Raw genomic sequence first — 43,432 nt, forward strand, 5'->3', positions numbered from 1 at the left:
GTTTAAACGGCTCTCTTGAGATAGGGAGCGCAATTTATTTACATATGAAAAAATATATAGGACTGTTTGTTTTGTTATGCTGTTTTTCTTCGTGGCTTACTGCCGGAGAAAGTTACTGTTTTCGTGTCTATTTGAAAGATAAAGGCGATTCCGGCTTTACCGTAGAAGAACCGGAGGCTTTCCTGTCGAAAGAATCCATTCAGCGGCGTAAAAAGGCGGGAACGCCGGTCACCGCTTCCGATCTTCCCATTGCGCATGCTTATCTGGATACATTGGTCGCTACCGGCGCTGAACCGGTGGTGCAGAGTAAATGGCTTTCTACCGTAGTCGTGACCAGTAAAGACAGCACAGTTGCCGACCGTCTGAAAAACCTGACGATGGTCGACTCTGTAAAATGGGTATGGAAAGGACACGATGTGACTCCGGCCCAGGAAGATGATCAGGAGATCCGTCTTTCTCCCTCAGATACACCTTTGAAAGAAAAATACGGATATGCTGAAAGGCAGATCAAAATGTTGAATGGTATCAAACTGCATGATGCCGGATTCCGTGGGGAAGGGATGCGCGTGGCAGTGATAGATGCCGGCTTCCAGAATGTAGACCGTATCTGCGTTTTCGATTCCCTGCAATTGATCGGGACGCATAATGTGATTTACCCGGGCCGCAGTGTGTATGAAGCAGATGACCATGGGACGAAGGTTCTGTCTTGTATGGCTGCCAATATGCCCGGGATCATGGTCGGGACAGCTCCCAAAGCGTCTTATTTGCTTATAAAAAGCGAGGACAGCGATTCCGAATATCCGATAGAAGAAGACTATTGGGCGGCGGCTGTTGAATATGCCGATAGTGTAGGAGTCGATGTGATCTCTTCCTCATTAGGTTATTTCGCTTTTGATGCAGATGAATTATCTTACGATCAGTCCGCCTTGGACGGAAAAAGTTCTTTGATCAGCCAGGCGGCACATATCGCAGCGCAAAAGGGGATCCTGATGTTTTGCAGTGCCGGAAATGAAGGAAACGGCAGTTGGGGGAAAATTACTTTCCCTTCCGATGCATCGGATATTCTGACGGTTGGGTCTATTACGGAAGATAAAAAGAAAAGTATTTTCAGTTCGGTAGGATTTACTGCCGATTACCGGGTGAAACCGGATGTGGTGGCATTAGGGTCGGGCAGTTGTGTGATCGATCCACAAGGAAATGTACGTTATGCCAGCGGAACATCTTTTGCAACTCCCATATTGGCGGGATTGGGCGTCTGTCTGTGGCAGGCGTTGCCGGAGTTGAGCAATAAGGAAGTCATTGCTTTATTACAGCAGGTTTCCAGCCAGTTCAAACAGCCCGATGCCGAACTGGGGTATGGTATCCCGAATATATATAAAGCCTATAAGAAAGGAATGCAGTATGCCAGGACTGAACATTAATCCGGAATATATGGGCGAAGAACGCAGGGAACTGTCTTTGCTGGAATTGAATAACCTGGTGCGCGGTGCGGTCAGTGAGGCTTTCCCCGGCACTTGCTGGGTTCGTGCGGAGATGAGTGATGTGCGGACGAATGCTTCTTCCGGGCATTGCTATCTGGAGTTTATTGAAAAAAATTCTATAACCGGGCAATTGGTTGCCAGGGCACGCGGTTCGATATGGGCTAAAACGTTCCGGATGCTGAAGCCTTACTTTGAGATGGAGACGGGGCAGATGTTTGCTTCCGGACTGAAGGTGCTGGTGAAAGTATCGGTCGAATTTCATGAACTGTACGGATACAGCCTGACGGTGCTGGATATCGATCCTGCTTATACATTGGGAGATATGCTGAGAAAGCGGATGGAGATTATCCGTCAGTTGAAGGAAGAGGGTGTATTTACATTGAATAAAGAATTACCGTTCCCTGTCCTGCCTAAACGTATTGCTGTTATTACTTCCCCGACGGCTGCCGGGTATGAGGATTTCCTGAATCAGCTGGCAAATAATAAAGCGGGCTATCCGTTTTATCCGAAGTTATTTCCCGCCCTGATGCAAGGGGAGAGAACGGAAGAGTCTGTCATCGCAGCGCTGGACCGTATTTACCATCATATCGATTGTTTCGACGTGGTGGTCATTATCCGCGGCGGTGGTTCAACTTCCGATCTGAATAGTTTCGACTCCTATCTGCTGGCGGCAAATTGTGCCCAGTTCCCGTTGCCGGTGATAACCGGTATCGGTCATGAGCGCGATGATACCATTCTGGATATGGTGGCACATACGCGGATGAAAACACCGACTGCCGTAGCCGAATTTCTGATCGGCCGTATGGATGCAGCGGCGGAAGAACTGGAAGACCTTCAGCAGGAGGTGAGCGAACTGGCAAGTACGATCTTATTGAAACAAAAAAACTTCCTGCAATTGCTGGGGGCACGTTTACCGGTGATTGTCACGAACAGGATCGAGCGTAACCGTTCTTTCCTGCAAATGGCAGGCAATAAACTTCCGGCTTCTGCTTCGGCCATGTTGCTCCGCCGGCGTTCAACGCTTGAAAGCCTGCAAATGCAGTTACAGAACCGTGCTGCTTCGCGCCTGGCGGAAGGCACGCGGTTTATCCAGTTGATGGAGCAGTTCATTAAAATGGCATCTCCCGATTATGTATTGAAGCGTGGTTATAGCTTGTCCCTGAAAGACGGCAAAATCATCAAGCATGCAACCGATCTGAATCCCGGCGATGAACTGGTGACCCGGTTTGCGGATGGGGATGTGAAGAGTATCGTTAAAAAATAAATTATTCCGAAATATGACAAAGAAAGAAGAAACATACAATGAAGCGGTAGAGAAACTCCGTAAAATTGTGGCCGATATAGAGAACGGTGACCTGGATGTGGATGTCCTTTCAGAAAAGGTGAAAGAGGCTACCCGGCTGATTAAGTTATGCAAGGAGAAGTTGTATAAGGTAGACGAAGAAGTCAAAAAAGTACTGGAGGAACTGGAGTAATGCACAAATATGTATTGATCGTGGCCGGAGGGAAAGGTCTCCGGATGGGAGGCGATTTGCCTAAGCAGTTCATTCCGCTGGAAGGTAAACCGATCCTGATGCATACGTTGGAAGCCTTCCATCGCTGGGATAATGCGGCAGAATTGCTGTTGGTCCTTCCCGAAGATCACCAGCCTTACTGGAATATGCTTTGCCGGGAGATCGGGTGTAAGGCACCTCACCGGATAGCGAATGGCGGTGAGACCCGGTTTCATTCCGTTCGGAACGGATTACAATTCCTTTCGGAAGAAATTGGAAATGCATCCGGACGAAATGAAAAAGTCTTGATCGCGGTACATGACGGTGTACGTCCGTTTGTCTCTCCCGAAGTAATCTGTGCCTGTTTTGATGAGGCAGAAAAAAGCGGAGCTGCTATTCCGGTTATGCCGATGATCGACTCGTTGCGTGAAACCGATGAAAACGGTTCGCATCCGGTAGACCGTAGCCGTTATGTAGCTGTACAGACACCGCAGGTTTTTCGCAGCGATATTTTGCTGGAAGCATACGAACAACCGTTCACATCTCTTTTCACGGATGACGCTTCGGTTGTTGAGGCTGCCGGAGTACCGGTCCGGTTGGTAACCGGCAACCGTGAGAATATCAAAATAACGACGCCGTTCGATCTGCTGGTAGCACAGGGATTGCTTCTTAATCAGTCTCAAAACAATATTTTCCGGAAGACACCTCCATAACCGCATAACCATCCTGTATCCCGTTGTACTTAACGCCTTTTGCCTGTTTGATGCCGGAGCGGCATTCTTTTACCGTCTTTCCGGAAATAACCGGCAGATAGACTGTGGCACGGCTTCCAACAGGTATTTCAACGTCCATTTTGAACGTATTATTTTGTTTTTCCCAACTCACAGCCGCCTGTCCGAAAGGGGTACGGGTAGAGTAGGAAGCATAGTTGATCGCTTTAGGAGGATAAGGTTTTATGATGATGTGTTTATAGCCGGGTTCCTGTTGGTCGCTATTCAGTCCTGCCATCTTCCTGTAAAACCAGGTAAAGCCGCCACCGAACATCGGGTGGTTGCGAGAGTTGTTGCCGTTCCATTCTTCCCAGGTCGTTGTGGCTCCCTGTGAAATCCACCATCCGTAACCAGGCATATCCTTTTTATTCATTGCTTCGTAGGCCAGTTCGTTCATTCCGTTGTCTGCCAATGTCTCAAAAAAGAACTGAGTACCGAAAATACCTGTGTATAAGTGTCCGTTATGGGCGCGCACTTCTTCCCGTACCGTTTCCTGTACATCTTTCTTTACTTCATCCGGAACTCCCATTACCAGAGCGAAGATATTGCTGCCCGAAGGACCATATGTTTTAGTCACCGGATTATAGAAACGTTTGTGGAAAGCCTGCCGTGTTTTCTCTGCCAGAGCGGAGAAAAGGCTTGCATCCTTTTTCTCTCCCAGTGCTGATGCCGCTTTTGCCGTAAGATCGGCACAACGCCAGAGATAGAATGTATGAACCAGGTCTTTCGGAGGAAATCCGTCTGCCGGGCACCATTCTCCCAGGTTGTGCCATTCGCTGACGTTTCCGTTGCTTTTTATCTGCGAAAGCATGATGCCGTCGGAATCTACCCAGGTTTGCATGTACCGGAGCTGTTCTTTCATTCCGGTGTAATTGGCAGCCAGCAAATCTTTATCTGCATAATGCAGATAAAACTCCCACGGCATAATGTTCATAGCTGCTCCCCATGCCACGCCGCCTCCGCAGCCGGGCTGCCAGGGTGCACCGTTCGGAACATAACCGGTCGCTTTATTCTGGGCAAGCAATATGTCTTTGATCCATTTGGTATATAAAGCTGCGGCATCATAGTTGTGCATGACAGTGACACAAGCCACCTGTCCGTCGCCGGTATAGGCAGAACGTTCCCGATGGGGACAGTCGCTGATAATACTGCCGTGTGAGTTGTCTGTCAGGCTTCGTCTCCATATCTTATTGATCTGGTTGAAAAGAGGGTTCGAGCATTCGAAATGTCCGGTCGTTTCAATTTCCGTATATACGGCTTCTGCTGTCAGGTTATCCTCCCGGAGTTCACCCGGCCAGTTGATAATCTCTGCTTCCCGAAAGACAAACCAAGTAAAGCGGGCGGCATACGATTCCGGTCCATCTCCTTTCATCGTATAAGAGTTGGAGCCGTTCGGCGATTCACAGATATAACGTATCTCTACCTTTCTGCCTGCCTCTCCCTGCATATTGTGCAGATGTACCCAGCCGGATATTTCTTCTCCGAAATCGACTTTATAATTTCCGTTTTCCAGTTGTGTGATCTTTTTCGGTTTCAAGACTTCCATTACCTTGTCGGAATGAGACATCTGTGCCTGTAGTTCACCTTCCGGCGCTTTCCGTACGACGGCAGACTCCCATCCGTCAGCCGGTTTGTCCGGCGAACACCAATCCGGCTGTTCCAGCCGGGCGTCATAATGTTCTCCCTGGTAAATTCCATCTAAGACAATGGCGCTACGCGATACTTTCCAGGAAGTGTCCGATGTGATGACCTCCTCGCTGCCGTCGGTGTAGCCGATATGTAACTGCGCGATCAGGCGTGGCGATCCGTAGGGCATCGTCCAGCTTAGTGCCGCATTATAGAAGCCGTTACCTAACAGGCAGCCGAGTGCATTTTTACCTTGTTTCAACGCTTCTTTCAGGTCGTAGCAGAGATAGAGTACATTATAGCCTCTGAAATTATCGTCGAGGGTCACACGGGTTACATCCAGGTCGTCCCGTTTCCCATAATTGGTCTGGTTGGGGACCAGAACGTCGTTGCCGACTTTTTCTCCGTTCAGATATAATTCAAAATAACCCAATCCGCAGATATAGATTTTTGCTGAAGCTATTTCTTTGGAAACGGTAAAATCTTTTCGGAAGAGTGGGGCAGGGGGAAGTGTTTTGTCTGCTGATTTTGCCGTGGCTTCTTCGCCTTGCCAGGGGGCACCGATCCATTGTGCTTTCCATTCATCGGCATTCAGCAATCCCATATTCCAGCGGGCAGGTTCACTCCAGTCCGATATTTTTCCGTTGGCATCCCAAACACGGACTTGCCACCAGCATTCCTGTCTCGATTGTAGCGGCTTTCCTTCGTAACGAACCAGAAAGGACTGGCTGCTTTTTTTCTTACCACTGTCCCAAAGGTCGGCCTGTTCCTTTTTCAGTTTATCGGCCGATGAAGCAACCCGTATCTGATAGGCGGTCTGCTGTTGTCCTCGTTCGCCGGGAGCGGCTGTATTGATCCACGACAACCGGGGATGCCGGGCATCTATAACGGAGGGATCGACCAGATATTCACAGGTGAGCCTGACAGGAGTAAGAGTTGCATTTGCTGTCAAAACAAAAAGAAATGACAAAAGAATTGAAATACCGGACTTAAGTTTCATATTGACAAAGTTTAGTTTCACATGGATTAGGACAAATGTATATGATTTTTGTCGATGCTCAAATAGTAAACCCGTACTTGTGTCAGATTTGATAAGAAAATTATCAAAATCCAAAACTATACCGACTGTCGATAGGGCGGCAAGGTTTGTGCTTGTTAATAAAAAGTATCATACAAAATGTATCATACAAAATGTATCATACAAAATGTATGATAAAAAAGTGTATATTTGTAATTCATAAAACTTATGCAATATGGCTTTTAGTAGTGTAAATCCTTTTCCAATAACAGGTTATATCGGTAAATCATTTTTCTGTGATCGGGAATATGAATTAATGACTTTAAAAAAACAGGTCGAAAATAATATAAATACGACGCTTATCTCTCTGCGAAGATTGGGAAAATCGTCGTTAATACATCGTTTGTTTGAGGATTTGAGAGTTGATAACACTTGTCATTGTATATATGTAGACATATATCCTACACAGAATTTGAAAGAATTTACGGAAAATCTGTCACAAGCCATTTTGCAACAAATTCCGGAACACAAAAGTTTCGGAAAGCGTTTTCTTGATTTGTTGAAGGGATTTCATCCGGTCATTTCGTATGACCCTTTGACTGGGGCACCAGAAGTTAGTTTTGGGTTTACTGAGATGAAAACTACAGAAAAGACACTTACCGGTATATTTCAGTTCTTGGAAAACGAAGCTCAGCAGGCAGTAGTCGCAATTGACGAGTTTCAGCAAGTTGCTAATTATCCGGAGGTAAATACAGAAGCATTACTTCGTTCACGGATACAGAACCTGCAGAAGACACGATTTATTTTTAGTGGAAGTAACAAACATATGATGGCAGAAATATTTAATAGTGCCAAGCGCCCGTTTTTTTCAAGTACACAAATGATGTATTTGAATCCTATTTCGCAGGATGCATATTATACTTTTATAAAAAATAAGTTTGAAGAGGGTGGGAAAAAAATAGATGACGAAGCGATCGGTTTCATTCTCGAATGGACGAGGCTACATACTTATTACACACAGGTTATTTGTAATAACACGTATGCTTTACCGTTAAAAAATATCCGTTTGGAAGATGTCAAGCAGGTTTGCAGTAATCTTTTATTATCTCAGCAAGCCACTTATGTTCAATACCGTCAGTTGTTAAGTCCTGTGCAATGGCAACTTTTGATTGCGATCGCCAAAGAAGGAAAAGTGTATCAGCCTCAGTCTAAGACATTCATACAGAAATATAAGATAGGAACACCTGCTAATTCCAAACGAGCACTCGATGCTTTGCTGGAAAAGGAAATGATTTACCGGGAGGAAGATGTTCGTGATTTATGGTACCAGGTATATGATGTATTTCTGTCCCGCTGGCTTGAATTGACTTTTTGATAGTATGTCTAAATGTTTACCCTTAATGGAGCTGGCGTCAAGACTTGTCAACAAGGGGGTAAATGGGGATAGAAGAATTATCAAAATGTAAAATAAGGTCTCTTATCAGTGAGTTGTATGAGGGCTTTATAGGGAAGATGAATTTTTACTCGTTTTATTCGTTATAAGTGAATATCATTATTTTTATATTTACTTGATGTGGGTATCTTTATGATTTTATTTATAACGCATATGTAGGGATTGGTAGAATGAATGGTGTTATCTGTGTGAATTTGCTGTTTGGATTTTGTATGTATTATTGCTCTTTCTAGAAAGAAAAACTGTTTTTTAACATGTCTTTGTGCATGAAAAAGAATGCTCTAAAAGCGCTTTTTTCGACTGCAATCAATAAAAAACTCGTTTTAAACGGAGTTCAACTTCATTTAAAATGAAAAAAATTTTGCTTTAAACGGAGTTGAAATCTGTTTTAAGTGAATAGTTGGAATTTATATTGGCTGATTAAGTGTTAAATAATGTATTTGTTCCCATTCTATTTTGTCTGTTTTGTGAAAAATGGCGGATATGAAATTTGTGCAAAATGCATTATTCTGATATTTTTTAGGTGAAAAGGATATCTTTTTGATAATTGGGAAATTCTGATTAGTGTTTTAATTTTGAATATACTTGCTGTTAATTTGTGCATTAAATATTTAATTCGGATATTGCAGTTCGAATAACACACAAGTATTGATATGAAAAACGTCATATTACTATTTATCCTTTTCTGTTTGTTCTTTTCCTGTAAAAGTAACAATGAAATTAATTTAAAGATAAAGGAGGCGGAAGAATTGATTCGGACTGAACAGCCGGATAGTGCTTTTGCCTTGTTGGACGGTATTACCAATCCGGATATACTAAATGATAAAACCTTTGCCCGTTTCTGCTTGATTCATGCCGGTTTATCCGAGCAGTTGGGTGAAGACATGCCGTTTGTTCCGCAAATGGAGCGGGCGAATGATTATTACGAAAAACACGGCTCTTTGGAAGAAAAGATGAATTGTCTGATGTATCTGGGTATGTCCTATGAAGAAGAGACCGATTTCGATTGGGCCATGAAGTCTTATTTGAAAGCGGTAGAGATGGCGAAAAAGGCAAACAACTATTTGTTAGTTGGGAAATTGTATAAAAAAATTGCCGGGTTACATGACTATGAAGATAATTATGATGAGGCACAGCGTTACCATTTGTTGAGTGGCGAATATTATCTAAAGGGGGGAGATAGCTTGGATTATATTTATTCGATTCGGGATATAGGTTGGCTTTATACGTTGAAAGAAGAATATGGAGAGGCTTCGGAATCATATCAAAAGGCTTATCAGCTAGCATTGAATATGAATGATTCGTTGTTATTGAGTTCCATGACCAATCGTTTGGGGATTAATTATAAAGAATTAGGTGATTATTCATTGGCAGAAAAATACTTGTATCAATCAATAGCTTATGATGAGGCGGGAAGTGCTCCGACTTATTTAGCTTTAGCTGATTTATATACTCGGAAAAAGGAATATGGAAAGGTACGGGAATATATAGAAATGGCTTCTATGTATCGTACTCCGGGGCATAAATTGACAGGTGCCCTTTTGTTTCGATTATATATATTGGAAAAAGAACAGGGCAATTATTCTTTGTCCTTGGACTATTATGAACAGTATGTTAATTATGCTGATTCTATAGCGGATTTACAAGCTCGGGCAGATGTTTTAAAAGTTGAAAGACGATATGAGTATGCTGAATTGTTGAATAATAATAATGAGTTGGAAAATAGAAATCAATGGATTATTATTGCTTGTGTTTTGTTGTTGTTGGTTAGTTTGTTTTTGCTTGTATTGTATAAATATAGAATTACTTTAAAAAATGAATATATACTTAATCAGCAAAAAAGGATTAGTGAAGCAAATAAGGCTTTACAAGAAAAAGAATTTGCAGTAAAAGGGCTAAAAGGTGATATATTGAATATCAGAGAAAATATATTGAGGAGTTCCGCTGTTTATAAGAAAATTATTAAAAACTCTCAATCAATTGAAGAAGCAAAAAAGTATCCGTTAACAGATCAGGATTGGTTAACATTAAAAGAAATACTGAAGACTACTTATTTTCTTTTTATTGATAATTTGCAGAGTCAAATCCCAAATCTGACTGAAGATGAAATACGTTTCTGTTGTCTATTGAAGATTGGACTGAATAGTCAACAGTTGTCTATCCTATTAAATATTCAGTCTGCATCTGTCAGTCATAAGCGCTATCGTATTATGAAAAAGGGGCAGTTGGAGAATACTGATATAACGTTGGAAAAATTTGTTTTCGGTTTGTAAATGACCTCTCCGGAAGGATGAAAATAGCGCTCATACATATGTTTTTATATGTATGAGCTTTTTATTTTGTTTATTATCAGTGGCTTACTGCTTGTTTGGAGGACTCTCCCCATACATGCCTTTCAGCAGATTTGGTCCCCCTCGTTACTACTAAGACCTGTACCTTTACCCCTGAAATTTAATCTTGAATGAATATGAATAGATTGTTATTAGTAGTCATGGTATTATTGTGTGCAACGATTTCCGGTTTTGCAAAAAGGAAAATTGATTTGAATGGTCAAACCAGGTTTCCTAAACCTCCGATAGAGGTGTTTATTGATGAAGAAAGTAAGGAGTTGACATTGGATTTGAGGAAAGGCAAAGAAAATGTCAGAGTTGTTATAACTGATTTTTCCGGTAATAATATATGTAATGATAACATGAAAGTGGATGGTACATGCCTACTGTCATTGCCAATGATTCAGAAAGGTGATTATATCTTGTACATATTTTTAGAAGATGTAGAATTGCAAGGTTTTTTTGAAATAAAATATTAACTAATTATTAATGTGATGAATGTATTTAAATTATGTGTGGCTATAGTATCTTTATTTACTGTAGTATCCTGTTCAAATGAAGATTTAGAAAATGTACTTGGACCAGATCAAAATCCTAATACAAAATCGGTAGGGAGTATAGTTGATAACTCGGTTGTAGCTCAATTGTTAGTATCTGTAGAGATAGATCGGGCGATAATGAATGAAGTGAAAATGGGGATTGATCGTTCTGTAAACTATGGATTGGATGAAGAGTTTCGATTTACTGATATGTTAAGTCCTTCTAATAGCAAGTTATGTCGTATGGGACAAACGCCAAGCTTAATACAGAAAATGAGCGATAAAATATCAAGTTCTTTATTAAGATCCTCAATCTCTCCTTCTGATTTTTTTGAATATTTATCCAAAAATGATATTCAAATCTATTGGCCTTATTCAGAGGATTGGGATGGTGAGACATTGCCCGTAATTACATTTAATCCTGAAAATGGTAATGAAGATTGGAATTATGGTTATAAGCAAGTGAAGGAAGCTGATGGTACGATCAGTATTGATACAGTAATTGTAGATGAAGTATATGTTACGGAAAATCCAGTATGGGTTATAAACAGGAATGAAACAAGATATGAAGATTTACCTGATTTTGAAAATGGTATATATGAAAAAAATGGAGTTGTATTTGATCAGTCTGTTGATACTAATATCATCCATCCGGAGCCACGATATATCATTTGGGAACCTAAGACTGATCCTGATTTGATATATACTTTTTATATTCAAAATATGAGGGTTTTTAAACAGCTAGATGGCGTATTGGCTGGAGGCTCTGAAATAGTTGTACAATGTGCATATCCTGAAATAGAGGGAGGAATGAAAGCTCCTGTAACAAGACTAAAGAAAACTTGGTCGCGAAAAGAAATATCTAAAAGTAAAATAAAGACATTCACAACCCCTTTGATAACCAGTTGGAGGCAAGAACAACTCCAATGCGGTTTGAAAATTATAGAAGAAGACAATGGCGATGCTAAGAACTGGGAGTTTTCTTTAGGAGTTAAGTTTAATGGGAAGGATTATGGTGTAAATGCAAAAATACCATTTCAAAATCATGATGATGAAATTGTCGAAATTATTTTGGATCGGGAATATATAAACTCTAGAAAAAATATAGCTCAAGTAAATACACCTGAATGGGGAATTTGGAAAATGTACTCTGAGAATGGAGTTGCCTATACTTTGCCAATTCTTACCGATAAATAAAGTATAAACAGAATGCTATATCAATGATGCTTTTGGGTATCTTTGGCTATAGCATTTTAACATAAAAAGGTTATGAAGATATTTCTCTGTATAATTTCTATTTGTATATTGAGTTTTACATCACTGCATTCACAACTGTCTCTATCACCAAATGTGGGTTTTAATATTTCTTCTTTATCCGGTATTGAGTCTTCTCAATCTTTTATTTCTTGTAATGCAGGTGTGTCTGCCTTGTATAATTTTTCATCCTTTTGGGGATTGGAAAGCGGAATTTATATTACTCAAAAAGGGGCTAATAATATAAAAGGAACTATAAACATATCAGAATATCCGATAAATGCTGATTTGGTATCTATGGATTTGAAAACAACATATATGAAAATACCTTTGATGTTGTCGATAGGTCATTCTTTGTATAAAGACTTATCTATCCGGTTAAAAAGCGGACCTTATTTTTCTTATGGACTTTCAGGGAAAGGTTCTATAGGGCGACTGGATAATACTTATAAGGCAGGTCTAAGGCCTTTTGAATCTATCTCCTTTGAGACATCATCTTATGGAAGAAAGGTTTTTCCCGGTATGAATCGCTGGGATATTGGTTGTAGTTTTAATATAGAATTAGTTATGTATGATTTACAAATAGGAGTATTGTATGATTTGGGGATTTCCAAATTATCAGATTTTTTTCCTATAAGAAGTGCTGATGATTTAAAAAACAGAACATGGAGTGTATATGTTGCCTATAAACTTCCTTTTCGTTGAATATGTGTACTCTTATATTATTTCTTTTCCTTTTGGTGATAATGAGTTGTCATACACAATTGAGAGATAGCTTATCGATAGGGACAAATTTCCGATTGTAATATATCTGTATTTATCCCGTTTACACTTTGTAAATAAATGAATATATGATGAAAAAGACACTGGTATTAATTGTTATTGCATTGTTCTCTGTTTTTAATTGTGTACAGGCCGCTGATATAGAGGCACGTACCGGTATAATGGGTGGAGATGTATGGGGGCTTCATGCGGGAGCCTATATAAACTTTCCGCAATCAACATTATTTTCAATTCAGACCGGGGTGTTGTTGCATACGGCAAATAGGTCGGCAATCGGTAATTCGGATACATGGGATATTGATTTTAATATCCCGGTTTATGCATCATTCCACATTCCATTGAAGGAAAAGGCAAATCTTCGTCTGAATGGAGGCGCTTATTTTGGTACGGGGCCGGAAGTTCAGGTAGGTGCTACGGCAGAAGTCGGTGTTGAAATGAAAAGAGTCTTTGTCGGCGTTAACTGCTTCCAGAATTGTATAAATGAACAGGAGTTCCTGTTTGGAGTATCTGTCGGATACAAATTCAAATTATAAAAAAGCAGAGTATCTTACTGAAAATGTGAGATACTCTGTTTTCTTATTTGCATAATGCCCATAAAAATGATAAATTCGCTGTCCAAATAGACAGCTATGCTTGATTTAGACAAACGATCCCTTATGTATCTGCCGGGTGTAGGCCCGAAGAAAGCGGAGATATTACGGAAAGAGGCCGGAATATCTTCGTATGAGGATTTGTTGTTTTATTTCCCGTATAAATATATCGACCGTAGCCGGTTTTATAAGGTTTCCGAAATAACGGGAAATATGCCTTATATCCAACTGAAAGGACGTATCCTGTATTATGACACGGTGGGGGAAGGGCGGACCCGGCGATTGGTGGCTAAATTTACCGATGGCACCGGGACGATCGACCTCGTCTGGTTCAAAGGTCTTAATTATGTGACCGATAAATACAAAACGGGGACAGATTATATTGTTTTCGGCAAACCGACCGAGTTCGGACATATTTATAATATTCCCCATCCCGATATCGATCCGATGGATCAGGCAGACCAGGTGGCAGCCGGTCTGACACCTTTCTATAATACATCGGAAAAAATGAAAAAGTCGTTCCTTAATTCGAGGGCGATACAGAATCTGCAATATACATTACTGAGTTCTTTGAACTGGATATTGCCTGAAACACTTCCGGCAGATGTCCTGTCGCGTATCCGGATGATGCCGTTGAAGGAAGCGATCCGTAATGTCCATTTTCCGGAGTCGACGGAGAAGCTGAGACAGGCACAGTTGCGCTTGAAGTTCGACGAACTGTTTTTTATACAGTTGAATATCCTCCGTACAGCCAGTCTGCGGAAGTTGAAGCTGAAAGGAATCGTATTCCCCACTGTCGGGAATTACTTTAATACATTCTATAAAGATTATCTTCCGTTTGAACTGACCGGTGCACAAAAACGGGTGGTGAAGGAGATCCGTGCCGATATGGGGAGCGGGCGGCAGATGAACCGTCTGTTGCAGGGAGATGTGGGAAGCGGAAAGACGTTGGTCGCTTTACTCTCCATGCTGCTGGCTGTCGATAACCATTGTCAGGCTTGCATGATGGCGCCGACGGAAATACTGGCAACCCAGCATTATGCTACTGTGATGGAATTCCTGAAAGATATGGACATTCGTGTTGCCTTATTGACCGGATCGACGAAAAAGAAGGAGCGTAATAAAATACTTCCGGCCATTGCCAGCGGTGAAATACAGATCGTGATAGGAACGCATGCCCTGATTGAAGAAACTGTGGTATTCTCTTCACTCGGGTTGGCTATTATTGACGAACAACATCGTTTCGGTGTGGAACAACGTTCACGCCTCTGGAAAAAGAATGCAGTTGTCCCTCACGTATTGGTGATGACGGCTACTCCTATTCCCCGGACACTTGCCATGACTTTGTATGGTGATCTGGACGTTTCCGTTATTGATGAGTTACCCCCCGGTCGCAAGCCTATCCAGACAGTGCACCGTTACGATAATAAAAAAGCCCAGTTATATGATTTTCTGCGTAAGGAAATCCAGTTGGGGCGCCAGGTGTATGTTGTTTACCCGCTGATTGAAGGAAGTGAGAAGCTGGACTATAAAAATCTGGAAGACGGTTTCGAAACATTTAAAGAGGTGTTTCCCGAATATAAAGTTTGCATGGTGCATGGGAAAATGAAAGCAGCGGACAAGGAAACCGAAATGCAGAAATTTATTACCGGCGAAGCGCAGATATTGATGGCAACAACTGTTATCGAGGTAGGGGTGAATGTTCCGAATGCCTCTGTGATGGTGATTGAAAGTGCCGAACGTTTCGGTCTGTCACAATTACACCAGTTGCGCGGCAGGGTAGGACGTGGTGCGGAACAATCCTATTGTATCCTGGTCTCTTCTTATAAGCTGAGTAACGATACCCGTAAGCGTCTGGAGATAATGGTGAATAGTAATAACGGTTTTGAGATTGCAGAAGCCGACCTGCACCTTCGCGGACATGGAGATCTGGAAGGAACCCAGCAAAGCGGGGAAGGGCTTGACCTGAAGATTGCGAACCTGGCTGCTGACGGGCAGATATTGCAATATGCGCGGGATATCGCACAGGAAGTCTTGGACAAAGACCCCGAATTACTGTCCGAACCCAACCGGATTTTGAACGAAAGGTTAAAAACACTCTTTACCCGGAAGATAAACTGGAGTATGATTAGCTAATATGTTGTGAAACATGTTTTTGTGTAAGTGTTTGTATTTCAGAAAGAATAGTGCGTCGTTTTGAATTTCTTCACTTTCATTGCGGAAATTTTTCCGGATTGAATTTTGTCAACTTGCTCAAAATAACGAACTTTGGTCGATTTGTAAAAAATAGGGTCTGTTTCACAGCTTATTTTACTTCTGGATTCCATTTCGAAAAATGATAAAAATGAAAATAAGAGCACTACTTTTTATTTGTTGTACTTCCTTTATGGTTTCGGCTGTATCAGCTCAGAAACAAACAGGGACAGATACTCCAAAAGAAACTATACATATAGTAAAAATGGATAAACGCGTATCCGAACTGATGGCTGACCGTGTTACCATCCGTAAAGATATGGGTTTGAAAGAACTGGCAGAGATTAATGCAAGAGTTGATGAATCTCTTGCTGCCAATGAAGCCCTTCTGTTTCCTGCAGATGAATTGTACGGATCGAACTGGGACACCCGTTGGGTAGATCCTTTCCGTGGAGGTGCTAAAGTTGAAATGCCGGATTCCTGCGCTATAGATTGTTCAACATTTATTCTTCCTATCGATACAATGACGCGCGTTACCTCCAAATATGGTCCCCGTCGTCGTCGTATGCATAAAGGAATAGACCTGAAGGTTCAGGTAGGCGATACGATCCGTGCAGCATTTGACGGAAAAGTTCGTATCCGTAATTTCGAACGTCGCGGATATGGAAATTACCTGGTGGTTCGCCATCCGAACGGACTTGAAACAGTTTACGGTCACTTATCCAAATCACTTGTTGATGTAAACGACATTGTTCGTGCAGGCGATCCGATCGCATTAGGAGGAAACACCGGACGTTCTACCGGTTCTCATCTTCATTTCGAAACCCGCTTCCTGGGACAGGCTATCAATCCGGCCGACATTATTGATTTCGAAAACTCAGTTCCTCATCAGGATGTTTATGTATTCCATAATATAAAGATTAACGGGCGTAAGAGTAATATTTATACTTCTTCAAGCGACCAGATGGTTTATCACCGTGTGAAATCGGGTGATACACTGGGTAAGATTGCCCGCATGTATGGCACGACAGTTAATGAGCTTTGCCGTTTGAATGGCATCAAGAGTACTTCTATGCTTCGTTTAGGTCAGTCAATCCGTTGTAGTGCCGGAAAAGAAGCGACTGTAGCAGCTAAATCTGCAACCAAAAAGACAAATACGCAAACTGTAGCAAAAGCGGTTAAGACTACAACTGTAGAAGCTGCCACTCCGGTTGCCTCTCTGACTGGAAATGTCAGTGCTGATCAGGAAGCAACACCTGTTTACCACCGCATTAAGAGTGGTGATACCTTGGGTGCTCTGGCTGCTAAATACGGAACAACAGTTGGCAAGTTGTGCGAAATGAATGGTATATCCAAAACTACTGTTTTGAAACTGGGTCGTTCCATCCGCTGTAAATAAGTTATTTTTAAGATAAAGGCAAGGCGCAGATGGAAACTTCATCTGTGCCTTTGTTGTTTTTTTACTATCTTTGCGGCATAATATATTTAGTATATGGCTGATACGAAAGAGCAATTCGAGAAAGTGATCTCCCAATGCCGGGAGTTGTTCGAAAAGAAGTTGAAAGATTATGGTCCCTCCTGGCGGATTATGCGTCCCCTGTCTGTGACCGACCAGATATTTATTAAGGCAAACCGTATCCGCAGCCTCGAGATAAAAGGGGTGAGCATGGTGGACGAAGGGATACGTCCGGAGTTTGTTGCGATCGTTAATTACGGAGTGATCGGACTGATCCAGTTGGCAAAAGGTTTTTCGGATACGACCGATATGACGAATGAGGAAGCGTTGGCATTGTACGATAAGTACATAACGGAAACCAAAGAGTTGATGTATGCCAAGAACCATGATTACGATGAAGCCTGGCGCAGCATGCGTATCAGTTCCTATACCGATCTGATCCTGATGAAGATCTACCGTACCAAGCAGATAGAAAGCCATGGTGGCAAGACGATCGTATCGGAAGGTGTGGATGCCAATTATATGGATATGATTAATTACGCCCTGTTCGGTTTGATCAAACTCGAATATGGCGAAGAATAATATATGAACTATAAAGAGACTGCAATAAAGATACTGACAGAATGCAGCCGTCTGCTGATCGGGGTTGTGTTTATCTTCTCCGGTTTTGTAAAGGCGGTCGATCCGATGGGAGGCGCAATTAAGATAGGCGACTATCTGACTTCTTTCGGGTTGGATATGTTGCAGCCTTTTACTGTCCTGGCATCTTTTGCCCTTTCGGCTGCCGAGTTTGCCATGGGTGTTTGTATGTTGTTAGGGGTATACCGCCGCTACAACTCTTTCTTTGTTTTACTTTTTATGGCGTTCATGACGCCGCTGACGTTGTATCTTGCGATATTCAATCCGGTTTCCGACTGCGGTTGTTTCGGGGATGCAGTCGTTATTACGAATTGGGAGACGTTTTTTAAGAACCTGGTTCTTTCGGCTGCTGCTATTATGGTGTTCATGAACTGCGGTAAGATGTTCCAGTGTTTTACTTACAAGGTTTACTGGTTCGTGGCGTTGTTCTCTTACTTTTTCTGCATTGGGTTTGCTTACTGGAATTACAATCATCTGCCGGTCATGGATTTTCGTCCGTATAAGATCGGGGCTAATATCCCTTCTTTAATGGCAATACCCGATGGCGCTCCCGAAGATGAGTATAAATATACTTTTGTCTATGAGAAAGATGGCGTACAGAAAGAATTTTCTTTGGAAAACTATCCGCAAAATGACAGTACCTGGACATTTGTTGAGTCGAAGACCGAACTGATAAAGAAAGGGTATGAACCTCCTGTGGCTTCTTTTAATATCTATAACGCCGAAGGAGACGATGTCACCGATGAAATATTACATAATCCGCAGCCGGTTCTGCTGCTGATCGCTCCGAAACTGGAAAAGGCGGATGATGAACAAATCGACGAGATAAACGGAGTGTATGATTATGCGCTGGAATATGAAATGCCATTCTATTGTGTGACCGGTTCCTCTCCTGAAATGATCGATGAATGGAGCGACAATACCGGTGCCGAATATCCGTTCCGTATGGCCGACGAGGTATTATTGAAGACGATCATCCGTTCTAACCCGGGGCTGGTACTGCTGAAAGACGGTACTGTGATGGGCAAATGGCATTATAACGATATCCCGGACGAGGAACATGTAAAGGCTGAGATCGAAGATCATTTGAACCTGAGTGAAACAAAAGAAAAAGAAGATGGCTGGCTTATTACCATTTTATTGACTTTTACCGTACCTTTGCTGCTCGTTTGGGTATATGACTTTTTCCGATTCCGCCGGAGACGGAAAGAGAAGGCTGAATAAAAGATTTTATTGTATTTATATATTTAATTAATTAAATCATGAGAAAGAATATTGTTGCAGGAAACTGGAAGATGAACACAACTCTTCAGGAAGGTCTGGAATTGGCAAAAGGATTAAATGAAGCCCTGAAAGGCAAAGCTATCAACTGTGATGTAATCATCGGTACTCCGTTCACTCACCTGGCAAGCATCGCTGCTGCTATCGATACTGATAAAATCGGTGTAGCTGCTGAAAACTGTGCTGACAAAGAAAAAGGTGCTTACACCGGTGAAGTTTCTGCTGCTATGGTTGCTTCTACAGGTGCTAAATATGTAATTTTGGGTCACTCTGAAAGACGTGCTTACTATCACGAAACTCCGGAGATTCTGAAAACTAAAGTTCAGTTGGCTCTGGCTAACGGTCTGACTCCGATCTTCTGTATCGGTGAGGTTCTGGAAGAAAGAGAAGCCGGCAAACACTTCGAAGTGGTAGACGCTCAGATCAAAGAATCTTTGTTCGACCTTTCTGCTGAAGATTTCGGTAAGATCGTTCTGGCTTACGAACCGGTTTGGGCTATCGGTACAGGCAAGACTGCTTCTGCTGAACAGGCTGAAGAAATCCATGCTCATATCCGTGCTACACTGGCTGCAAAATATGGTAACACAGTGGCTGACGACTGCACCATCCTGTATGGTGGTAGCGCTAATGCCGGTAACGCAAAAGAATTGTTCTCTAAACCGAACGTAGACGGTGGTCTGATCGGTGGTGCTTCTCTGGCTGTTGATAAATTCATGCCGATCGTTGAAGCATTTTAATGACATTATCCTGTAGGGAAAGGGCAAACGCTCTTTCCCTCCCGATTTGAACATAAAAATAAATCACAATGAAGAATTCCCCTTGTATCACTTTCTTATTCATGTTACTGGTTTGTGTGACCGGGGCGTCAGCACAAACGAGTGTCGACGGATCGGCACAGACGATCTTTGACGACCTGCAAACATCGAAGCCCGGTAAAGGCGAGGTGATTGTCAATCAGCCGGAGGCCCTTCGTAAAATGGTGGGAGTACGCCTGTATGGTGATAATGTAGAGAAGACGGATAGTACTGCCTTCCTGAAGATACAGGGATTCCGGACACAGGTGTTTTCCGGAAATAGCCAACGTAAGTCGAAAGATGAAGCGTTCGAAAAAGAAAAGAAGATCAAGGAACTTTTCCCTGATGTCCCGACTTATGTCAGCTATACCGCACCGTTTTGGAAACTGCGTGTAGGTGATTTCCGTTCACACGAAGAAGCATATCATATGCAACGCCTGTTGATGACAGCTTTCCCTTCGTTCGGAAAAGAAATGTATATTGTCCGGGAAGAAGTAAAAATCCCATTGAATTAACTAAGAAAATAAGAAACTTGTCCCCGTGCCTGACACGGATAATTATAGAAATGACAAAAGAAATAGACGACAAGACCTTGGCGGCACGCGAAGAACTGGCCGGCCATTACAAACAAATATTAGGCCTGCTGGGCGAAGATGCCGAACGTGAAGGTCTGATCAAAACGCCGGAACGTGTAGCAAAAGCTATGCAGTTTTTAACCAAAGGATACAACGAAGATCCTGCAAAGGTACTTGCTTCCGCTATGTTTCAGGAAGAGGACTACAAGCAGATGGTTATTGTAAAAGATATTGATTTCTTTTCGCTGTGTGAACATCATATGCTTCCGTTCTTCGGAAAGGCCCATGTCGCTTATATTCCCAAGAAATATATTACAGGGCTGAGCAAGATTCCCCGGGTAGTGGATATCTTTGCCCGCCGCCTGCAAATCCAGGAACGCCTGACTATGCAGATCAAGGACTGCATCCAGCAAACATTGGACCCTCTGGGTGTCATGGTGGTGATCGAAGCACAGCACATGTGCATGCAGATGCGTGGCGTGGAGAAACAGAATTCCCTGACGACAACTTCCGACTTTACAGGTTTCTTCCAGCAGGCTAAGACGCGTGAGGAATTTATGAACCTGATCAAGAATAACCGGTAGGATTTGCGGTGACCGTACGGGATTATACGGTCACCTGATTGTTTAAGGACGTAGCACGTCTGTGAACACAGCCTTTTGATTGGTGAATTTTAATCCGTTCCCATCCTGGTATGTTCCGAATTCCGAGATGATGGCACCATTGTCGCCTGCACGAAGGAAATGAGGAGACAAGAGTTCCTTCAGCGGAAGTATATCGCCGACTTTCATATAAGTGAAGTTGGAGACAGTGATAGCCTCTTTCTGACTTTCAGGCAATGCCGGAGGATTGGGGGTAGGATCACCGATCCCGAAATTATAAGCCGATCCGTTGCGTACCATCCATGATTCGAATTTAGCCGGATACTCAGGGGTTGCCACATGACGGTGTTCCGGGATCATTTGTCCGGGTAACAGATATATTTCGTGTCCGAAATGGCGGTTAACCGGGTCGTTAACCCAAAATACGCCGGCCATACCGGCATGTTCGAAATCTCCTAAGCCGAAATCGGATATCCACATGTTCTCCTTCATAAAGTCTGTAAAGGGAACTCCATAAAATTCAAACATTTCGAGATAGGCTTTCAGGGCGACTTCACCGTTGAACTTTCCGTCTACATAAAAATCTGCATTTGTGTACTTTTTGGTGAATACCTTTTCTTTTGTCTGTACCATGTTGTCTTTACTTTTGTTTGTTTCGCATCCGGTGAATCCGCCTAACAACAGGGCGGATAACAGAATGGATGCGGTAAGTTGTTTTGCATTCATTGTTGGTTCATTTATTTGTTTGTACTATTCAGGGAAGCAATACTGTCGGCAAGTGCCTTGAAGTTGTCGAGGACTTTCCGGTAGGTTGCCTGATGACGGGGATCGGGCCTGAACCGTTGTTGTTCTTGATGCAGGGTGTCGATCTTTTCATAACTATTCCAAAGACCTGTACCTTTCAGGGCGAGTGCCGCAGCTCCCAACGAAGCCGCCTCCTGCCCGATGTTGGTCTTTTGGATTTCCAGTTCGTAGATGTCGGCAAAGAGTTGCATCCAGAAATCACTTTTTGTGCCACCGCCGACAAATAACATCTCAGAGAATGAGGCGTGATATTTCCGGAACAGATCCAGTGCGATACGAAGATTCAAAGCGATACCTTCCATGGTGGCACGAATCAGGTCGGCACGTGTATTCCCTAATCTCAGTCCGGTAAAGGCTCCTGTCATATCCGGACTGGGCTCGATGCTTGAACCGCCAGCCAGACTTGGGTTGAAGAGCAGGCCATTCGCACCCGGAGCCGAAGTCTCTGCCAGTTTGTTCATGGCTATATAGGCGTCTTCTCCACCTTGTTCTTCGGCTGATAACAGATCGGGACAGATCGTATTTCGTACCCATTGCAGGCTACTCCCTGCCGAGAATATGCAGGTGGCGGAGGCATACATTCCTTTGATGACGTGTGCAAAGACATAAGGCTTTTTGTCAAAGTCGAGTACCGGATTTTCGGATACCAGGGCGATCCAGGCAGAAGATCCCAGCGAGGTATAAATACGGGAAGGCTTGATCCCTTTGCTTCCTAGGGCCATACAAGAGTTGTCCACACCGCCGCAGATAACCCTGACATGTTCCGGTAATCCGGTTTCGAGAGAGGCTTCGGGAGTAATTGTCCCGACGATAGCGTCCGAGTCCAGTATTTCCGGGAATATATCCGGGCGGATGCCGGATGCCTGTACATATTCCTCTTTGTAGTTCCAGGTTTTCAAGTCGAAAACTCCGCTTCCGGAGGCATACGAATAGTCGGTGCAAAGGCGACCGGTAAACCGGTAGTTACAGTAGTCTTTTGTTCCGATTATTTTGTCTGTAACCTCATATTGTTCCGGGAAATGTTTCTTGTACCACATGATCTTGAAGACCGAATAACATTCCGGCGGGAAACCGTTGCCGGTTGTCTCATACCATTCTTTATAATCGATCCGGTTGAAGAACGTTTCGGCTTCGCTACTGGCCCGGCGATCGGACCAGATAGGGGTGGCAACCTGCAACAGGCTACCGTCTTTGCCGATTGGAACGACGCCCAGGCTGTGTCCGGAGATGGCAAGGGCGGTTATTTTATTTTTATCGATCTTAGTTTTATCCAGCAGGTGCCGGGTGGAACGGATAATAGCCTGCCACCAGTCTTCGGGTGCCTGTTCCTGCCAGCCAGGTTGCGGGTAGGCAGTCGGATAGGGGATAAAGACGGAATGTAGAGCCTCTCCGTTGCGATTGAAGAGAGAGGCTTTTATTCCCCCTGTTCCCAAATCATAGGATATTACTTTTTCATTCATGTGTTTCCCTGTTTATACATTCTTCCATGATGCTGAGGGCTGATTTATAGCCAATACCGAAACGGCTGACGCCCATTTGATACATTTCCAGCAATGTGTCGAGCGTGCGGACACCTCCTGCCACTTTTAATTTGATGGTGTCGCCGACGGTCTCTTTGATCAGATCGATATGATGGGGCGTAGTTGCTCCCGCCCAGCCGGTTCCGGTTTTAATGTAATCCGCTCCGGCTTTCAGGATGATGGAGGAAGCTGTTTTTATCTCTTGATCGGTGAGGAGGACGACTTCCATGATTACTTTTAAAGGAAGAGGGGAAACGGCGGCTTTGATCTGCCGGATTTCGTCTTCTATATCGTTCAACATGCCGGACTTTAGTTTGCCGATATTCAGAACCATGTCGATTTCGTTGCAGCCAGCCTCTTTCAGTTCTTTAGCCTGGAACAGCTTGCTTGCCGTAGTCTCTCCGCCGGAAGGGAAACCGACAACACCTCCGATTCCGATCTGCGGATGGTCTTTCAGTTTCTCAAAAACGAGCGGAAGCATGCCGGGCATGGGGAAGACGCAGATGAAGTTGTGTTTTATGGCTCCGTCGATGATGTCTTCCACGTCCTGGCGGGTGGAATCTGCACGTACGGCACTAATATCGATCAGACGTGCGATTTCCCGGGAGGAAATGATAGGATTGTGAGTGCTCATGATTATAAACTTGTGTAACCGCCGTCAACAATTAAATCTGTCCCTGTTGTGTAGCGTGCGGCATCGCTTAACAGGTATAAATAGGCTCCGATAAGGTCTTTCGGCACACCGAGGCGGCCGGCCGGGATTTTTGATATCCATCCTTCGTGCATGTCCTTCATCTCTGCAACCAGCTCGGTTGCCATATATCCCGGACTGACGCAGTTGACGCGTATATTATACTTGGCCCATTCGACTGCCAGTGCTTTAGTCAGCAGAAGCACGCCACCCTTTGAGGCACAATAGTTGGCAATTGTCTGTGGGGTGTTGATGATATGGGCGGACATGGAGGCCGTGTTTACGATACTGCCGGCTTTTCCTTCTTTTATCATCTGGCGGGCTGCGGCCTGGGCTGTCAGAAAGACGCCGTTCAGATTGATATCGACAACTTTCTTGAAGTCTTTGGATGATATTTCCTCTGCTGCATAAGTGTTTGCTATTCCGGCATTGTTGATGGCAAAGTCGATGCTGCCGTACTTTTTGATAAATGTGTCCATCATTTGTCCTATATCTTCTGCATCCGTCACATCGCAGCGGATGGCGATGGTGTGGGCTGAGTAACGGGCGGCCAGTTCTTTTGCTGTCTTTTCCGCCTCTGCAATATCTATGTCGACAATGGCGATAGAGGCGCCCATTTCTGTGAATGCATCGGCAAGGCATTTTCCGATACCGCGTGCGGCTCCGGTGATAAAGCCTTTTTTCCCTTTCAGGCTGAATAAATCGAGTGTACTCATGGTTGTGTGTTTATATTATTTGTCGTAAATCTTATTACCTTGTCCGATGACTGAACAGTTTTGCTGTTCGACCTTCAGACGTTCCGCATATTTTCGTAGCTGTGCTTTATGCCGTTCGCAGGGAACGAGGTCTTTTTCAATATCTCCGCGTGGAGTAGCTTTCAGCCGCTTTTGTCCGGTGCGGATGATTTCGACGGCACGGGCATATTTCTGCTTGTCGTTTCTGATTTTATCCAGGCATGGACTGACTTCCGGGCGGTCGAAAGATATTTGTGCGGTCAGTTTTCGGCCGTGGTGGTTGAGGTCCCAGATGTTTACTTCCGTCAGTTTTATTAATTCTTGTATTTCGTAATTATATAGGGGGCTTCGTCCGGCAAGTGTAGAGTCGAAAGCGGACTCATAAACCGGATAGTAAACGCCGTTCAGGTCCATCCAGGTGTAAAGTATCTCTTTATCTTTGGGGGATAATTTCACATCGTGATGATTGCCTTCAATGACCTTTGTCAGTTTGCTGGCATGCGATCCCCAGGAATAAGGCTCCTGTATCTGTGCGGGGCCTCCACCGATGAGTGTAATTTCTTTCTTTACATATAAATTGACGTAGGCGGCATTGAAGAATGGATTTTTGTCTTTTGCCAACACCAGCTTGTCACGGTTCTTCTGGTCGAAATCATGACAACGTACACAGCTTTTATCCAGAATCGGTTGAACCTGTTCCATAAAGGAGAAGTTCCTGGGTGCCTTACCCATCCAGCCATTCATCTGTACAGGAGCCTTTTTTAAGGCCAATGGTTTGGGGCCCATTGCACTCGGAACACTCAGGCGATCTTCGTGGCAACCGATACAACCATTTACCTCTCCCGGCATAACCATTGTTCCGCTGCGCATGGATTGGATCATTTTCTTATCCTTGTCGAGCAACTGGAAATAGACGAATGTACCCGAAGGAACTTCGAAATTAGCAGAGCCGTCTTCTTCTACCGGTACTTCTCCCAGGATACGTTTATTCTCGAAGCTGTGCCAGTTAACGGCCGGTGCCTGCTCGCCTTGTCCGCCCCAGCCGTTCTTTGTCCATGTCCTTTTCTCCGGAGATTCGATGACACGCAGGTATTTGGCTGTTCCCGGTTCGACGCCTTTCATATGTGTGCCATGATAAACATTTTGCACGTAGAAGGAACCTTTCTTATCTGTATAATTTCTGTTGGATGGTATGGCATGAGGTTTAGGGCGCGGTTCGATAATCATCGGATCGAAAAGGCTTCTGTTTCCTTCGATAACCAGTTCCTGTGTACCGTCGCGACCGATCAGGTAGATGCCGGACTTGGAGTCGAGATGCATCCATCCGCCCGGCTTTGCCCAGATTGTACGGGAAGCCAGAAAGAAGTTCTCATTGAGAGGATAAGGGTCTTCAAAGAAGTATTCGATCCATTTGAATGAGTCGAGGTCGCCGTTGTCAACCAGTTTCCTGCTGTCTTCGGGCCATATCTGTACGACGGGTTCAACGCCGTCTACTCCTTTTTTTCTGTCTATAATGGCAAGGGCTCCCCAAGGACGGTCATGGCAGGAGCCGAAGATACAGATTACCTGGTCGGTTCCGGGGATTTGCCGGGCGTCGATTACTCCGCCCGGCGACTGAGTATTGTTGCCATAGTATATAGAATGTTTTGTTCCGTCGGGGTTTACCGTCCATAATCCCTGTGCATCACCGAAGTTGCGGTCTACGTATTCCCAGCGATCGTAGAGGATTCTACCGTCGTTCAATAAAGAGGAATGTCCTTCGAATAACGTGCTAACGCCGATTTGAGTGATATTGGCACCATCTGCTTCCATCCGGTACAGGTTGCACATGATATGTCGGTTGCACATGCAATATTTGGGCTGGCGGGTGGAACTGAACACGATTCCTCCGTCCGGCAGATATAAAGGATCTATATCGGATACTCCTTCGGCGAAAGTCAATTGCTTTAATTCGCTTCCATCCGTGTTTATTTCATAGATATGATAGAAATCATCCTTATTCTTCCGCATGGAAAAGATGATCTTTTTCCCGTCGAAAGACAATTCAGGATCGCGGACCAATCCGTCTTTCAGTTCGATAAGTGTGGTCGTATTCCCTGTGTTCACATCAAAAATACGCATGGCACCTCCCGGGAAGAAACTGCTTTCATTGATTTCCTCTTTCTGGAAAAGAGTGGCGGTATTATGATGGTCCGGGGCATACTGTTCCCTTTCTATATACAATATTTGTTTTCCCGCCAATTGTTCTTTGGCCTTTGCGGTGAGTGTAATTTTCTTCGGGTCCATTTGTTCGGCGGAAAGTTGCATACTCCCTATGCAGACTGTCGCCAGAAGGATGATGAATTTGCTGTAGTTTCTCATGATATGTGGTTATTTATATTGTTATTGCTTACAAGTATATCCCAAACTGGTAGAGATACTATTCGCTGTTAGGATTAATTCTTTTGCGACTACAGGAAAGATACTTTTGGTTAGACGGCCGGATGGACCGGACGTCCAGATTGTTGCGACAATATTATTAAATTGATTAAATATAGGTGCAGCGATACATTGCACACCGGCCATTTCTTCTTCCAGGTCTACTGCATATCCGATTTTCCGAATGCGTTCGAGCTCTTTTTTCAGTTGAGCTTCGTTTTCGATAGTATGTTTGTTGAAGACGGTATATTGTATCGTTTCCAGTGCTTTTTCGAGTTCTTCTTCCGGCAAATAGGCGAGGGTCAATTTGCCGGGGGCAGAGGCGTGCAAGCAAAAGCTTGTTCCGGGACGTAGCAGGAAGGTGAAATTGTGAGATCCCAGCACTTGCTCCAGCAGGACTATTCTGTTTTCCATAAAAACGCCGAGCATAATACTTTCTTTGATCTTATCGCGCAGCGCTCTCATGGGTGAAAGAGATTGTTCCACTATATTGGATTCGCCCAAAGCTGCCAGACCCAGTTTTAAAAACTTTTTGGAAAGGAAAAACTGTTGGGTATCGATGTTTTTTGATAGATATCCCATATTGAGCAAAGAGTTCAGCAGGCGGAAAACAGTCGTTTTAGGTGTATTCAGCAGGTTGACTGTTTCCTGCATGGTTAACCCGTTCGGGTACTTGATAAGTAGCTCCAGCAGTTCAAAGCTTTTTTCAAGCATGGGGATGTTATATTTATCTCCGTTTTTTACTTCTTTTGTTTCTTCCTGATTCATCATATTGTCACTTCCTTCTTTTGTTTCTTATTTGAAATCATATTTCTTATTTGAAACAAATTTCGCGTTTTTATAATAAATAGACTTCATGTATTTTGTTAATTAATTAATAACAACAAGGGGTAAGGTTATATAATTTGTTAATTTACAACCATGGAACAAATGTGTGGAATATGAAAAACGGGAACACGTCAACCGTGTTCCCTGTTTTTATATTTTGATTGATTCAAATATTTTGCTTATGCATTTTCTTATCCTATTTATCTTCAGGTAACCAATATTTGTATCCTTTCGATTTTACTTGTGCCCAACTTTGGGGAGAGATGCTATTCCCTTTGATCGGATCCAACGTCAGGTCTTCTGATTCGAAGGTTAATACATCGGTGTAATCCTGCCCGATTACATTCTTGTAATGAATGGTAAGGGTCTTTGTTTTAGGATCATATTTGTTGTCTTCCGTGACACCTTGTACGGTGCTATAGGCAAATGTTTGGGCTGGGAAGTCACTGTTTCCTGCCAGGATGGGTTCGATGGTGTAAGTTCCGGCAACCTGGTCGTTCAATGTGAACAGGTTATACATCCAACCGGCACCATGATAGGCGAAGACTTCGAAACTCCAAACACCGGTTCCCCAGATTATATACTTTCCTTTTAGTTCAGGGGTATCGCCCAACGGTGTGATATATTTATATTTACGATGTCTGCCGTCTGCCGGTATGTTTTCGGCTCCGTTTCCTAACAGACGGGCTGAGAGGTAACGGCCTGTCGGTATTTCTGGTATCGGAAAACCGGACCAGTCGACCACTCTTTCCAGGTCTACATTGAGTTCGGATACCATGAAGTTGTAGTATTGGCGGCTCAGTGTAGCATTTCCTGTCTCTTTTATTTTCAGGGCAAAAGCGAAATCGGCATACGTTTCCATCTTGTCGCGTTCGATGGGAACCTGAAATGTCAGCGACGTGGAGGCTGTTCCTGCTTTAATGACGACAGGGAATCCTTTTCTTGTCTGGTCGTAAGGGATGTTTGTCGTGTACAGTGACGGATCCGGAATATAACGTTCGGCATTTTTTGAAATGTTATAGTCTTTCACGGCTTCTTCGTCAAAATCGATCAGGATTTCCAAATCTTCATGGGCGGAAAGCGATCCTCCTATTCCTATTTTGAAAATAATATTGGCCGTGCCGACTTTGTAGTCTACTAAAGTGTCTGTGTCGTAACTGTCGTTGATGATCTTTAGTGTATCAACGAAAGTATAAGCTTGGACACCAGTTATCTCGCGCTCCGTGGCGGAGGTCGATTCTGAATTGATGATATAAACTTCCTGTTTATAAAATTCTTTATTTTCGTAATCTAGCTTTCCACATGCTGCCGTTATCAGCGTAAGCGTGAAAATGGTTATATAAGACAAATATGTTTTCATATACGTTATTATTTTTATAGGATATTAAAATTACCATCCCGGATTTTGAACAAGGTCTCCCCAGTGGTTTGCCACATCCTGGTAAGGAATCGGCAGGAAGTAGTTTTTCTTCTTGAACAGGTAACCGTCTATGATGGTCCGGTCATAAAAACTACCGTCGGTGGCTTGATAATTGCAACCATATACGGGGCCGTTCATTCCTTTGTTGTTACCGAATTGATCTCGTTCGTTTATCTCTGCATCTTTCCATCTGCGCGAGTCGAAATATCTCTTGCCTTCAAAAGCGAATTCGACATATCTTTCTCTTTTGATTCTTTCTCGATTTACATCTTGGTTTCCCGATCTGTAACCCGGTAGTCCGGCTCTGTAACGAACGTAATTCAGATATTTCAAAACATCCGGATTCTGTGGGTCATATTCATTTAATGCTTCGGCATACGATAAATAGATTTCCGCCATTCTGAATACAGGATATTGTTTATCGAAACTTCCGGCTGCGTTTTGATCTTCGTCATTGATCCATTTTACGATCTGGTAGCCAGTACGGATAGAAGGACGGTCGGATTGTATATATCCGTCAACCATATTGGCACGGTAATCGGCATAGTGTATGCTTCCGGTATTTTCGACATAGCCTTTCCCGATGAACCCGATCGTTGCATAAAAGCGAGCTTCCCTGTTCAGGCATCTGTTGGGCACTTTTTGAATCGTGTTGTTCAGTTTGAATCCGGTTATTATGGGAGAAACTTTGTCTTTCTTCCCTTCTCCATGAATAAAGTAGTTGTCGCCGATGGAGGTCATTCCCAGATCAATGTACAACTCTTTTTCTTCCTCAATTGTCTTGCCGTTATTCATAAAATAAGCATCGACAAGCTTTTGTACGGCACATAATTTACCGGTATTGCTGCTGCCCTGTCCTTTGTTATAGTTGCGGGGGAAACCTAAATAGCTTAACGAGGAGCTTTGTCCGGATGTGTTTACCTGCCAGATAACCTCTTTGTTCCAGTAATTTTTTCCTCCGCTGAATAATGCTTTATAAGACTGATAGGCGTCGATACCTGCGGGACCGTTTGGCCATTCGATATTGTTGCCTTCGAATTCGCCAAGCGGAACGGTTGGATAGCCGTCGTTGCCGGGCATCGTGAACAAGTCGAATTTATTTAAATCGATAATGTCCTTAGCTGCTTTGGCGGCTTTTTTCCATTTCTCCATATCAGGCGATTGTACGTTGAAATACGGAACACCTTCTTTATTAACAAAGTCACTATAATCCGGATTTCCGTTTACCAACGGACTGGCAGTCCATAGTAGCAGGCGGGCTTTCACGGCCATGGCTGCCTCTTTGGAAGGACGGCCGTAGTCGGAGGTCAGGATGTTTTCGCTGTTGGGAAGTTCGGCAATACACTGTTCTAATTCTTTTAGGATGAAATCCGTACATTCGTCTAATGTCGATCTGGTGGTAGGGTATTCTTCCAGCTGCGAATAGTCGATCGTTTTGTCGATGATGACAAACGGGCCATATAACTCAATCATTTGGGAATAATAGAATGCCCTTAAAAAGCGTGCATCAGCGGCATAACCTTCAACTTCCCCCTCTTCTAACAGTTTGTCGTTTGCCAAATGATAGTTTTCCAGAAATTGGCAGCATAACCGAATGGCTTTATAATAGTTTTTCCAATATTCGTATATCGGTTTGTCTGCGTCATATTTGCCTTGGGCAAAGGTTAGACATTTATAACTGTCCAGGCCGCCATGAGCTTCATCGTAATTGCAGTTGAAAGGCCAACCGTCGACCATGTCTGCATAGTTGGGCATGGCTCCGTAGCAAGCGGCCCATGCTTTTCGTATGCTGTTTCGTTCAGTCCAGATATCGTTCAGGTTTTCTACCTCATTCAAATACTCATTTGCATCCAGATAGTTGCAAGAGTTAAAACCCGCCGACAAGCAAAGGCTTAATGCTAATTCTATGATATATGTTGTTTTCATGATTTGTATTATAAATTAAAACCGATTTCAAAACCTAATGTGATCGTTCTTTTTAGCGGATATGCATAAGGAGAGGTTAGTTCCGGATTCCAATCCTTGAATTTGGAGAACGTACATACATTATCGCATCTTCCGTAGAAATAGATACTCTTGAAGAATTGATTTTTGTCTTTAGGTATCCAGTTATAACCCAATTCTATGTCGGCAATTTGCAAATAAGAAGACTCACGAAGCCAGAAGGTAGATTGTTGGGCATTGTTTCTGTTTTCAGATCCGAAAGCCAGACGCGGATAAGTCGCATTCGGATTTTCTGTGGCAGTAGTTCCTGAATAAGAGGCCGGTGTCCAGTGGTCGTTCATGGCGGCATAATACAATGCTCCGTTTTCGTTGATTACTTCATTGCCGTTGGAGTCATAGGGGTTGAAAGGTATTCTACCTCCGCTGATCGTCCTGTAGACATTCGACTTTCCGATAAGTCGCGATGCCAGCGTGAAGTTTTTCCAACTGATGTCGAAAGCCAGTGAGTAAGTCCATTTGGGATACTGGTTTCCTAACCATACTCGGTCGGTGGGGGTAATTACGCCGTCTCCGTCTATATCTTTATATTTTATATCACCGGGCTTTACATCATTCCATGTTTGAACAGGACTATTGTCGATATCTTCCTGGTCTTTGAACAGGCCTAAAGCAATATAATTGAGAGATCTTCCGTAGTCCAGGCCGATACCACTCTGGTAAGGAACTTTCGGGTCTAATTGTCCGTTTTCTTTGATCTCGTTATTATTGTAACTGATGATGCCCTTTATGTAGTTGATTCTGAAATCATTCCATGAATTGGAATAAGTGAAATCGAAGTCAACACCTTCGGAAACGGTCCGTCCCAGATTGGCCTTTGGTATAGCCGGTAAGCCTAATGTGGATGGCAGGCGGTTCAGGTCGATCAATTGCATCTCGTTGTCGTAGTGGTATAACTCAGTGATTAATTTGAATTGTTCAAATAATCCGATTTCTACTCCAAGATTGATTTTCTTGTTGCGCTCCCAGGTTAAACCTAATTGCTCCAGTCGTGTTTCGCCAATACCTCCAATGCCGATGCCACTGCCTGCGGCATTACCGAATCCGAATGAATAACCGGTCAGAGGACCTGTCGCTGCCAAATAACCGAAACGTTTGGCACTACCCGGAGCCCCTACTTCTCCATAAGTGGCTCGGATTTTAAATAGATCCACTACAGGACGTAAGCTCGACCAGAAATTTTCATCCGAAATCAGCCAACCTGCGCCAATGGAAGGGAAAGTAGACCATCTCTTATCCGGTGTAAAGAGTTGAGAGCCTGATGCCCCTATATTCACATCCATAAAGTAGCGATGCTTCCAGTCGAATGTCAAACGGCCTGCCAACGATTGTTCGCGTGAGGCCAATGCGTTGATCAGCAATTCTGCTCCTTCTCCTTTTGGTGCATCTGTCAGATATTCTCTTTGCTTATAAAGGAACAATCCTGTTGTGTGAAGATCGGTGAAGAAAGTTCTGCTGTAATTTGCGCTACCTTGTACTTCTATAACTCTGTTTCCTGTTGGTGCTACATATTTAAAACTCATTTTGTCGTCGACATCCGGGGTTTTATTAATGGTGACCAGGTTGCCTTCTTCGTCTCGTCCGGTACCCATATAACTATGGGCGAAGTCAGGAGCATGTTTTTGATATTTCTTCTCGTACTTGTGCGTGTAATAGTTGTTTTTTGTAAAAGAAGCAATAAAGTTGACAAATAGCCCTTCTGTTATAAAGTCAAGTTTTTGAACGATATTCAGGTTGGTTGACATGTGATTGGCATAATCTTTTACAAAACCAGTCTTTGTCAGCAACGAATACGGGTTTGTCACACCGGACGGCTCTTCTGGAGCTGTACCGTTCGAGTATTCGGCCGGGAAAAGCGTCGGGTTTAGATTATTCATAATATTCAGAAGATTGTCAACGCCTTGCCCCGGTTCTGTCGTTGTATTGTAACGACCGTCAAATCCTAAAGCTAATGTTGTTGAAGAACTCACATCGGCTTTGATATTTGAACGGAAATTGAACTGGTTGTAATCGGCATTGGAATCATTTCCGCTGTTGAACATACCATTTTCTTTATAAAAACCTCCGGACATGTAGTAGGTTACCACGTTTCCTCCACCGCTGATGTTGAAGTTCGCTTTTTGAGAGAAATTATTCGGTTTAACCATAGTCTTGTACCAATCCACATTCGGATAAAAGTCCATATCCGCATCACCGAATTTCTCTATATCCTGATCTGAGTAATACGGTTTTTTCCCTCTGACAACGTATGCTTCGTTTTTCATCTTGGCATAATCAACTGCATCTACCCACTTGGGTTTGTAAGTCGAGTTGTTAATAGAAGCTGAATAGCTGACTCTTACGGATGGTTTTGCTGAAACTTTTCCTGTTTTTGTTTTAATAACAATGATACCGTTGGCTCCTTCCAGACCATATACAGCTGTTGCTGAGGCATCTTTTAAAACGGAGAAGCTTTCAATATCATTCGGGTCTACGTCGTCAATCGTTCTTTTTAATCCGTCAATTAAGATAAGAGGTTCACTATTCCCTGTCACAGAGTTGATCCCTCTGATAATAAAGGAGGCACCATCTTTTCCTGGTTGTCCGGACTTTTGTACAAAGGTAACGCCTGCTACTCTACCAGCCAATTGGGTTGATAATGATCGTGTTGGCGCTTTTAATTCACTTGGTTCAAGAGTCGTAATAGCACCTACGATACTTACTTTTTTTTGAGAGCCGACACCGGTGACAACAACTTCATCCAGAAGTTCAGAGTCTTCTTCCATTTCGACAAGAAGGGAAGTCAGTTCCTGATTCTTTAATTTACTGATATTTATTTCTTTCGTTTTGTAACCGAGATAAGAGAATACGAGGGTCGAATTTCTTGGTACATTGCTCAAGCTAAAACTTCCATCTTCTCCAGATATTGTTCCGATCAGCGCGTTGGCTTTAACGTGAATTGTTATGTACGCTAACTCTCCTAAAGCATCTTTTACTTTACCTGAAACCAGAACGTTGTCTTTGGCTTGTTGGTGTTTGGTCGGTTGTTGAATCAGAGAAGGCTCTCCTATATTATCCGCCCATATATGCCCTACAAAGAATGAGAATAATAATAAAGACCCCAAAGGTCTAAAAATGTGTGTACAGATTGAATTTGGATGATAAAATGTAATATCATCTTTTATGCGATTTTTTTTCATACTTTTGTATGCGTTTTTGTTAGTATTAATTTAATGAGAAAAGAGGTACTAATTTAAGGCTGATAAGTGAGGCAACACTTATTGGCCTTTTTTTGTACAAAGGCAGGTGATTGTGTTTATTTCATAGGCATGTAAATTTAAAATGTTACTAATTATTTAACTGTATTGTCTTGAATTTAAACGAGTAATATCATTTGTTTAAGGTTTGTGATACAAAACATTGAGTTTCTATATAGAAACTTAGTTTTGTATACGGAACAAATATGGAATTTTTTTATGGAATATATATAGTTTGATATATTAAAAAAAGTGAATATTAAAATATTTTGAAATTTTTACAGATGTAGTAAGATGAAGATTTATGCAGATTTTTGATTTATTATTGTAATTATCCATCTTTGCATACGACTGATATAGTAAACAATACGATTGTTAGTAAATGAAAGCACAGCAACAAGAGAAAGAGTTTATCGCACTTGTAGAAGAATATAAGCAGGTGATATATAAGGTATGCTATATCTATGCAAGTGATCCGGAAAATCTGAATGATTTATATCAGGAGGTCGTGATAAACCTGTGGAAAGCATTTCCCCGCTTCCGGGGCGAGTGTAAGGCTTCCACCTGGGTGTATCGTATCGGATTGAATACTTGTATTTCTTTTTTCCGCAAGTCAAAGTCCAAACCGGAAGTGGTACCGATTTCGGTCGACTTGGAAGATTTTGTGGAAGAAGAAGATAAAACAGCCCAGCTTCATGAACTTTACCGGATGATAAACCGGCTGGGACGTTTGGAGCGTGCACTGATCCTGCTTTGGCTGGAAGAAAAGAGTTATCAGGAGATGGCGGATATTACCGGACTTTCCCGTAATAATGTGGCAGTAAAACTCAATCGTATTAAAGAGAAACTAAGAATCATGTCAAACAGTTAAATTAAAAAGAATATGGAACTGGAAGAATTAAAAGCAGGTTGGAATGTGCTGAACGAGCGATTGGCACAGAATGAGATATTGAATAAAAGGATCATTAAGGAGATGATAATTAATCGGACACAGTCGGCCTATGAACGGTTGTTCAGGTTTGATTTGTTTGGACTTATATTGGCATTCGTGATGTGTGTGTTATTTCCTGTGCTAGTTGTGACAGGTAAAATCGTGATGCAGCCGCTCTCTTTTGCTGTATTGGAAGGGACTATTGGCATAGGATTTATTATACAAGTCTTTTTCTCCGCTATACTTCTTAGGTTCAATATGGAGAAGAAGAGGATTTGTGAACTGGCCCGACTTACGTTAATTTATAAACTTTGGATGAAAAGGAATTTCATGTTTGCTTCGGGACTTGTAGTTTCAGCTCTGATTGCTTTTCTGTTTATTGAAAAGGCCCGGCTTGTCGCTAATTGGGAAATACGTCTGATATTAATATTGCTCTTTATTTCTATTATGATGTTCTATCAAATCCGTTTTTACCTGAGAAATATCCGAACAATAGAGAAAGGCCTGGAAGAACTGAAGGAGTTCGAAGAAGAAGTGGGTTAGAATAGGTCGGAATGGGTGACATTAAAAAGACAAGTCATGACGGATATATCTTTTTTATCGGTGTTGGTCCCCGTCTTGATTTTAAATTGAAATCGGTGGTAGTAACTTATGTTGATTTTGATGAACACCGTCCCTCTGATTTTGAACCTATCAAAGAAAAGCTGGATGGCATTCATCCTGTCCTGTTCGGTTTGAAATGTGTAGGTGGCATCCGGAAAGACTTCAGGAATATGCAATTAGGAGTTAATATCGCTTATTTACCTAGTTTTACCCGTTTATCGGATGGAATACGTGACCGTACATTTACATTTGGATTATCTTTGGGGTATAAATTAGGAACAGAAAAGACGGGTACTATTCGTAGCGTTCGTCGTCATAAATAATAAGATATACAGCTTATGGATCGTAGCAAGGATTCTTCTTATTGGATTGAAAAACTAAATATGTCTCCGCATCCGGAGGGTGGTTATTTTAAAGAAGTATATCGTCCGGACAGGTGGAAACCTATTCCCGGATATCCATCCGACCGCAGAGTGTTGACAACGATCTATTATCTGTTGGAAGAGGCGGACTTTTCGGCTTTTCACCGTATTCAATCTCCGGAAAGCTGGTTTTTCCATAAGGGTGAACCTTTACATATCTATTCTTTCGAAAAAGGACAACTTGTTTGTCGTGAACTTTCGGATCAGGAGGGAGGACAGTTACAGATCACTGTTGAACCTGATATTTGGTTTGCTGCCCGCCTGAAAAATCCGAAAGGTTTTACATTGGTAAGTTGTGCTGTCGCTCCTGGATTTGAATATAAAGATTTCGAACTGGCCCGGGAAGAAGAACTGGTCGTTAGGTATCCTCAGGAAAAAGAGATTATTGAACAATTGTGTAGATAGAGAAAACTATCTACACAACTAAAATATAGGCTCTGTACTTTGTCTCCTTTGTCACCGGGCATAAAGACAAGTATCCTTCCCTGATTTTGCCATTTTCTATGGTGAGCGGGTAAGCTCCTTTCATGAAACGATGACGTTCGTAGGCTTCCCCGACTTTACTGTCATAAGTGATGTGGAAATCGCCAATGGCATGCGGAGCCAGATATCTTTGACTGAGACGGAGGGCAACCATTCCCATCGTATAGCGCATATTGATCTCGATACAGGGATGGAGGGCATACGAACCGTCTTTTGTTTTGTAGACGATCATATCCACTCCTAGATATCCACGGTATATATTTCCATAAATGCTTTTCAGGGCTTCTGTAACCGCTTTCTGGGCCTGCTGGTAAACATCTTCTCCTATCCAACGTTTGATCGGTGTAGTCAGATATTCCTGACTTCCCAATACATTTCCGGAGTAGGAACCTTTTTTTTCCGTACTGAAGACGGAGAGTCCTTCATAGGTGACATGGCCTTCCCCGTCGGAATAAAACTCCATCGCTAAATCATGGACCTTGTCTAGTCCGCATTCAATACTGACAGTGCCCTGTTTATTGATAGCCCCTTCTATCCAGGTACGGTCTTTGGGGGTGAGTTTACGCTCCGGTATCCAGTGCAAGCCGCGTCCGGATGAAGAATAAGGAGTCTTTACAACAAAAGGGGCATTTTGCAGGATCAGGTATTTTTCTATTTCCCTGATCTTTTTACAGAATTTTGGAGTAGCCGGTATGGGAAGGTCGGGTAACAGTTGGCGGATTCGTTCAAGACATTCTGCTGCTGTCTGCCTGCCGGTCAGCCGGAAATATTCTTCTTTCCAGGTCGGTACGGATAAATTCAATTGTAATTCTTGTTTCAGTTTCTCAAAGACGTACAGGCTGTGCGGAGATATTCCCCAGGGAGACGCAGCCAGTTCCGGAAGAGAAGGAGCTAACTCTTTCAATTCTTTTACGGAAACAAGCGTGGCAAACGGCCTGAGCTCTTTGGGTTGTAAAGAAAAGAAACGGGGCGAAGCGATCTCTTCTGTAAATACGTAATCGTTGCTATCGGCGTACCATACAGGAAGATGTGATAACTCCTGTATCATTCTTCGTACGTTTGCCGGAGGTGTATAGTTCTCCGTGCCTAGCAGTACGGCAGTTTCATGTCCGGGATTAAATAAATGTATCTGGGGTATCATATAAAATAGTAGATGTATATAAACAGCGAAGCCGTCTGTTAGCGAGACGGCTTCGTTTTATTTATTCAAGATTTTCATCTATTGCATCGATCTTTTTAATTATGAGCGCCATCTCATCTTTTAGCTTTTCGATCTTGCGCTCCATCTCTTTCACGAGACCGCCACCGCCTTTCGAGGAGATGCTGAGGAAGCCGATATTATTTTCGTATGTCTGCAATTCATTTTTCATGCGGTCATACATTCTCATCAGCTTTTCGCGTTCGCCATACAGTTTGCCTTTTCCATGTTCGCCTGCCATATCGTTCAGGTTACTGCGGAATGACTGCATCTTACGATCTGTCTGGTCTACTTTCAAACGGTCGAACTGGCTGTCTACTGCTTCGTGATATTCTTTATAGATTTTATCTTTTTCCTTGAAAGGCACATGACCGATTGCATTCCATTCAGCCATCATGTCTTTCAGTTCAGCCAATGCTTCATCTGCACTCAATGTTTCATCCAGCTTATTGATCTTTTCGATCAATGCTTTTTTAGCGGCCAGATTTGTCTGTTCTACGCTCTTCTGGGAGGAAACATTTTTATTTTTCTGTTCGAAGAAATAATCACAGGCAGAAATGAAACGTTTCCATACAACATCCGAGTGCTTGCGGGCAACCGAACCGATCGTTTTCCATTCTTTTTGGAGAGCGATCATCTTTTCAGTCGTACTCTTCCATTCTACGCTGTCTTTCAGTGCTTCCGCTTTCTCACACAAGGCTTTTTTCAGTTCGAGATTCTTTTCCATCTCTTCCTTGATATTCTTGTAGAAAGCGCTTTTCTTGTTGAAATATACATCACAGGCAGCACGGAAGCGTTCGAAAATCTTTACATTGGATTTTTTCGGTGCGAAACCGATTGTTTTCCATTTATCCTGTAAAGCGATCACCTCTTTATTCTTTTCTTCCCAGTCTTTGAATGTCTTCAAAGCATCGAAGTCGATACCTTCTATTTCTTCGCAGATAGCTGTTTTTGCGACCAGGTTTTCCTGTTCTTTCGATTTCAGCGATTCGAAATGCTCCTGATGACGTTTGTTGATCACGGTAGAAGCCGCTTTGAAACGAGCCCATAACTCTTCGCGCAGTTCTTTGGCAACCGGACCGATCTCACGCCATTGCTGATGCAGTTTTTGAAGCTGGTGGAATGCGGACACGACATCCGGTTCGGTTTGCAGCTTTTCAACTGTTTCACATAGAGCCGTTTTCAATTCCAGATTTTTCTTGAAGTCGTAATCGCGGAACTGATTATTGATCTTGATTATATCATAGAATCTTTCGCTGTAAGTCTGATAGTTTTTCCACAGTTCGTTTGCATGTTCCTGTGGTACGGCTTTAATTTCTTTCCATCTCTGCTGGATGTCTTTAAAGTCGTTGTATAGCTTATTGAAGTCGTCCTGACTTTCGGTCAACACTTTTAACTGGTCGATCAGTTGAAGTTTCAGTGCATAGTTCGCAGCCTTTATGCGTTCTTCTTCTGCCAGGATTGCAGCTCTTTTTTCTTTAAAAACGGCTAGCAATTCTTTCAGTTTGTTTTCGCCTTCATCTTCAGGAGCGACGAAATCCTTTTCTTCTCCACCACCTTCGAGGAATGTTTTCTTCGATTCTTCAACTTCGGCTCTGTGGATTTTATAAAATGCCTGTTTCAACGATTCCACTTCGTTGCGTGCCGTTTCGGCAGCAGCATTTACCAATTCAGCTAATTTTTCAAGAATCTCTTCTTTTGATAATTTACTGATAGCGTTCGCTGTCGCTTCATCCGGGGTTTCAGTTGTTTCAACTTCAGCCGCAGTGTTTTCCGGAGTTACTTCCGGTGCTTTAGTTTCTTCTAATTTGCCGGTTTCTTCAGCTGGCAGATTAGTTTCATGAGTGTCCTTCATATTCAATCACATTTAAGAAAAGGATAAAAAGCATTCCTATATCAAGTCACAAATTAAAGTATTTATTTTTGGATTACAGCATTTGCGGGCAATTTATTTATTAGAAAAGGTTAATATTCGTGTAAAAAGTCCGGAATTAACCGCTTTGTTCTCCAAAAAATGTATTAAACAAAAATCCCTGCAACTTGCATTGAGCAGATTACAGGGACTTTTTATAAATAGTTGCAGTTTTTTTATCCCAGGAATGAGATCAATACGCCGGCTGCAACAGCCGAACCGATTACGCCGGAAATGTTGCTGGCCATGCAATACTGCAATACATGGTTTTTGGGATCATATTGCAATGCGATATCATTGGCAACACGTGAAGCCATCGGGACGGCACTTAATCCGGTTGCACCGATAAGCGGATTGATTTTCTTCTTGGTGAACAGGTTGAACAGTTTTACGAAGAAGATACCGCCGGCGATAGACAGGGCAAAAGCCAGGAATCCGCCGATCACAATACCGATCGTTGTAAAGTTCAGGAAGGCTTCTGCCGTCATGGTTGCACCTACCGACAGTCCCAGGAAGATGGTCGCTGCATTCATGATACTGTTGGAGGCGGCATCGAATAGACGGAATGTATTGGTTCCGATTTCTTTTACAAGGTTACCGAACATCAACATACCTATCAAAGGCACTGAACTGGGAACAAACAAGGCAACAACAGTAGTAACAATAATTGGGAATATAATTTTTAAAACCCGCATATTCTTAATCTCTACTGTTGAAGGATATTTCTTTTCCTGTTCCTTCATATTGATACGAAGTTCTTTTGGGGAGCAAAGAGCTTTGACTACCAGTGGAATGATTACAGGGACCAGTGCCATATATGAATAAGCAGCAATAGCAATCGGACCTAATAAGTGAGGTGCGAGTTTAATGGTTGTAAAGATCGCTGTAGGTCCATCTGCCCCCCCGATGATACCGAGAGAACCGGCTTCCTGCGGAGTGAATCCCATCAGGATCGCTACCAGTAAAACGGTGAAAATACCTAGCTGGGCAGCCGCACCGAAAATCGACAGGCGAAGATTACGAAGCATCGGTCCGAAGTCGGTCAATGCTCCTACACCCATAAAAATGATTGGCGGAAGGAAGCCGGTCTTGATCAGCATGTAATAGATGAAGTTCATGATACCCAGTTCATGCGCAATGTCGTGCAGCGGCATTTCCCAGATGTTTTTCATTACTCCGTTAACATTGACCAATCCATTTTCATCTGCCTGGATCACTCCCATGTCACCTCCGGGGAAGTTGGCAAGCAGCACCCCGAATGCAATAGGGACAAGCAGCAAAGGTTCATATTGCTTCTTGATACCCAGATAAAGCAATATGAATGCGATTGCATACATGATCAGGAACTGCGGTTCAGCAATAATGTTGCTGAACGCAGTCATTTCATACAGATTTTGAAATATCTCGTTCATTACTGTATAGTCATTAATATGTCGTCTTCAGAAACCGTGTCGCCACCAGCGTAGTTGATGGAAGTGATCTTTCCGCTGAATTCCGAACGTACGGCATTATATGTTTTCATTGCTTCCACATAACAAAGCACATCGCCTTCTTTGACTATATCTCCAACTTTAAGCGGTGTGTCGGAAGCGTTCTTTACGAGGAAGAATTTTCCTTCCAGCGGTGAAAGAATTTCGTTTCCGGCTCCGGCAGGTGCTGGAGCGGCCGGTGCTGCCGGTTGTGCGGCCTGGGTAGGAGCAGCTGCCGGTGTGGCATTAGCTGTATCTCCGAAGGCAACTGTTACGCGGTAAGGCTGTCCGTCTACATCTACAGTCAGCACCTGGGGTGTTGTTGGCAGAGCTGCCGGTGCGGCTGTGGCCGGTGCTGCCGGTTGTGCCTTTTCCTGCAAAGCTGCTTTTTTCTGGGCAACATCAGCCAGAAATTCGACTTTCGCTTTTCCGGAACGGTAGGCTTCGTACTGAGCCGGGTGCATTGCATATTCGAACAACTCTTCGTCGTCTTCGCCGGTTTCCCATTGTTTCTCGTTCATCATCTTGCGATATTTGTCAAGAGCATCCGGGTAGTTGTCCTGCGGATTTCCTTCGAAGAATTCGCGTCCTTCGGCTTTTGCCTTTTCGATGATTTCAGGAGCCAGCGGACCAGGCAGTCTTCCGGCTTTTCCGAGAAGCATATCCCAGATGTCGTCGGCGATCATGCTCCAGCGTGCTTTCCCTTTTTCCATCTGCATTACGTTCATCAGTGCCAGGTTCTTTACGTACTGGCTGAACGGAGTTACCAATGGAGGATAACCGACACGTGGCCATACATAAGCCACTTCGTCGAACAGCTTGATCAGCAGTTGGTCTTGCGACATCAGCGGCTTGTTGTTCTTGATATTGTTTTTGTTGATCGATTCCAGATTCTTTTCCAGGTCAGACATCAGGCTGCCCATCATACCGCCGGGAAGTCCCGGGCCGATCAGCAATGAGTTCATCAGACGGTTTTTCGGACTGATATACAATCCTAAGAAATCATCCATAAATTCCTGGATCATGCTGCGTACTTTCATGTAGGCTTCCATATTGATTTCCGGCACTTTGTAACCGGCATCTTTCAACATGGCCTGCACGGTCAGCAGGTCGGCATGCCCTGTGCCCCATGACAGTGGCTCCATACCTACGTCAATATAGTCGCAACCGGCGTTGCACACTTCCAGGATAGAAGCTACATTGAATCCGGGACCTGCATGGCTATGATACTGGATAGGTATTTCAGGGTGTTTCGCTTTGATATTGGCAACGATCTGTCCCAATGAATAAGGACGTCCGATACCTGCCATATCCTTGATACAGATTTCGTCTGCTCCCAGTTCGATCAGTTCCAGGGCCATCTTGGTATAATATTCGACCGTGTGGATAGGCGAGTGGGTGATACAGAGCGAACACTGGGAGATCATCCCGGCTTCTTTGGCATACTGGATGGAAGGAGCAATGTTACGTACGTCATTCAGGCCGCAGAATGTACGGGTGATGTCGGTGCCCTGTGCTTTCTTTACCTTGTAGAATAACTGGCGGACATCTGCCGGAACCGGACTCATACGGAGGCCGTTCAATGCACGGTCCAACATATGTGTTTGAATACCTGCTTCATGGAATGGCTTCGTCCATTCACGTACGGCTTTATTTGGATTTTCTCCGAATAGTAAATTAACTTGCTCGAATCCCCCTCCGTTGGTTTCAACGCGGGCAAAACAGCCCATCTCAACAATAGCGGGGGCAACTCTGGTTAGCTGGTCTACTCTGGGAACATATTTTCCGGCAGATTGCCACATGTCTCTGAAGACCAAACTGAATTTGATTTCTCTTTTCATATGTAAATAAATTGCGCTCCCTATCTCAAGAGAGCCGTTTAAAC

35 protein-coding genes are annotated in these 43,432 nt (G+C 43.2%); 21 read left to right on the top strand and 14 right to left on the bottom strand.

Translation table 11 applies throughout. The features are described 5' to 3' along the window. The first annotated feature begins 44 nt into the window (after window positions 1–44). Genes DWW91_RS26590 through DWW91_RS26605 form a run of 4 tightly spaced genes read left to right on the top strand, consistent with a single transcriptional unit; the run spans window position 45 to window position 3,687 of the window. Window positions 45–1,421 carry a S8 family serine peptidase gene (locus tag DWW91_RS26590; RefSeq protein ID WP_122329368.1) on the top strand — a complete coding sequence of 459 codons (1,377 nt, stop codon included), beginning with the start codon at window positions 45–47 and terminating at the stop codon, window positions 1,419–1,421. Continuing rightward, window positions 1,402–2,745, top strand: a complete 1,344-nt coding sequence (xseA, locus tag DWW91_RS26595; protein WP_122329351.1) for an exodeoxyribonuclease VII large subunit — start codon at window positions 1,402–1,404, stop codon at window positions 2,743–2,745. The genes DWW91_RS26590 and xseA overlap by 20 nt, the downstream gene beginning before the upstream one ends. 13 nt (window positions 2,746–2,758) lie before the next feature. Further along, complete coding sequence (gene xseB / locus DWW91_RS26600) at window positions 2,759–2,956, top strand: exodeoxyribonuclease VII small subunit (protein WP_007655765.1); 198 nt, start codon at window positions 2,759–2,761, stop codon at window positions 2,954–2,956. Further along, a complete protein-coding gene (locus DWW91_RS26605) occupies window positions 2,956–3,687 on the top strand; it encodes a 2-C-methyl-D-erythritol 4-phosphate cytidylyltransferase (RefSeq protein ID WP_122329352.1) in 732 nt (243 codons plus the stop codon). The genes xseB and DWW91_RS26605 overlap by 1 nt, the downstream gene beginning before the upstream one ends. Here DWW91_RS26605 and DWW91_RS26610 read toward each other — a convergent pair. Further along, window positions 3,644–6,370 (bottom strand): family 78 glycoside hydrolase catalytic domain, encoded by a 2,727-nt coding sequence (locus DWW91_RS26610; protein WP_122329353.1) that lies wholly within the window; start codon window positions 6,368–6,370, stop codon window positions 3,644–3,646. The genes DWW91_RS26605 and DWW91_RS26610 overlap by 44 nt on opposite strands. 253 nt (window positions 6,371–6,623) lie before the next feature. Here DWW91_RS26610 and DWW91_RS26615 point away from each other — a divergent pair, with 253 nt between their 5' ends. The 13 genes from DWW91_RS26615 (at window position 6,624) to folE (ending at window position 20,859) form a co-directional block, all read left to right on the top strand. Next, window positions 6,624–7,763, top strand: a complete 1,140-nt coding sequence (locus DWW91_RS26615) for an ATP-binding protein (RefSeq protein WP_007655762.1) — start codon at window positions 6,624–6,626, stop codon at window positions 7,761–7,763. Window positions 7,764–8,626: 863 nt separating this feature from the next. After that, entirely contained in the window at window positions 8,627–10,114 is a 1,488-nt protein-coding gene (locus DWW91_RS26620; RefSeq protein WP_229102591.1) for a tetratricopeptide repeat protein, read from the top strand. Between the two features lie 194 nt (window positions 10,115–10,308). Then, the gene (locus tag DWW91_RS26625) at window positions 10,309–10,650 is read left to right on the top strand and encodes a DUF3244 domain-containing protein (RefSeq protein WP_007655760.1); all 342 of its coding nucleotides are present in this window, start codon (window positions 10,309–10,311) and stop codon (window positions 10,648–10,650) included. A 15-nt stretch (window positions 10,651–10,665) separates the two neighbouring features. Further along, complete coding sequence (locus DWW91_RS26630; protein WP_122329355.1) at window positions 10,666–11,907, top strand: hypothetical protein; 1,242 nt, start codon at window positions 10,666–10,668, stop codon at window positions 11,905–11,907. A 72-nt stretch (window positions 11,908–11,979) separates the two neighbouring features. Continuing rightward, complete coding sequence (locus DWW91_RS26635; RefSeq protein ID WP_122329356.1) at window positions 11,980–12,669, top strand: outer membrane beta-barrel protein; 690 nt, start codon at window positions 11,980–11,982, stop codon at window positions 12,667–12,669. Window positions 12,670–12,815: 146 nt separating this feature from the next. Further along, window positions 12,816–13,280 (top strand): hypothetical protein, encoded by a 465-nt coding sequence (locus DWW91_RS26640; RefSeq protein ID WP_229102592.1) that lies wholly within the window; start codon window positions 12,816–12,818, stop codon window positions 13,278–13,280. A 96-nt stretch (window positions 13,281–13,376) separates the two neighbouring features. Beyond that, entirely contained in the window at window positions 13,377–15,473 is a 2,097-nt protein-coding gene (gene recG, locus DWW91_RS26645) for an ATP-dependent DNA helicase RecG (RefSeq protein ID WP_007655756.1), read from the top strand. Window positions 15,474–15,681: 208 nt separating this feature from the next. Continuing rightward, entirely contained in the window at window positions 15,682–16,929 is a 1,248-nt protein-coding gene (locus DWW91_RS26650; RefSeq protein WP_007655755.1) for a M23 family metallopeptidase, read from the top strand. Window positions 16,930–17,022: 93 nt separating this feature from the next. Beyond that, window positions 17,023–17,568: a DUF1599 domain-containing protein gene (locus DWW91_RS26655; protein WP_007655754.1), complete on the top strand. Its 546-nt coding sequence runs from the start codon at window positions 17,023–17,025 to the stop codon at window positions 17,566–17,568. Between the two features lie 3 nt (window positions 17,569–17,571). Further along, on the top strand, window positions 17,572–18,849 hold the full coding sequence (locus tag DWW91_RS26660; RefSeq protein WP_122329357.1) for a BT_3928 family protein: 1,278 nt from the start codon (window positions 17,572–17,574) through the stop codon (window positions 18,847–18,849). A gap of 38 nt (window positions 18,850–18,887) precedes the next feature. Continuing rightward, window positions 18,888–19,643 carry a triose-phosphate isomerase gene (tpiA, locus tag DWW91_RS26665; protein ID WP_007655752.1) on the top strand — a complete coding sequence of 252 codons (756 nt, stop codon included), beginning with the start codon at window positions 18,888–18,890 and terminating at the stop codon, window positions 19,641–19,643. Window positions 19,644–19,711: 68 nt separating this feature from the next. Next, complete coding sequence (locus DWW91_RS26670; protein ID WP_046145613.1) at window positions 19,712–20,215, top strand: cell division protein; 504 nt, start codon at window positions 19,712–19,714, stop codon at window positions 20,213–20,215. 50 nt (window positions 20,216–20,265) lie between these two features. Then, window positions 20,266–20,859, top strand: coding sequence for a GTP cyclohydrolase I FolE (gene folE / locus DWW91_RS26675; RefSeq protein ID WP_010801487.1), 594 nt, complete (start codon window positions 20,266–20,268; stop codon window positions 20,857–20,859). A 42-nt stretch (window positions 20,860–20,901) separates the two neighbouring features. On the opposite strand, the gene DWW91_RS26680 is transcribed toward folE, so the two are convergent. From DWW91_RS26680 to DWW91_RS26720, 9 genes are all read right to left on the bottom strand, one after another. Next, complete coding sequence (locus DWW91_RS26680) at window positions 20,902–21,603, bottom strand: hypothetical protein (protein WP_010801488.1); 702 nt, start codon at window positions 21,601–21,603, stop codon at window positions 20,902–20,904. An 11-nt stretch (window positions 21,604–21,614) separates the two neighbouring features. Next, entirely contained in the window at window positions 21,615–23,141 is a 1,527-nt protein-coding gene (locus tag DWW91_RS26685; protein ID WP_122329358.1) for an FGGY-family carbohydrate kinase, read from the bottom strand. Beyond that, window positions 23,134–23,835, bottom strand: coding sequence for a deoxyribose-phosphate aldolase (gene deoC, locus DWW91_RS26690; RefSeq protein ID WP_122329359.1), 702 nt, complete (start codon window positions 23,833–23,835; stop codon window positions 23,134–23,136). Before deoC ends, DWW91_RS26685 begins: the two co-directional genes overlap by 8 nt. Window positions 23,836–23,837: 2 nt before the next feature. Then, window positions 23,838–24,608 (bottom strand): SDR family oxidoreductase, encoded by a 771-nt coding sequence (locus DWW91_RS26695; protein WP_122329360.1) that lies wholly within the window; start codon window positions 24,606–24,608, stop codon window positions 23,838–23,840. Window positions 24,609–24,623: 15 nt separating this feature from the next. Then, entirely contained in the window at window positions 24,624–26,987 is a 2,364-nt protein-coding gene (locus DWW91_RS26700; protein WP_122329361.1) for a hypothetical protein, read from the bottom strand. Between the two features lie 21 nt (window positions 26,988–27,008). Next, window positions 27,009–27,815 (bottom strand): IclR family transcriptional regulator, encoded by an 807-nt coding sequence (locus DWW91_RS26705; protein ID WP_048314443.1) that lies wholly within the window; start codon window positions 27,813–27,815, stop codon window positions 27,009–27,011. Between the two features lie 253 nt (window positions 27,816–28,068). After that, a complete protein-coding gene (locus DWW91_RS26710) occupies window positions 28,069–29,232 on the bottom strand; it encodes a DUF1735 domain-containing protein (RefSeq protein ID WP_122329362.1) in 1,164 nt (387 codons plus the stop codon). Window positions 29,233–29,262: 30 nt separating this feature from the next. Next, the gene (locus DWW91_RS26715) at window positions 29,263–31,218 is read right to left on the bottom strand and encodes a RagB/SusD family nutrient uptake outer membrane protein (protein ID WP_122329363.1); all 1,956 of its coding nucleotides are present in this window, start codon (window positions 31,216–31,218) and stop codon (window positions 29,263–29,265) included. Window positions 31,219–31,226: 8 nt separating this feature from the next. Then, window positions 31,227–34,472 (bottom strand): TonB-dependent receptor, encoded by a 3,246-nt coding sequence (locus tag DWW91_RS26720; RefSeq protein WP_122329364.1) that lies wholly within the window; start codon window positions 34,470–34,472, stop codon window positions 31,227–31,229. A 439-nt stretch (window positions 34,473–34,911) separates the two neighbouring features. Between DWW91_RS26720 and DWW91_RS26725 the strand changes: the two genes are divergently transcribed. The 4 genes from DWW91_RS26725 to DWW91_RS26740 are packed head-to-tail and all read left to right on the top strand — an operon-like array spanning window position 34,912 to window position 36,890. Then, complete coding sequence (locus DWW91_RS26725) at window positions 34,912–35,400, top strand: RNA polymerase sigma factor (RefSeq protein ID WP_007655744.1); 489 nt, start codon at window positions 34,912–34,914, stop codon at window positions 35,398–35,400. A 12-nt stretch (window positions 35,401–35,412) separates the two neighbouring features. Next, complete coding sequence (locus DWW91_RS26730; RefSeq protein WP_048318192.1) at window positions 35,413–36,003, top strand: hypothetical protein; 591 nt, start codon at window positions 35,413–35,415, stop codon at window positions 36,001–36,003. A gap of 11 nt (window positions 36,004–36,014) precedes the next feature. Beyond that, window positions 36,015–36,386 carry a hypothetical protein gene (locus DWW91_RS26735; protein ID WP_233584589.1) on the top strand — a complete coding sequence of 124 codons (372 nt, stop codon included), beginning with the start codon at window positions 36,015–36,017 and terminating at the stop codon, window positions 36,384–36,386. A gap of 15 nt (window positions 36,387–36,401) precedes the next feature. After that, on the top strand, window positions 36,402–36,890 hold the full coding sequence (locus tag DWW91_RS26740; protein ID WP_122329365.1) for a cupin domain-containing protein: 489 nt from the start codon (window positions 36,402–36,404) through the stop codon (window positions 36,888–36,890). Between the two features lie 10 nt (window positions 36,891–36,900). Here DWW91_RS26740 and DWW91_RS26745 read toward each other — a convergent pair whose 3' ends face one another. The 4 genes from DWW91_RS26745 to DWW91_RS26760 all read right to left on the bottom strand — a co-directional run bounded on the left by DWW91_RS26745 (window position 36,901) and on the right by DWW91_RS26760 (window position 43,388). Beyond that, entirely contained in the window at window positions 36,901–38,109 is a 1,209-nt protein-coding gene (locus DWW91_RS26745) for a hypothetical protein (protein WP_122329366.1), read from the bottom strand. 61 nt (window positions 38,110–38,170) lie between these two features. Beyond that, window positions 38,171–40,021 carry a DUF349 domain-containing protein gene (locus tag DWW91_RS26750; protein WP_007655731.1) on the bottom strand — a complete coding sequence of 617 codons (1,851 nt, stop codon included), beginning with the start codon at window positions 40,019–40,021 and terminating at the stop codon, window positions 38,171–38,173. 233 nt (window positions 40,022–40,254) lie between these two features. Beyond that, the gene (locus DWW91_RS26755; RefSeq protein WP_046145610.1) at window positions 40,255–41,490 is read right to left on the bottom strand and encodes a sodium ion-translocating decarboxylase subunit beta; all 1,236 of its coding nucleotides are present in this window, start codon (window positions 41,488–41,490) and stop codon (window positions 40,255–40,257) included. Next, window positions 41,490–43,388, bottom strand: coding sequence for a biotin/lipoyl-containing protein (locus tag DWW91_RS26760; RefSeq protein WP_122329367.1), 1,899 nt, complete (start codon window positions 43,386–43,388; stop codon window positions 41,490–41,492). Before DWW91_RS26760 ends, DWW91_RS26755 begins: the two co-directional genes overlap by 1 nt. Window positions 43,389–43,432 lie beyond the last annotated feature (44 nt).

The sequence above is a fragment of the Parabacteroides sp. AF17-3 genome (assembly GCF_003635445.1).
Taxonomy (GTDB): domain Bacteria; phylum Bacteroidota; class Bacteroidia; order Bacteroidales; family Tannerellaceae; genus Parabacteroides; species Parabacteroides goldsteinii.

What these genes read in the sequence shown, in the direction of transcription:
- DWW91_RS26680 (WP_010801488.1), bottom strand. Translation starts at nt 21,603, where the DNA reads ATGAATGCAAAACAACTTACCGCATCCATTCTGTTATCCGCCCTGTTG.
- DWW91_RS26670 (WP_046145613.1), top strand. Translation starts at nt 19,712, where the DNA reads ATGAAGAATTCCCCTTGTATCACTTTCTTATTCATGTTACTGGTTTGT.
- deoC (WP_122329359.1), bottom strand. Translation starts at nt 23,835, where the DNA reads ATGAGCACTCACAATCCTATCATTTCCTCCCGGGAAATCGCACGTCTG.
- DWW91_RS26635 (WP_122329356.1), top strand. Translation starts at nt 11,980, where the DNA reads ATGAAGATATTTCTCTGTATAATTTCTATTTGTATATTGAGTTTTACA.
- DWW91_RS26625 (WP_007655760.1), top strand. Translation starts at nt 10,309, where the DNA reads ATGAATAGATTGTTATTAGTAGTCATGGTATTATTGTGTGCAACGATT.
- DWW91_RS26750 (WP_007655731.1), bottom strand. Translation starts at nt 40,021, where the DNA reads ATGAAGGACACTCATGAAACTAATCTGCCAGCTGAAGAAACCGGCAAA.
- recG (WP_007655756.1), top strand. Translation starts at nt 13,377, where the DNA reads ATGCTTGATTTAGACAAACGATCCCTTATGTATCTGCCGGGTGTAGGC.
- DWW91_RS26695 (WP_122329360.1), bottom strand. Translation starts at nt 24,608, where the DNA reads ATGAGTACACTCGATTTATTCAGCCTGAAAGGGAAAAAAGGCTTTATC.
- DWW91_RS26760 (WP_122329367.1), bottom strand. Translation starts at nt 43,388, where the DNA reads ATGAAAAGAGAAATCAAATTCAGTTTGGTCTTCAGAGACATGTGGCAA.
- DWW91_RS26630 (WP_122329355.1), top strand. Translation starts at nt 10,666, where the DNA reads ATGAATGTATTTAAATTATGTGTGGCTATAGTATCTTTATTTACTGTA.
- DWW91_RS26715 (WP_122329363.1), bottom strand. Translation starts at nt 31,218, where the DNA reads ATGAAAACAACATATATCATAGAATTAGCATTAAGCCTTTGCTTGTCG.
- DWW91_RS26685 (WP_122329358.1), bottom strand. Translation starts at nt 23,141, where the DNA reads ATGAATGAAAAAGTAATATCCTATGATTTGGGAACAGGGGGAATAAAA.
- DWW91_RS26745 (WP_122329366.1), bottom strand. Translation starts at nt 38,109, where the DNA reads ATGATACCCCAGATACATTTATTTAATCCCGGACATGAAACTGCCGTA.
- DWW91_RS26730 (WP_048318192.1), top strand. Translation starts at nt 35,413, where the DNA reads ATGGAACTGGAAGAATTAAAAGCAGGTTGGAATGTGCTGAACGAGCGA.
- xseA (WP_122329351.1), top strand. Translation starts at nt 1,402, where the DNA reads ATGCCAGGACTGAACATTAATCCGGAATATATGGGCGAAGAACGCAGG.
- DWW91_RS26735 (WP_233584589.1), top strand. Translation starts at nt 36,015, where the DNA reads ATGGGTGACATTAAAAAGACAAGTCATGACGGATATATCTTTTTTATC.
- DWW91_RS26590 (WP_122329368.1), top strand. Translation starts at nt 45, where the DNA reads ATGAAAAAATATATAGGACTGTTTGTTTTGTTATGCTGTTTTTCTTCG.
- DWW91_RS26650 (WP_007655755.1), top strand. Translation starts at nt 15,682, where the DNA reads ATGAAAATAAGAGCACTACTTTTTATTTGTTGTACTTCCTTTATGGTT.
- DWW91_RS26660 (WP_122329357.1), top strand. Translation starts at nt 17,572, where the DNA reads ATGAACTATAAAGAGACTGCAATAAAGATACTGACAGAATGCAGCCGT.
- folE (WP_010801487.1), top strand. Translation starts at nt 20,266, where the DNA reads ATGACAAAAGAAATAGACGACAAGACCTTGGCGGCACGCGAAGAACTG.
- DWW91_RS26720 (WP_122329364.1), bottom strand. Translation starts at nt 34,472, where the DNA reads ATGAAAAAAAATCGCATAAAAGATGATATTACATTTTATCATCCAAAT.
- DWW91_RS26710 (WP_122329362.1), bottom strand. Translation starts at nt 29,232, where the DNA reads ATGAAAACATATTTGTCTTATATAACCATTTTCACGCTTACGCTGATA.
- DWW91_RS26705 (WP_048314443.1), bottom strand. Translation starts at nt 27,815, where the DNA reads ATGATGAATCAGGAAGAAACAAAAGAAGTAAAAAACGGAGATAAATAT.
- tpiA (WP_007655752.1), top strand. Translation starts at nt 18,888, where the DNA reads ATGAGAAAGAATATTGTTGCAGGAAACTGGAAGATGAACACAACTCTT.
- DWW91_RS26725 (WP_007655744.1), top strand. Translation starts at nt 34,912, where the DNA reads ATGAAAGCACAGCAACAAGAGAAAGAGTTTATCGCACTTGTAGAAGAA.
- DWW91_RS26755 (WP_046145610.1), bottom strand. Translation starts at nt 41,490, where the DNA reads ATGAACGAGATATTTCAAAATCTGTATGAAATGACTGCGTTCAGCAAC.
- DWW91_RS26655 (WP_007655754.1), top strand. Translation starts at nt 17,023, where the DNA reads ATGGCTGATACGAAAGAGCAATTCGAGAAAGTGATCTCCCAATGCCGG.
- DWW91_RS26605 (WP_122329352.1), top strand. Translation starts at nt 2,956, where the DNA reads ATGCACAAATATGTATTGATCGTGGCCGGAGGGAAAGGTCTCCGGATG.
- DWW91_RS26615 (WP_007655762.1), top strand. Translation starts at nt 6,624, where the DNA reads ATGGCTTTTAGTAGTGTAAATCCTTTTCCAATAACAGGTTATATCGGT.
- DWW91_RS26740 (WP_122329365.1), top strand. Translation starts at nt 36,402, where the DNA reads ATGGATCGTAGCAAGGATTCTTCTTATTGGATTGAAAAACTAAATATG.
- DWW91_RS26610 (WP_122329353.1), bottom strand. Translation starts at nt 6,370, where the DNA reads ATGAAACTTAAGTCCGGTATTTCAATTCTTTTGTCATTTCTTTTTGTT.
- xseB (WP_007655765.1), top strand. Translation starts at nt 2,759, where the DNA reads ATGACAAAGAAAGAAGAAACATACAATGAAGCGGTAGAGAAACTCCGT.
- DWW91_RS26700 (WP_122329361.1), bottom strand. Translation starts at nt 26,987, where the DNA reads ATGAGAAACTACAGCAAATTCATCATCCTTCTGGCGACAGTCTGCATA.
- DWW91_RS26640 (WP_229102592.1), top strand. Translation starts at nt 12,816, where the DNA reads ATGATGAAAAAGACACTGGTATTAATTGTTATTGCATTGTTCTCTGTT.